Source organism: Haloferax sp. S2CR25, from assembly GCF_031624535.1.
GTDB classification, from domain to species: Archaea; Halobacteriota; Halobacteria; order Halobacteriales; family Haloferacaceae; genus Haloferax; species Haloferax massiliensis.
Window position 1 is genome coordinate 57,672 of the sequence record NZ_JAMQOO010000005.1, and the last position, 57,671, is coordinate 115,342.

Here is a 57,671-nt window from a genome sequence, read left to right on the forward strand (position 1 = left end):
GCGGGCCGTCGTCGGCCTCGCCGTCGGTCGCGGTGCTGGGAGCGCTCATTCTATCGCCTCCACTTTGGGGTCGAGCACGTCACGCAGTCCGTCGCCGAGCATGTTGAACCCGACGACGGCGATGCCGATAGCCAGCGCGGGGAACAGCAACATCCACGGCGCGGTCTCCATGAAGCCGCGACCGGTGTTAATCATCAGCCCCCACGACGGCCGCGGGGGTTGCGCGCCGAGACCGAGGAACGACAGGCTCGCCTCCGCGAGGATGGCAAAGGAGACGTTCAGCGACCCCTGCACCAGCATGGGTGCCATGCAGTTCGGGAACACCTCGCTGAAGACGATGCGCGAGTCGCTCTCGCCGCGGGCGACGGCGGCCTCGACGTACGCCTCGTTGCGTTCGGCCAGCGCCGCGCTCCGCGAGACGCGGGCGATGTAGGGCGTGTAGACGAACGCCAGCGCGATGATGACGTTGCTCAAGTCCGGGCCGAGGACGACGAGGAGCGTGAGCGCGAGCAACACCGGCGGGAACGCCATCGCGGCGTCCATGACGCGCATCAGTATCTCGTCGGTCAGGCCACCGGCGTAACCGGCGACGACGCCGATGACCGCCCCGACGGCGAGCGCGCCGGAGATAGCGCCGAAGCCGACGTACAGCGAGATGCGGCTCCCCATGACGACGCGGCTGAAGATGTCGCGGCCGAGGTCGTCGGTGCCGAACGGGTGTTCGACCGACGGGGCCTGCGAGCGGTCTTCGATGTTCGTCTGCTCGATGGGGTACGGCGCGATGAGCGGCGCGAAGACGGCGACGAGCACGAGCATCACCACGATGGAAAAGCCGAGCATCGCCTTCGTGTTACTGCGGAACTTCCGGACGAACCGGGCGATACGGTCGCGCTGTGACTGCGTGATGGTGAACCGACCGCGGTCGGTCTCCTGTTCGGTCGCCATCAGTCGTCACCTCCGTAGCGGATACGGGGGTCGAAGTACGCGTACAGCAGGTCTGCGGCGAAGTTCGAGAACATGTAGATGAGTGCGACCACGAGGATGCACCCCTGAATCAGGGGGATGTCGCGGCTCTGAATCGCGGTCAGCGTCAACCGACCGATGCCGGGCCAGAAGAACACCTCTTCGAGCACGACGACCCCGCCGAACGCGTAGCTGAACTGGAACGCGATGACCGTGATGACGGGGATGATTGCGTTCTTGAGCGCGTGCCTGAGGACGATGACCCGTTGGCTCATCCCCTTCGCACGCGCGAGATTGATGTACTCCTCGCTGAGCACCTCCAGCATCGACGACCGGGTCATCCGCATGATGTAGGCGGTGAGCGCGAAGCCCATCGCCCCCGCGGGGAGGGCGAGTCGCGTGAGCGACCCGACGAGGTCCTCGCTCGGGGAGACGTACCCCCCGGTCGGAAAGAGGTTCAGCCAGACGGCGAACACCAAAATGAACACCAGCCCCCACAGGAAGATGGGCATCGAGATGCCGACGAAAGCGAACATCGAGGCGCTCACGTCGGGCGCTTCGTTCTGGTTGACGGCGGCGTAGACGCCGAGCGGAACCGACAGCACGACGGCGACGAGCGTCGCGGCGACCGCGAGCATCATCGACCGCGGCAGGCGCTCGGCGATGAGTTGCGCCACGGGCTCGCCGAATCGGAGCGATTCGCCCATGTTCCCCTGGAGGAGCCCGACGACCCAGTCGATGTACTGCACGTACAGCGGGCGGTTGAGTCCCAGTTGGGTTTGGAGCGCTTCGAGCGATTGTTCGGTCGCGTTGGGGCCCAAGATGAGCAGGGCCACGTCACCGGGCAGGATGTTGGTGACGGCGAAGGCGATGAGCGTGACGAAAAACAGCGTCACCGCCATGAACCCGACGCGCCGAACGACGTAGTTGTACATCGACATTGTGTGGAATCCCTGTTAGCGGTCGAGCCAGTTGTCGCCGAACTGCAGCGTCGATCCGTCGGGCGCGCCGATGTCGCCTTTGTACTGCGAGGCGGCTCCGTAGAGGCTCGGCTGCCACCACAGGAAGAGGTGGCCGGCGCGGTCCTCGTGGAGAATCTCCGTCGCCTGGTGGTAGAGTTCGGCGCGCTCCTGTTCGTCGTAGATGGTCCTCGCCTCCTCGACGAGCGCGTTGTAGTCCTCGTTCACCCAGTTGGTGAAGAAGAACGCCCCGTTGGGGTGCAGGAACTTGTAGAACGACACGTCGGGGTACCAGAGCGCGAGGTAGGAGCTCGTCGTCGCCTGGAAGTCGCGGTTGGAGTAGACGTCAGAGAGCCACGTGCTCCACGTGATCTGCTGGATTTCGAGGTTGATGCCGACCTCGGCGGCGTCGGCGGCGATGACCTCCGCGGCCTGCACCTGCGTCGGGTAGGACTGCGGAATCTTGAACGTCGCCGTGAAGCCGTCGGACATGCCGGCGGCGTCGAGGTGCTCCTGTGCCTTGTCGAGGTCGCGTGGGCGAGGTTCGATGTCCGGGTTGACCCACGGGCTGCCGGGCGTCGCCGGGGACGCGGTGGTCTGACCGGTGCCGTAGAGGGCCGCCTCGGCGACCTTCTCCTTGTCGATGGTGTAGTCGAGCGCGAGGCGGGCGTCCCGGTTGTCGAAGGGAGCCACGTCGCAGTTCAGGCCGAGGTAGACGAGCGATTTCGGGAACTGCTTCTCGAATCGAACGTCGGGGGCCTGCTCGACGCGGGAGACGTCCTTCGGCGCGATGCCGTTGATGAAGTCGTACTCGCCGGCGAGGAACGACTGGAGGCGGACGCTCGGGTCCGGAACCTCGCTCTTGACGATGGTGTCGATGAACGGGCCGTCCTCGTCGGACGCGCCCCAGTAGTCCTCGTTGCGCGTCATCGTGAACGAGGTCTCGATCTCCCGGCTCTCGAACTTGTACGGGCCGGTCCCGATGGGTTCTTCGACCATGTCCTTCTCGGCGTTCTCGGCGGGCATGACCGACAGTTCCGCCGTCGCCATCTTGGCGAGGAACGGCGCGAACGGCTCGGTGAGTTGGACTTCGAACGTGTAGTCGTCGGGGGCGCGAAGCTCCTCGACGTAGTCGAAGAAACCGGTGGCGAGGTAGTCGCCGTTCTGGACGCGCTCGTAGCTCGCGAGCACGTCGGCCGAGGTCATCTCCTCGCCGTTGTGGAAGGTGACGCCCTCCCGGAGGTTGAACGTCAGGACCGTGTTGTCGTCGGACTGCTCCATCGACTCCGCGAGGTGCGGCTGGATGGAGTAGTCGTCCTGCAGCGCGACGACTTCCTCGTAGATGTTCTCCAAGACGCGCTTGGAGGCCGCCGAGGTGTCGATGTGCGGGTCGAGACCCTGCACCGGCACCGCGCCGCCCCACTGGAGCGTCCCGCCCTGCTTCCCACCACTTGCCGCGGTCGTGTCGGTGCTCTCCGTGTCGCCGCCTTCGTCCGTGGAGCCCGAACCTTCGGTCGTGCCGTCGTCGGAACCGCCGCCCGTACAGCCGGCGAGCGCCACCGCGCCGGTCGTCGCCGCCGCCCCGAGGAAGGTACGGCGGTCGAAACGACTGCGACGCGTACCGTCGCCGGTGCTATCGGAGGAATCGCTCCCCTTGCCATTCTCTTGCATACAGTCGCTCCAATCCGTTACTGTGTGATAAAAATTGTGGTTGTGTGAGTACAATCCCCATATCGAGACGGAGAAGATGTAATATCAGATACCGTTCCGAGCGCCGAGCGCGAGGGAACTGTAGAATGACCAATTATATCTCGTCGCTGTCCGGGATTACTGCACGGATGTCAACCCGTTCGCCGCAGGCGACGGTCCATACCGACGGCCCGCAGGTCGCTCGCGGCGACCGAACCGTCGCCGGCGCGCGTCCTCGAACGTCGCTAACGTGCGCCCTCGAACGACACGGGCGGTGGGCAAGAGTCCCGGAACCCACATCTAACGCGCTGTACCTACTGATTTCGGGGATTTCTCGGTCGCCAGGTACTGTCACGCATGTGACCGAATTCCAAACAATAAAATAGGGTTAGTCACGAATCCGGGAACCATGCGAGTCAACCAGCAGCGACTCCGCAGTGACATCGAGTCGAACGCGGAGTTCGGGGCCGTCCCGACAGACGAGGGTCGGGGACGGACGGTCCTTGCCGGCAGCGAGGCGGACCGGCGGGCGAGAGAGTTCTTCTGCGAGCGCCTCCGGGACGCCGACCTCTCCATCACCATCGACGAGGTCGGCAACATCGTCGGCCGGTGGGAGCCCGAGAGCGCGGACCCCGACGCGGCCCCGGTCGCGACCGGGAGCCACCTCGATTCGGTCCCCGAGGGCGGCATCTTCGACGGACCGCTCGGCGTGTACGCGGGGCTGGAGAGCGTCCGCGCGATGCAGGACGCCGGCGTCGAACCCGTCCGCCCCGTCGAGGTCGTCAACTTCACCGAGGAGGAGGGCCAGCGGTTCGGCGGCGGCCTCATCGGGTCGGCGGTCGCCGTCGGCGAGCTGAGCGTCGCGGAGGCGCTCGATATCGAGGACGCCGACGGGATTCCGCTCGGCGACGCCCTCGCGGACATCGGCTACCGGGGTGACGGGCGCATCGACGCCGCGGACTGGGACGCGTGGATAGAGCTCCACATCGAGCAGTCCGAGCGCCTCGAAGACGCGGCGGTCCCGGCCGGCGTCGTCACGAGCATCGTCGGCCTCTCGCGCTGTGCCGTCGAAATCACGGGCGAGGCCGACCACGCGGGGTCGACGCTCATGGACGACCGCTCGGACGCGCTCGCCGCCGCCAGCGAGTTCGTCCTCGACGTGGAGCGCGCGACGAACGAGCGGGGCGAGGTCTCGGAGACCGCGGTCGGAACCGTCGGCAAACTGGAGGTCTCGCCGAACGCGCCCAACGTCATCGCCGGAAAGGTCGACCTGACCGTCGACGTCCGCGACGTGGCGTACGACTCCATCGAGTACGTCATCGACGAGGCGGAGGCGAGCCTCGACCGCATCGAGGCCGAGCGCCCGGTCGAGACCGCGCTCTCGCACCCGTGGGACCGCAAGCCCGTCGAGATGAGCGAGCGGTGCCGCGCCGCGCTCCACGACGCCGGGACCGACGCCGACCTCGAAACCCTCGACCTCCACTCCGGGGCCGGCCACGACACTATGCACGTCGCGGCCGTCACCGACGCCGCGCTGCTCTTTGCCCCCTCCCGCGACGGCATCTCCCACAACCCCCGCGAGTGGACCGACTGGGAGGACTGCGCCGACGCGACCCGCGTGCTCGCCGGCGCGCTCGCCGACCTCGCGACCGAGTGACGAAACCGCCCGACTGACGACTGCCGTTCTCGTGTTCGTCCGCCGCTCTGCTGTTTTCTCGGTGAGGTCGAACGACCGCCGCCCGCGTCTCTGCGAGACTCAGTCGAGCGCGGTCGAATCGCTCGCCACACCCGCTCTCGAATCCTCGTGTAGAGCCACTGAAACGCGTGTTTTCTCTCGGGTCGACTCGTATCGACACCCTCGGAACGGCGAATCGTTCGTACAATGAGAACGCAGCGTCTCGAAGTCGAATTCGCCGTTTTCAGAACTTCGTTAGACGTAATTCGGCGTTTTCGTGTCCCCGGTCACGGGATTTTGCGGCAATTAGTGCGATTATCGGGCCGTCTCGGAAGTGGACGTTTGTCAAATACAAACAGCTATGGCGACGGAGCTTCGAACTGGACTATGGCAGACGAACACACGACCGGCTCACCGCGGACCCTGAAAACGGTGTCTCGCGCGTTCGACGTCGTTCGTGCGCTCGAAGAGTTAGACGGCGCGCGAGTGACGGAGCTGGCGAACCACCTCGACCTCTCGAAGAGCGTCGTCTACAACTACCTCAGCACGCTGCGGGCCGAGAAGTTCGTCGTGAAGGAAGAAGACACCTACCGGCTGTCGCTACAGTTCCTCCTCGTGGGCGAGTACGTCCGGTACCAGAACATCCTCTACCGCATCGGCAAGCCCGAAATCGAGGAACTCGCGGAGAAGACGGGCGAATACGCCCACTTAGCGACCGAACAGCACGGACTGGGCGTCAACCTCTACAAGGTGAGCGGCGAGAAGGCTGTCGGGAGCGACTATCAGGTGAACAAGCTCCAGCGCGCCGACTACCTCCACTTCTCGGCGACGGGGAAGGCGATTCTCGCCCACCTTCCCAAAGAGCGCGTCGAGTGGATCGTCGACCAGTACGGACTCCCGCGCAAGACCGAAGCGACCATCACGACCCGCGAGGAGCTGTTCGAGGAGTTGGAGACGATTCGAGACCGGGGCTACTCGCTCAACGACGAAGAGGAGATAAAGGGCCTGCAGGCCATCGGCGCGCCGGTGACGAACCGTCACGGCCGCGTCCTCGGCTCCATCAGCGTCTCCGGGCCAGTCCGCCGGATGAAACAGCCGGAGTACCACGAACGGCTCATCGAGAGCGTCGTCAACACCGCCAACGTCATCGAGGTGAACGTCAACATGGAGGAGTCCGACGACGACTTCCCGACGTTCAGCTAATCGGGGCGCGTCGTCCACAGGCATCCACGTCGGCACCGTCTCCGCGTCGGCAACATTCCGCAGTCGGCGACATCCCACCGTCTTCCTCCGATCCGGTTCACAAACTGAGAACCGCCGGTCCCGGTCGGGGCAGTCGGGTCGAGAGGCCGCGCTCGACACGAGCGAGCGACCGAACGACCCGCCCGGCCGCGAATTTCGGCTCGGGGTATCGAAGCCTCCTCCGCGCCTTCGACGCCGTTCGTCGGCCGAGAACGAGGGTTCGAACGTCGGACAGTCGCACGCCCGAACAGTTTCGAGACCGGACAGTGTGAGAACCGACACGTGACGACGAATCTCCCCGGAGGGCTTGACTAAATAAGAACGAATCCGATTTCCAGTCGCCGAACACCAAGTTATGCTCCATATTCTACCGAACTCACCGCATTCACCACCTACTGCCGAGACGCCCGACCCACCGCTGGCAACGACGGCCACCGACCGGACGGCGCCGAATGCCATTACACAACTATTAGTGTAATTAGCGTTGCCACACGGTTCGACCGCCAGTCACGCACGACTCGGGCGGACCCGAAGCGTCGCGTGCCGGGCGACACTCCCCGGACTTTCGAGTCGGGACGGACTGAGTACCTCTCGAACTCGGTTATCAGACGACATGTTAATTCAGTAGTTGTACAATAGTATTCCCGTTCGAACGAAGTGGTACCGAAACCGAACATTCGAGAGTAGAACAGACGTTCGCAACCGCGCACACAAACGTCGTCTACCGGACTTTTCTCCCGATTACATGTGAAATTTGTAAAAATTGTAAAAATTCTACAGAACCCATTATCCGTGGCCGCGCTCAAATCGAGTGACCACTCATGAAAAGTGTTCTAAATCCACAATAGTATGGGCGTGTCGGAAGGGTCGAGAGCGGACCGACCTCACCCCGAGTCGGCGTCCTCGTCGGCGTCGTCAACCTCGGAGTCGAGCGGTCGCCGGACCACGAGCACCGGGGCGACGGTCTGTTCGGCGACGCGATCGGAGGTTTCGCCGAACAGTCGGCCGCGGAGCGTGGGTTTCTCCTCGCCCATCACGACCACGTCGTGGTCGTCCGCGGCCTCGATGAGCGCCTGTAGCTGGTTCTGTGCGACGACGACGACGCGCGAGATGTGCTTGCTGCAGACGCCGAGAAGGGCCAGTTCGTGGGCGACCTCGTCGAGGAGGCGTTCGCCCTCGGCGACCGCGTCGTCGTCCTCGGCGGCGTGGAACAGCGTGAGGTCTATGTCCTCGCGTCTCCCGACGGCCGCGGCGACCTTGGTAATCGTTTCGAGGTTGATGTCCTCTTTTATCGGGACGATGACGCGGTCGATGGTCGGGGCGGGGTTCGAGAGCAACACCGCGTCGCAGTCCGCCTCGGTGGCGATGCGCTCCGTCGTCTGGTCGGCGTCGTGGGTGAACACGAGGCGCGTCTCGACGGTCGCGCCCGCGGCTTCGAACGCCGAGACGAGCTCGTCGAGTTCGTCGCGGACCTTCGGTTCGAACTGCTCTCTGGCCTGTTCGGGAGCCGTCTGCTCGGGTATCTCGTGGTACGCGAGGAGGACGACCGTCGTCTCCGAGAGCAGGCGGGTCAGTTGGTCGGGTATCACCTGACCTTCGAGCACCGCGACGGGGACGAGCACGCGAACGTCGTCGGGATTACGCATCGGAGCTCACCCCCTTGAGGCGCACGTCGCGGGCGTAGACGAAGTACCACGCCAGCGCGGCGAGCGCGACGACGACACCGACCGCCTGCGAGAGCGGTTGCATGAACGCGACGAGGCTGAAACTCGCGAGCGCCCCGAGCACCGGGACGACCGGGTAGCCGGGGACGCGGAACGACGGGTCGTACCACGCGGGGTTCGACCGGCGGAGCACGACGAGCGCCACGCAGATGAGCCCGTAAGTGACGAGGTGGAGGAACGACGCGACTTCGGCGAGCACCTCCGTCCGGCCGACGGCGACGAGAACGACCGTCGGCCCGCCGACGAGCGCGAGCGCGACGTGGGGCGTCCCGTACCGAAGGTTGATTCGCGCGAGCTGCGGCGGGACCAGCGCGTCGCGGCTGAGCGCGTAGAGGGCGCGCGACGAACTGAGAATCGAGGCGTTCGCGCTCGACACCGTCGCCAAGAGCCCGGCGACGAGGATGGCGACCGCGCCGGGGAAGCCGAGGTACGAGCGGGCGACCTCGACGATGGCCGTCTCGCCGAAGGAGGCGAGTTGGGTGCTCCCGAACGCGCCGGTCGAGACGAGGATGGTCACGACGTACAGCACCCCGACGACGACCACGGAGCCGACCATCGCCAGCGGGAGGTTCCGCCCGGGTTTCGTTATCTCGCCCGCGACCGTCGCCACCTGCGCGAACCCGAGGTACGAGGTGAACACGAGCGCGGCCGTGGTGAAGACGCTGAGCGTCCCGAGGGGCATGAACTCCTCGGGGACCGTCTGGCGGCCGAACAGCCCGAGCGTGTCGAGCGACCCGTAGACGAGGAACACGAGGAGGATGCCGAGAAGCAGGCTCACGATGCTGTTCTGGAGTTTCGTCGCGTTCTCGGTCCCGAACATGCTGAGCGCCGTCAGGACGAGCCCGAAGCCGACGCCGAGCACCGCCACGAGCGGCAGGTCAGAGACCATCGACGCCGCGCCCAACTCCGCCAGCACGGCGATGGCGTACTGCGCGAACCCGACGAGGTAGAACGCCGACGCGAAGACGAGCCCGAGCCAGAGTCCGATACCGACGACCGCGCCGAACGCCGACCCCATGCCGCGGGAGATGAAGTAGTACGCGCCGCCGCTTTTCGGCATCGCCGTCGCCAACTCGGAGGTCGGAAGCGCGACCAACAGGGCGATGACCGCCCCGAGCGCGAACGAGAGCGCGGCCGCGGGCCCCGCCTGCCCGGCGGCGAGACCGGGAAAGACGAAGATACCCGCGCCGACCATCGTCCCGATACCGATTGCGAGGCCGCCGCGGAGGCCGATTGTCCGCTCTAACTCGGTCCCGCTTTCGAGGACCGTCACCTCGTCGGCCGCGTCCCCGACGTCGACCGCCGGGTCCGCGTCGCCGACTCGCTCCCCGCCGCCGGGCGGGTCGACCCCGAGCACCGAACCGCCGTCGTTTCCATCTGACATTGTACCGTCTTGTTATTGCGTCTCACAGATATATCTAGCACCCATCATATAGAGGGTGTCGGAGCGGCCGGTGGACGCGCCCCCGGCGGCCCGACACCGATCACCGGCGACGAGAGAAAGTGTTAATTCGTCCGCGACACGCCCAACATGCAGAACGATGGCGTACGGAACGTGGCGCGGCGGCCGGTTCGCACGGGGTGACCAGCGGTGAACTGGTCGCGGAAGTCGCTCGACGAACTCGAAGCGTTCTACTGGGAGACGATAGCCCCCGCGATGGACCGCGACGGGATGGACCCGACGCGAGACGTGCCGACGTACGCGTGGCTGACGGAGCGCGGGTGGTCGGGTATCGCCTACGCGCTCCGCGAGAAACACGACCTCACGCCGCGGGAGTTCTTCGTCGAGGTCGTCGGCCTCGGCGGCGACGAGCCCGACGAGGGCTACGACTGGGGCATCGACGACGACCGCACCGTCGAGGCGTTCGAGTCCTACCTCGACATGCTCGAATCGCGGCGCGGCCTCGCCGACTCGACGCTGCCGACCCGCCGAACCCACCTCGCGCGGTTCGCCCGAATCTACCGCGACCGACACGGGTCGGCTGACCTGCTCTCTCGGCTCGACGACCGCGACGCCGAGCCCGACGAGATAGACCGCTGTCTCGCGGTCCTCGACGAGTTCGACGCCGAACTCGCCACCGACGGGACGAAGCTCAAATACCTCCAGACGGTCCGGTCGTTCTACGAGTACCTCGTCGACTTCCGACGCGCGCGGTACAACCCCGTCGAGAACGCCGCGAAGCAGTTCCGCTGGGAGCAGGGCCAACCCGACAACCGCACGATGACGGCCGATCAGGTGAGCGACGTGTACGCCGTCGCCGACGACCTCGAAGACCGCCTGCTCGTCCTCGGACTCGCCGGCTGGGGGCTCCGCCCGAACGAGCTCGCGTCGCTCCGCGCGTCGCAACTCGTCCTCTCCGGCGACGACCCCCACATCGAGTTCGAAGAGCGGAAGAACGGGCCGGGAACCGTCGCGCTTCTCTACGGCGTCGACGCCGTCGCCGCCCGCATCGACGCGCTCGCCGAGGACGACGACTGGAGCGGCGCGCTGTTTCCCTCCTCGCGGGCCGCGTCGGGCCACATCGCCCGCGAGACGGTCAACCGGCGGTTCAAGCGCCTCGCCGACGAGGCTGACGTGACCGTCGACGGCGACGTGCCGACGGCGAAGCTCTGTCGGCGCTTCTGGTACACGGCCTATCAGGCGGCGGTCGACGAGATGCTCGCCCAGTTGGAGGGCGTCGCCGCGGACCAGGGGTCGAAAAGCGCCGACGTCGTCATGTCGAACTACCTCTCCGAGGAGCGCCGCCGGTCGTTCCGTCGGCAGGCGATGCGCGAGACGCTGGCCGAGGTGTTCGAGCCTGACGGCGAGTCCGCGACCGTCGAGACGCAGATGCCGCGGTGACTGTGACTGCCGGCGTCACCGCGGTGCGTGCGTTGCGGGGCGACAGCGGCTCACGGCGGCCGCCGGGTGCGTGACCGTCTCGTCGTGTGAGCGGCCGTCCGACGTCGGTGGTCGTGGCTTTTACCCGTGTCGAGGAGTCACCCTCCACTATGGACCTTCGAGTTGCCGGCCTGAACGGTCTCGAAGAGCGGGTCGAGAGCGCGCTGAACAGAATCAGCGAACTGCAAGCGGGCACGCGAGTGCAGTCCGACGCGTTCTTCTCACAGTCGTTCATGAGCGACCACACCGAGTTCGACTCGTTCGCCGCGTTCTGCGAGCAGAGCCCGTGGCCCCTCGACGACGTCAGCGACGTCCAGGACGTCTCCCGTGACCGACTCAACGGATACATCGCGGCGACGACCGACTTCGAGACGTGGGAGGGAATGAAAACCCGGGCCGCGGAGGAGGAGATTATCGACCAGATAGCCCCCTGACTAGCCGACGGTTTGAACCGCGGTCAGGACGTGATACAGGCCGTAGCTGATGAGGCCCGCGCCGAACATCGAGCCGACCCACGAGCCGAGGGTAATGCCGACCTTCCGCAGCGAGACGCCACTCCCGCCGGACGAACTCGCCGCGAGTCCGCTGCCGACGATGCTCGCGATCATCACTTTGTTGAACGAGATCGGGATTCCCAGCACGATTGCGAGCTGGGCGATGAGAAAGGCGGGAATCAGGGCGGCTATCGACCGCCGGGGGCCGAGCGCGGCGTACTCGTTCGAGACGGCTTGCACGAGTCGCGGCCCACGAATCCACGCCCCGAGCAGAATCCCGCCGCCGCCGAGTGCAAGCAGGTAGATAGACGGGAGCCGGAGGTCCGTCTCGAACACCGCCTCCAGTGGGCCGGTCGCCAACCCGACCTGCGTGCCGCCGCTCGTGAACACGACGATGAGTCCCAGCACGACCAGAAACTGATTAATTCCGGCAGTCTCGTCGCGTCGGAGCAACCCGAGCGTCCCGACGAGGGCAACGAGCCCGCAGAGTACGCTCACGGCGACCATCCCGAGGGTGTACGAGCCGCCGACGACCGTCGGAAGAAGCTGGGACGTCGTAGCGAGGTATCGAGCGACTGACCCCTGTGCGCCGCTCGCAGTCGGGATGACCGTGAGTTGGATGTTGGCTAACGCGTAGCCGACTGCGCCACCGAGGACGGGAATACCGACGGTTTCGGGGACGGCGTCGCTTCGGAGCCCCCGCGCGAGGCCGTACGCGAGCACGGCCTCCACGATGGGAATGGCGAACCAGAACCCGAGGATGACGGCGTACTCGTCGACAGCGAATCCGCCGCCGAGGGCGATTCCGGACCCGATCATCGCCCCCGTGACGGTGAACGCGGACGGTATCGGATACCCGTAGGTGTTCCCGATCGTGATGAGGGTCGCGGCGGTCAGCAGGGCCGCCGCCGCCGCGAGCGGTGTAATCGACACGCCGGTCACGAGGTCTTTGCCGATGGTCTCGGAGATGCTGCCTCCCTGAAGGACCGCCCCCAGTCCGGCGACGATGCCGACGAGCAGGGCGGCCCGAAGAACCGAGAGCGCGTTCGCTCCGACGGCGGGCGCAACGGGCGCAGAGTTACTGTTCGCCCCGACGGTGAACGACATGAACAGGGCCGCGAGGAGCGCAATCGAGAGAACGAGCAGTACGGATGCCATACTCACACCACCCGACGCGGTCTCTGGTGGTGTGGTATCCAGAACGGTCGGCGACGACGACAGGTTCTCATTTGACTGAAAACCGAGCCACGAGACAGATGAACCCATCGAAATCACGTATATCGGCTGATAGTGAAGCAATCGTCTCGATAAGTAATGCGATGCATATCCGAACGACGGTAACGCAGGTTTCAGGGGTCGCGAGAGTGCGAGCCAGTCCCGGAAGCGGCTCGAACGATGCCGATTCAGATCGCTGGTCTCGATCGCACGGGTCCGAACACCGTCTCGACGACCAACCATCGACTTCCGAACGAAATCGGAGAGGAGTTCTTCCAAGTCGGTATCGTCGGTATCCTCGCCATCGCTATTCCCGTACCCGACCGCTCACCGGCGAGAGATCGGAGTACGCGTCTGACTCCAGTTGAGGTCGGGTTCGATAAACCACATAGAGCGATACACAAGAACACACGGTCAGAAGTTGCACAGTTTCGGAGTTTGGCTTCCGTTGCGTGTCTTATTTTCACGCAGTTTAGGTCTGGTTAGGCTCCAATCTCGCGTTTTTTGAACTCAGTACGGTGAGAGTGTTCGGGAAGAGATTCTGAGTGACATAAAATCGAGATCGACAGGCTGCTTCTATTTCAGAAATGATGTATTTGAATAGAAGCCATGCAGCACTGCCATCCACCGAAGTTGTGCTTCGGTGTGCAGCCAATTTTTATATAATTTAATACAAATGCATAAAACTCATATCCAAAGAGAATCTGTTTTCCTTTATGTACCGAAGAAAACTCATTCACACAATCGCAAGTGTTCCTGTATTGTTGTCTGGTTGTATTTCTAATGTAGATAGATACAGTGGCACTGATAATTCTTCACAAGGTGATAGATTACCTTTATCGGAATCCATTCAGACAGACCAAGGCTGGTCACTTTCTGTGACCAATACACGTGTTAGAAAATGTGTTATTCAAACAAATACTGTACATTCTAACCCGGCCTGTGGACAAGGGACTCAGTACCTTCTAGTGGATGTCGAAACTTCAGGTAGCGATGCGCCCTCTGCCTCAACATTGAATATTGGCTTTGATTTCGCAGGAAAGTATATCGAGGCCCAACCTTTGGATAGCCGTTCTAATCAAAAGAGTATGGTTGCAACCTATGCTGTAACAGTCGATGTTTCATCAGCACCATCAGGTGCTACTATTGTTTGGCAAGGAGAACGGGACGAGCAAGCCCGTTGGGCGGTTCCTAAAGAAACAGTTACTAAGCTCTCTTCTTCACCTGAATTCCATATTGAATCATTTGAGGCACCAGATACTGCTGCTGATGGCCAAGAAGTTGAGGTGTTAATAACGGTGGCTAATCAAGGAGATAGAGATGGCAGATTTATTGCTGAGCTTGGAGACGCTGCCTTATCAGACCAACCGGAGATTAGTATTGAAGTCAAAAAAGGTGAGTCAGTGACGGAAATATATGATATAGAGGTCAATTATCTGGAGGAGGAAAAAATGGTGTTAGTTCTCAAATCAAGTGGAGTATATGAGTCTCAAACGATAACCCCTCCAAAAAGTTAATAACTGAAAATAATTTATTTTGGCCTTAGTGACACCTCATTTGGATCAGCTTTTTCAGGCCCTTTGTATTCTAATTCAAGGCCGCTAACAGTTTGTGATGCGTTGATTTCTGATGTTGATGAATTGTCATTATTTTTATCATACACTTCCGCTTGAATTGTCCCTTGCTGAGGTAAAGAGAGAGTGAGGGTTTCACTCTTGTCAGAGGGCATACCGTACCATGCCCTGTGAAGGCGTTTCCTTGAACCGCCTTTCTTTTGGACCACATTTACTAATAGAACGCTCCGCTCCTCCGACGAATTCTTGACTGTAAGGCTCTGTTGAGTCATAATTAGTTGAGATTGATAACGCTCTTTCCCATGCTGTTCTTTGCGCTCGATTCAAAGATAACGGCGTTCAATGAACTATCAAAGAGGTCGCCATTTAGCTGACACTTCACAACCCGTGATTCCTGTGGCTGTATTAGTGTTTCTGTTAAGTAGAACTTTGGATTATATTGAGGTCCTGAAGTTGCACGGAACCAACCTGGTCGAGATCCATTGTTCTCTACTTCGTACTTGAGTTCCCACGTTGTTTGATTGACTTTTTCAACTGAAGCATCATTCAAAATAAGCTTAGGAGGTGAGTTCAAAGCTGTAATTGCTTTGTCGGGGAGACTCACTGAACCAGATGGTCCTTGAATAGTCGCACTATTCACCGATTGACTCTTCGGGATTTCGAATGCTACAATTGGATTTTCAGACTTTGCAGCGCGTTGTGAGAATCCCAAGTCGTACTCACCAACATCTCCAGTTGGAGAGTAGGTTTTTCCATCAATAGTCATCATTCCAATGCTATTCCGTTGACCAGGCGTCCCAACCAGTACATATTGGCTCGATTCACGCCCACGGATTGATTTGTGTATGTTTTTTGCAACAATATGGTCTTGTACCCAGATCCGGATTCCTGTGCTTTGTTCAGCGGCGCTAACTTGGTTCGCTGTACCTAATGCAACACCTGTCGTAACCAATGATTGGACGAAATGGCGACGATTCAGAGTCATTAGTTGAACATCCCCCGCAGTTTGCTTCCTGCACATTCATCAAAGTACCGACCATCCGCATACTCTGTACTGGCAGTATCTGGGTCTGTTCCGTAAATGCCGCATTCTGCGTTGAAGTTATTTCGCCCGCATCCCATTGGAGTGGTGTACACAGTATCACTTCCAGTGTCAGGAACAGAACCTGCATACGAGTGGCTCGGTGCATAATGTAACCCACATTCGTGGTCGGAGAAAGGACAAAGCCCCAATGCATGTCCTGCCTCTTGAAGAGCAATTTGAACCGCACCCCCTGCTGGATTATTTGTTTTTTGGACGTATCGTGGTGGGTTAAATGAACTCAGATTCGCGAGTCCGCTACCAGGGCCAATTGAAGCGAAGCCACCGCCAAGGCCTCCAGGACCCTCTAGATCGGCTGGGTCCATACAGAGGTGGTAGCAGTCTCGGTCTCCTGAAATATCCCCGTCTGGGTTGTTGACATATGAATTTTCGTCTTTTAGCCAATCAGCGAAGTATTCGAATTTGATAGCCAGCACGTTCTGGAGATGATCAGCCAGCGCGGGCTGTCTTACGTCGTCCCGAAACGGACGCAGACCAGCGAGAAGGCACAGGCGAATCGATTGCTCCAACGAGATCGGGATCGATACGAGACCGACCGCGGGCTTCACCTCGGGAGGAACGAATGGCACGAGACGACGCTGATCTACCGACGGAAAGAGGACTCCGAGCACGACGACCACCGGCAGTACTCGGTGTTCATGACGAATTGTGGGAGTGGGCACCTCACTGAGTACGGGTATCGGTGGGAAATCGAGAGCGGGTACAGATCGATAAAGCGGTTCATGGCTGCTACCACGTCGAAGAATTTCGGGCTTCGTTTCTTCTACTTCGCGTTCGCGTGCCTGCTGTACTCGATCTGGCGAGCCGTCGACTTGCTCGTCCAGGTCGCGTTGACCGGTGAGTACGAGCACTCGCCGATGGTGACGGCAGATAACACACTGACGCTGCTGAAGAAGGAGACCGGAATCGGATAGAGAGACACTCAGTTCTGGGTTAGCGCGCGGTCTGAGTGGCTACACTGTTGGATGTCTCGAAAATTCGCCCTTACGATTGGAAGTGTGACAAGAATGGCCGCTTGGAGAGAGAATTGAGGTAGTTTCCGCTGACCCAATCGGCAAAATACACGCATTACAGCCCTGCTATACCCGTTGTAGTCTCAACTTCCAACACACGGTACGCCTCCAAGTTTCGGAGGATGAATGTGTTGCGTGCCTTCTCAACAAGGCTATCGGGCTTGAATCAAACCTGGTGACGAGTACCTGCATTCCGACTCCGTTTCTCCGGAAACGGTGGGGTGTGTAGTCCAAATACCAACGGTTATGCTGAGAACTGACAACTCGTTTCGCTCCCTATAGAGCTGAACTCCAGAACTTCTGACGATATCTGAGGTGGCTTTGCGAGGGGAGTCAAGCGACGAGGAGCCGACACAGTTTTGATTCTGTGCATACAACGTATGTACATGGGCACGAAGCGGGTCAATTTCCGGCTCCCCGAAGAGTTGGTAACACGCGCCGACATCGCTGCCGAAGTTACTCACAAAAACAGAACGGAGATTCTCATTGAAGCACTCCGACAGTATCTCGAAGAGAAAGAGTCTGATGAGAGTTTTCGTGAGGCCGTCGTCGAACTGTATCTGGACAACCACATCGAGTTCGAGAAACTTGTCGAGATTATCGGGCGGCAAGATGCCGAAGCTGTCCGTGCGTCGAAAGAGGTGCTTGATCGTGGCGAAGAACTCGCAGACAAACTCGCAGACCTCTAAATGCTCGTTGTAGACACGAGCGCATTCATCTCTCTTTCAGTCGGCGAAGTGCTTGACGTCTTCGTCACCGAGTTTGACGTCGCCACTACAGAGACAGTTCTTGAGGAACTACACAGAACTGCTGAGTACAACGACCACCATGGCAAAGCCGCCAATACCGCCCTCGATATGGCCGACGAGTTCACCGTTGTTGCTGTCGCTAGTGGTGAGTTTGTGACGAGTCGAATCGACGATGGTGAAGCCAGCTGCGTAGCTGCAGTCCGTGAGGTGGATGCAGCGTTCTTGATCACCGACGACTACAGAGCCCTTCCTGAGCTTCGAAAACTAGTGAGTGCAGAAGTTGCGTTATCTCCGATCGTTCTCCGGGCGCTGGTCAAACGCGCTGCTCTCAGCGAAGAGGAAGCAAGAGTCGCTTTCGAGACCATGGCAGAAGGACGCGATTGGCTTGGTGCGCCGATCTACCGGTACGCTCGGCAGCTCCTCGACGATACCTCAAAGTAGGGCAGGCTTCCTCAAACTCTACAGAAGAATCAACGCGAGTGCCCCGGGGCTTGACCCCGAGGCGGTTCATTGCTACAAGAGGATGTACGAAACTGGCATCTCCGCTGAGTACGTGGGTGCCCTGATAGCGCTTCAGTCGTTCTTCGGCGAGTCGTCGTGGGAAGACCCACTATCGGCGAGGAGGAGTGAGGCGTCCACCCGCCAACTGCTCTCGGTGCAGTTCGTGTGGCCAGATATCGGCCGGCAACCGGTATTCGAATCCTCGGGGTCGTTCTGAAATGACGAATATGTGCTAGACCCGCCCCGAGGCCCACTGTCTGCACTTCCATCCAGAGTCCAGCGGTGGGACGAGTCCAGCGATTTCGTCGCCGAAACCGAACTCAGAGGGGCTTTACTACGGAATCTGACTGGAAGGGTAGGTTAAAATAATCCGGACAGAATTACAAATATAAGTTTGTAAATCCTCGTACGCCCTTCGTAAACGTCACCTGACAAGTGACGTTCGCCGTGCAATAGTCACCCAGATGGTATTCTCTAATTCAGAACGAACGTTCGACGTGAGGGCGATCAGTACGCGAGTAGCGTCAGTGATGCCGGCTATCGGCCTCGTTAACGAACGGTTCGGAGGAGGGACAGTACACACCGGGATTCGCTGTTCTCAGACAAAGAATTCTGTCGATGGCCGTCGGCTTCGAGCGACCGCCGTGTCCCGTCGGCCGTGGCGATCGGACGCCCATTGTGCATCGGCTCGCATCAAAGCGCCCGAAAGCGGAGCGTTCATGCGTGGTGAGGCATGTGAGCAGCGTTCGAAGCGTCTGAGTTCGCGCCCCAGGCTATCGAAACGCGAGCAGCACGCAACTACCCCAAGAGTTTACTACAGGCTACTCAGTTTGGATACTCATGAGAGAATGGATCGATTCATACGAGGAGCGCGACTGGCAGACGACCACCGATGGAAGCGTTCGATACGCGTTAATCGGCCTCGGGTGGTGGACCGTCGACGTTGCACTCCCCGCCATCGAATCGTCCGAACTCGGGGAGGTAACGACCCTTGTGAGCAGTACGACCGAGAAAGCGCAGCGACTCGCTGATGCCAACGGCGTCGACCACGGCATCAGCTACGACGAGTTCCACGAGGGGAAGGCGGAATCGGCGTACGACGCCGTGTACGTCGGAACGCCGAACGCATTCCACCTCGAATACGTCGAAACCGCGGCATCGCTCGGCAAAGCGATCCTCTGCGAAAAGCCGATGGAATCGACCGTCGAGCGGGCGAGACAGGTCGTCGAAACGTGCGACGACGCCGACGTACCCCTGATGGTCGCCTATCGAATGCACACCGACCCCGCAGTCCGTCGGGCCCGTGACCTCATCGAATCGGGGTTCATCGGCGAACCCGTGTCGGTGTACGGGAACAACACCCAACCGCTGCTAAAGATGATTCCCGACGAGGACCAATGGCGGCTCGACCCGGAGCTGTCGGGCTACGGAACGTCCGTGATGGACCTCGGAATCTACTCCATCAACACGGCGAGATTCCTCCTCGACCGTGACCCGGTCGCGGTGCAATCGCAGATGAGTTCTCACCACGACGCCTTCGAGGACGTCCCCGACGAACGGTCGGGGGCGCTGTTAGTCCTCGAAGACGACGTGAAGATGGTCACCACCGACAGCCAAAACGCCCACGAAGACACCCAGCTCAAGATTACGGGAACCGAGGGGCAGATAGACCTGCACCCGGCCTTCCACGGGAAGTGCTCGCTCCATCTCTCGCGTAACGACACCAAAGTCACCGTCGAACACGAGACGTTCGACGACGAACGCGAGATGAGAGAGGAGTTCGACTACTTCTCAGACCGTATCCTCAGCGATACCCCGGTGTACGCAGACGGGAGACACGGGCTCGAAGACATGCGTATCATCTCCGCGATCCACGAGGCGGCCCGGACCAACGAAGTAGTGGAGCTCTGAGCGGGTAGTCGGTTCGGGTCTCGAACCCGCTGTTGAGCGCACCCGAGTCAGGGTTGTCGGAGAGGAGATCAATCATAGTAGATGACAATTATACTGATTTAATGCCCCACTGTATCTGTCTTTTGATATTTATGCCGGAAGGCGAGAGCCGCACAGAAGAATCGGGGCATCGGGTGCGATTGGTCGCGGGATACACTAACGATGGACCGAGCGCCTCATCGGCGAGCGACCCGCACCCTTCGGGGAGACGGCCACCCGTCACACACCGTCACCACTACTCGACTCGGCGAGCGCGCTCTCGCGCCCGGACAGACGGCTGGCTGGGTCCGGCCGGGCGACGCTTATCCCGCGATCTCCTCGGCGGCGAACGCCTCACGGAGTCGGTCTTCGTCCTCGGGCGAGAGGTTCGTCTCGATGATCTCGAACTCGACGTCCGACAGTTCGGCTTTGATTCGGTCGACCTGTGCGTCGTGGGACAACAGAAACAGCGCGGAGTTACCGGGTTCGACCGTGTTCGCGACCTCTTTGATGAACGCGTCATCGATGCCGATGTCGGTGAACTTGCCGCTGAGCGCGCCCGTCACGGCCCCGACCGCCATCCCGAGCCACGGCATCCAGAAGATGACGCCGATGAGGAGGCCCCAGAACGAACCCCCCAGCGCGCCGACGCCGACGAGGCTCTGGGCCTGTTTGACTTTCACCTGCCCGTTTTCTTTTCGGACGGCGATGGCGGCGTCCTCTATCGTAATCAGTTCGCGCCGCTGGAGGTGGTACAGCTTCTCCCGCATGTTCTCCGCACCGTCCATCGTATCGAACGCGAGTACGACCAGTGAACTCATCTCATCAACTCACCCACACGTAAGCAGGAAACCATAATAAACTGCGTTTACCGAGTCGCTGACTGTCTCAGAGCCAGTAATTCGTGGAATACCGAAAAGTCAGTAACGGCCCCTCGAACGAGTTTCGCCCGGCGACGTCGAGAGCGGTCGCCCGTTCGGCCCGCGGCGACCTGCGCCTCTATATTCGTCGCCCGCCAATCGTTCGGTATGACCGATCGGGAGTCGTTCACGCACGAGGAGTGGCGGACGCTCGCGCAGACGCCGGTCGAGGTGATGTACGGCGTCGTCGTCGCCTCGAACGGCGGCCTGTGGCGAGAGCTCAAAACCATTCGTCGAACCCTTCGACACGCCGACGAGTTCGAGCCGGAGACGGAACTCGTCACGCACCTCGCCGGGTTCGTCCGGGTGAACGCCGGCCGAGTGCGACGCGACGCGGAGACACACGATTTCAACCGCGCGGTGGCGAAGGCCCGCGCGCACGACTACTGTCGGGAGGCGGCGACAATCGTCCGAGCGCGAGCGACCGCGGCGGAGCGAGCCGAGTACGGACAGTTCGTGCGCTGGTGTGCCGAACGAGTCGCAGACGCCGGCGTCGAGGGCGGACTACTGGGATTGGGGGGCCGGCGAATCAGCCCGGCCGAGCGGGCGTTCATCGACGCTATCGGGGAGACGCTCGCAATCGCCGACGGGGCACGCGAGACAATCGAGTAAGCCATCCTATCAAAGCACTCATATTTTTTGGTCCCGCGGGACGTTGTACTCCGTATGCGACTCGTTCAGGTGTTGATACCCCGGGGGAGCCGAGAGAGCGTGCTTGAGTCGCTCGACCGACAGGCCATCGACTACGCCGTCTTCGAGGAGGTCGGCCGCGGCGACTTCGAGGCGATGGTGCAGTTCCCGGTCCCGCCCAGCGGCGTCGAGACGGTGATGGAAGAACTGACGAACGCGGGCGTCCGAGGCGACAGCTACACTATCGTACTCCCCACGGAGACGGTCGTCTCGCAGCGCCTCTCGGCTCTGAAAGAGCGCTTTCCCGGACTCCGCATCTCCCGCGAGGAGCTCCACGCGAGGGCCGAAGACCTCGCGCCGGCGAACTCGACGTTCTTCAGCTTCCTGATTCTCAGCACGGTCATCGCCGCGACGGGCCTGCTTCTCGACTCCGCGGCGACGATCATCGGGGCGATGGTCGTCGCCCCGCTGATGGGGCCGGCGGTTTCGGCGTCCGTCGGGGCGATTCTGGCCGACAGGCGCATGGCGACCCGCGGCGTCGTGCTTCAGGTGACGGGGCTCGCGGCGGCCATCGCGACGGCCGCCGTCCTCGGCGTGATACTCCAGCAGACGATTCTCATTCCGCCGGGCGTCGACATACAGGCGATACCGCAGGTCGCAGAGCGCACCAGTCCGAACGTCCTGTCGCTGTTCCTCGCGTTGGGGTCGGGTATCGCGGGGGCGATAAGCATCATGCGCGGGTCCGGGTCGACGCTCGTCGGCGTCGCCATCGCCGTCGCGCTCGTCCCGCCGGCGGCGACGTCGGGGTTGGGTATCGCGTTCGGGCTTCCCGTGGTCGCCGTCGCGGGCGCGGTGCTCGTCGTCGTCAACCTCCTCGCCATCAACCTCTCGGCGCTGATTCTGTTCTATCTGTCGGGGTTCAAGCCGCTGGACGCCGACGAGCGGGAGGGAGTCAGAGCGTCCATCGCCTCTCGAATCGCCGTCATCGGCGTGGCTATCGCGGTTCTCTCGCTCGTCCTCGCCGGCGTGACGTACGCGTCGTTCCAGACCGCGTCGTTCGAACAGCAGACGCAGACCGAACTCCAGCGACAGTTCGACGAGGCGGACATCGAGGGCGTCGAACTCGTCAGCGTCACGGTCGACTACAGGCCCGTCGACTACCTCCTCGGGAATCAACCGCGGGTCGACGTGCTCGTGGGGATTCCGCGCGACCTGCAAGCGCCCCCCGACCTCGCACAGCGGTTCGACGACCAACTGACCGAGGGGTTGGACCGAGACGTAGTCGTCAGGGTCGGCTTCGTCGAGGCGCAGGTCTCCGACGACGCGGCGACGAGAGCTTCGACCGGCGCGTTCGCATCCACCAGTCGCCCGCATACATCCGGTAACCGCACTCTCACCGGTACGGCGCTCGTCAGCTCCCCGGGGGCATGGCCGTGACCGACGCGTACTACTTCATCAGCGACCTCCACATCGGCGGCGACGAGCAACTGGGAAAGGTCGATTTCCTCGACGAGCTTCTGTCGTTCCTGCGGACGCTCGAAGCGACCGACGAGGACGCCGAACTGATCATCAACGGCGACGCCTTCGGGCTGTGGGAGTTCACCGACGTCGACGGACTCGACAAGTTCGACGCGCTCGTCGAGCGCTATCCGGAGCTGTTCGACCAGTTCGAAGCGACGGGCGAGCGAATCCCCATCACGCTCATCCCCGGGAACCACGACTACGAGCTCGCGGCCTACCCGGAGTACGTCGACCGACTGGCCGAGTTCAACGTCACGCTCCGACAGGAGGTCTCGATAACCCGGCGCGTCGGCGACTACGTCGTCCACGTCGAACACGGGATGCAACGGGACCCGAACAACCGGATTCCGGACTTCGGAAACCCCCACGCGAACCCCCCGGGCTACTTCGTCAACAGGCAGGTCACGAGCCGCGCCGGCCGGCTCTCCGAGCGCGGGAAGTTCAACTGGCTCAAAGACGTGCAGGCGGTGACGCCGATGACGCAGATTCCGGCGTGGATGCTGTCGAACTACTTCTATCGGGAGATGAGCCCGTGGCTCAGATACGTCTCCGCCCCGTTTCTCCTCCTTTTCAACGTCGGCTTTCTCTACGTGCTCGCGTTCGCGCTCGACGCCGCCGGTCTCTGGTCGCTCCCGATGGACCTCATCGAACGGGTTCTCGGGCTGTTCGGCCCGGTCGGGACGCTGGTCGACCTGCTTTTGACCGCGAATCTCGCCGTCACGCTGTTGTTGATACTGGTCGCGGTACCGCTTTTCGTCTTCGCGCGCGACGTCCGAAAGACGCTCCGGCGGTTCGGCATCGACCGGCCGGAAGAACGGGAGTCGTCGGCGGACACCTATCTGACGGCCGCCAGAGAGCTGTTCGCGTCCGACCCGGCGGTCGCGGTGTTCGTCTACGGCCACACCCACCGACCCGCAGTCACCGAAATCGAAGGCGGGGTCGTCGTCAACACGGGGACGTGGCTGAAGCGACTGCGCCGCGTCGAGTCCGCGTTCGGCGTCCTCCCGCCCGTGTTCTACTCGTGGTACCAACTCAACTACGTGCGCGTGTCGGCGACGGAAGACGGCGGGGTCGCCGTCGACTACGAACTCGTCGAGAAGTCCGCGCCGAACGAGGAGACGTGGTTCCAACGGCTCGTCACGTCGACACCGAGGCGGGAGGCCGCGATTCCGTCGCGGACGGTCGTCCGGTCGGGCGGGTCGAGCGAGTCGGTTGCGACCGAGTCGATTGCGACGGAAGCCGACACGGCCGACCGCTGACGGTCCGAACCGCAGACGGGAGGAAACGACATATGACTCGGCGGCGATACTGTGGCATGGCGCAGACGTCCAGAGACCAGGTGTGGACGGTGGTCGACCCGGATTCCGAGAACCGCTGGGGCGAACGGTTCGAGCGCCTCGTGTTCGTCCTCGCGTCGGCGAACGTCGTCGCCGTCGTCCTCTCGACGGTCGAGTCGCTGTACGAGCGGTTCGGAGCCTACTTCGACGGCCTGCTCGTCGCGTCCATCGCGCTGTTCACGTGCCTGTACGTCGTCCGGCTCTGGGCCGCCGGCTCGGCCGCTCCCGACGCCGGACGGAGTCGGTTCGCGTTCGTCCGCGACCCCATCTCGGTCGTCGACTGTTTCGTCATCGCGACGTTCTGGACCGGACTCCTCTTCGAGATACGGCTGTTCGAGTCGGGGCTGTTCCGCGTCTTGTGGTTGGCTCGCGTGCTGAACCTCTCGTGGTTCAGACGCTCCCGGCGGCGGTTCAAGCGAGTCCTCGACGCACAGCGCGACGACCTCGGGGTCGCGTTCAGCGGGGCCGGGATGTTGGTCCTCGTCTCGTCGACGCTCATGTACTTCGTCGAGGGAAGCGTCCAACCGGACGCGTTCTCGTCGATTCCGGAGACGCTCTGGTGGGGCGTCGTGACGCTCACCACGGTCGGCTACGGCGACGTGGTTCCCGTGACGCCGCTCGGGCGTCTGCTCGGCGCTGCGACCATGCTCGGCGGCGTCGCCTTCTTCGCGCTCCCGTCGAGCATCTTGGCCGCGGGGTTCTTCGCGGAGCGGGCGGGAGAACGGGCGCAGGAGACCGAAGAGACACGGACGACCGACCGAGGACGGCCCGGAGGAAAGCGGGTCGAATGGTGCCCGTACTGCGGCGAGTCGCTCGACACCGGGTCGTCGCACGGCTGAGCCGAACCGACCGGAAGACGGGCCACGCCCGCCGTCAGCAGGGTTTATCGAACAGGACGTGATATCAACAGGGATGGACGCAGACGCGAACGCTCACACCCTCGGAGAGGGCACGGTAGTGACCGACTCGGCGAGCGGGCTGGCGTACTGGGGGCCGGCCGTGGCGGTGAGTCTCGCGATGTTCATCGGGGTCATCGACTCGACGCTGATGAACGTCGCGATTCCGTCCATCGTCGCCGACCTCGACACGACCGTCACGGTCGTTCAGGGCGCGATTTCGTTCTACGCGATGGTCATGGCGGCGCTGATTCTCCCCGGCGGCAAGCTGTCGTCGATGTACGGGGTTCGACGGCTGATGACCGCGACGCTCCTCGTGTACGGGGTCGGGACGACGCTGGCGGCGCTGAGTTGGAACGTCGCCGTGCTCTACGTCGGCTGGTCGGTCGTAGAGGGGGCCGCCGCCGCCGTGTTGCTCCCGCTTACGTTCACCGTCCTCCTCGTCAGCTACGAGGGCGCAGACCGGGCGAAAGCCCTCGGTATCCTCGCCGGCGTGAACGCCGCGGGTGCCGCGTTCGGACCGCTGCTCGGCGGCGCGGTCACGACGTTCGCGAGCTGGCGATGGGGGTTCGGCATCGAGGTGCTAATCGTCCTCGTCGCGCTCGCGTTCGTCAGGTATCTCCCCGAGGAGCCCCTGAGCGAGACGCCGACGAAACTGGACGTCGGCGGCACGCTCCTCTCGGTGGTGGGGACGACCGCCCTCGTCGCCGGCGTCCTCTTGGCCGGGCGGTACGGCTGGCTGTTGGCCCGCCGACCATTCGTCGTCGGCGACGTGCAGTTGGACCTGCTCGGCGCGTCTCCGACCCTCTGGCTCGTCGGCTTCGGGGCCGTCGTCTTCGCGGGCTTCGTCCAGTACGAGCGCCGCGTCGAGCGCGAGGGCGGGTCGCCGCTCGTCCCGGTCCGGCTCCTGTCGAACGGGCAGTTCACCGCCGGCGTCGTCACGAACGCCGCGCGGTCGTTGGTCCTCGCGGGCTTCATCTTCGTCGTCCCGGTCTTCCTCCAGTCCGGGGCCGGCTACACCGCGTTCGAGACCGGCGTCGCGATGCTTCCGTTCTCCCTCGCGACGTTCGTCGCGTCCATCTTCACGACCGGCTGGCGGCGGTTCGTCGCGCCGAAACTGCTGATTCAGGGCGGCATCGTCCTCACGGGACTCGGCGTGCTCGCGCTCGCGTCGCAGACGGCGCTGGACGCGACGGTCGCACAGCTCGCCGCGCCGATGGCGCTCATCGGTCTCGGACTCGGCCTCGTGATGGCACAGCTCATCGACATGACGCTCTCGGCCGTCGAACGGCGGGACTCGGCGGCGGCGTCCGGCCTGTTGAACGCGACGATGATGCTCGGCTACTCGTTCGGGACCGCCATCGTGGGCGCGTACCTGCTCGGGCGCTTTTACGGCGGCGTCGTCGACGGCGTGTTGACCGCCATCGACGCGGGCGTGTCGGCGAGCGAGCGAGGGGCGCTCGTCCTCGCGCTGGAAAACGCCGCCGAGACGGCGACCGAAGAGACCCAACGGGCGTTTCTCGCCGGCCTCACACCGGCGCAACGAGAACTGCTGGCCGACGTGTTCGACGCCGCGATAGTGCAGGCACAGCGGGAGACGCTGTTTCTCCTCGCGCTTTTCGTGTTGCTCGTGCTCCTCGTTTCGACGCTCCTACCGGACGAAGGGACCAGCGGCGACCCGTGAGCCGTGAGCACAGCGTCGTTCGCTGTCGCCGCTCTCATCGCTGTCGTCGTCTCAACGAACAATGCGTTGAGTGAGCAGACTGACGTGAGTCCACCATTCAAAATATTTGTTTTGATAACTTCCTCACCAGTAAGTATTGAATGAAAATAGCAATATTGAATTTAGAGGCGACTGAGAAGATTTATCTAAATACCCCGAATCAACCCTCAAAGCCACAAATTCTAGAATTTGTGAAATTTTTTCACATATAGTCGGGTGAGTATTTAACACAACAAAATTGGATTCGGAACTATAGTTTGAAATATTTGTATTCAGAATTCAGATTTTATTCGGCATCGTTATACAATATCCCCGTTAGTCTGTATCGACCAATTATCGGACGTGAATCCGTATTTGGCAGTAATATGGAATTTAAGGGACCCAGGGGCCACAGCAGGACGGACGGAGAGGCGAACAGTCGATGACGGGAAGGCGCGGAATAACGCGACAGCGGGTGAGCACACTCGTGTTGGCGTTGATGACGGTGATTTCGCTCGTCGCGTGGGTGCCGGTCGGCGCGGCGGCGGTCACGAACGGCGCGGACATCGCGCATTCGAATCTCTCGGTGACGCCGACGACGCTCTACGAGGGAAGCGCCGTCACCGTGAACGTCACCGTCGAAAACACCGGGGCGTCACAGCAACCGTACAACACGACGCTCACCGTCGACGGCGCAGTCGTGGCGTATCAAACCGGGACGCTGAACGCGAGCGAAAGCCAACAGCTCACGTTCACGAAGACGCTCTGGGGGGCGGGGACCTACGACGTCGCCGCCGGCGGGCTCGCCGCACAGACCGTGACCGTCGAGGCGGCCAACGCGAAGTTCCACGGCGGGCCGGGCAACCTCGGGAACTACCCGAACCAGGAGGGGCCGCTCACCGAACCCGTGGAAGTCTGGAACGTCTCCGACACCGCCCCGCAGGTGATGCAACCGACCATCGTGGGCGACACGCTCTACACCGCCTTCCACGACGGCGGCGAACTCTACGCGTTAGATCCCGAAACGGGAGAGGTGAAGTGGAACGCGACGCCCGGCGGCCTCGACGGGTCGACGTGGACCACACCGGCCTACGCCAACGGCGTCCTCTACCTCGGAAGCAACGACTACAAGCTACACGCGATAAACGCGACCGACGGCACCGAAATCTGGAACTACCAGACGCAGACGAACGTCCGGTCGGCCCCCGCGGTCGTCGACGGCGTCGTCTACTTCGGAAGCAACGACGGGAACCTGACCGCGGTCGACGCCGACACCGGCGAAGAGCTCTGGTACTACACGATGTACCAGCCGGTGCTGGTGGAGTCGAACCCCGCGGTCGTCGACGGCGTCGTCTACGTGTCGGGTGGCGACAGGAACCTGACCGCGCTGAACGCCACCACCGGGGCGAAACTCTGGAACTACACGCTCCTCGACGAGAGCCAGTCGGACCCGACGGTCGCGAACGACACGGTGTTCGTCGGGAGCGACAGCACGATGGGCGAAACAAGCGGGGACGGAAGCGTGTACGCCATCAACGCGACCGACGGCACCAAGCGCTGGAACTACTCGATGGCGGGCGACGTGGATTCGAGTCAGGTGTACGCCGACGGCGTCGTCTACGCCGGGAGCCGCGGCGGCGAACTCGTCGCGCTCGACGCCGCCGACGGAAGCAGACTCTGGAACGCGTCGGGGAGCGACTTCCGCGGCGCGCCGGTCGTCGCGGGCGACGTGCTCTACATCACGGATTTCGGTGACTCGACCGTTCGCGCGTTCAACGCGACCGACGGGACGGAACTGTGGTCGTACAACTCGCCAGCGAGCAGCCTCTACGCGACGCCGCTCGCGTGGAACGGCTATCTCTACTACGGCAGCGGCAGTCAGTTCCACGCGCTCGCGGAGCCGGCACCGACCGTCTCGGCGGTCAACGCGACCAATCCCACGGGACAGAACCTTTCCGTGTCGTTCGACTCGTCGCAGGCTCTGACGAACATCTCCGTCTCGGTCGCCGGCCCGAGTTCGACGGCGTTCACCGAGGCCGACTTCACGGAATCGGGGAGCGAGCCGTACACGTACACGCTCGCGTCGCCGTACGAGACCGGAAGCGACGGCACCTACACCGTCACGGTCGACACCGCGGAGAACGCCGACGGGCAGGATGGGGCCGCAAGCGAGTCCGACAGCGTCACTATCGACACGGTCGCGCCCGCCGTCGACGCGGGGGCGAACGCCACCGTTGACGAGGACGTGGCGCTCGACTTCAACGCGACGGCGACCGACGCCGTCGGCGTCACGAGCACCTCGTGGGACTTCGGCGACGGCTCCGCGAACGTGACCGGCAAAAACGCCACTCACACCTTCGCAGACCCCGGCACCTACACGGCGACGTTCACCGCCAGCGACGCGGCGGGGAACGAGGGAACCGACACGCTGGTCGTGACCGTCAACGACACGACCGCACCCACCGCAGACGCGGGCGCGAACCAGACCGTCGACGAGGACACCGCCGTCGACTTCGACGGCTCCGCCTCGACCGACAACGGCGTCATCGACAGCTACGAGTGGGACTTCGACGACGGCTCCGCGAACGCGACCGGAGCGACCCCGAGTCACACGTTCGCCGACCCCGGTACCTACAACGTCACGCTGAACGTGACCGACACCGGCGGTAACGCCGACGCCGACACGCTGGTCGTGACGGTCGCCGACGCGACCGCGCCCACCGCAGACGCGGGCGCGAACCAGACCGTCGACGAGGATACCACCGCCGAGTTCAACGCGACGGCGACCGACGCCTCGGGAGTCGCGACCTACGAGTGGGACTTCGGCGACGGCTCCGCGAACGCGACGGGCGAAAACGCCACCCACGCGTTCGCAGACCCCGGCACCTACACCGTCACCCTGAACGTGACCGACACCGCCGGCAACAGCGCGTTCGACACGCTCGTCGCGACCGTCAACGACACGACCGCGCCGACCGCCGACGCCGGGAGCAACCAGACTGTCGACGAGGACACCGACGTCAAGTTCGACGGCTCCGCCTCGACCGACAACGGTGCCATCGACAGCTACGAGTGGGACTTCGACGACGGATCCGCGAACACGACCGGAGCGACCCCGAGTCACACGTTCGCCGACCCCGGTACCTACAACGTCACGCTGAACGTGACCGACACCGGCGGTAACGCCGACGCCGACACGCTGGTCGTGACGGTCGCCGACGCGACCGCGCCCACCGCCGACGCCGGCGACAACGTGTCGGTCACGGAGGGCGACGCGGTCAAGTTCGATGCCAGCGGGTCGACCGACAACGGTGTCCTCAACAGCTACGAGTGGGACTTCGGCGACGGCGCGAACTCGACGAACGCCACCGAGACCCACAGCTACGGCTCGACCGGCACCTACACCGTCACCCTGAACGTGACTGACGCCGCCGGCAACGTCGATTCGGACACGATGACCGTCACCGTGAACGAAGAATCGTCGTCGTCGTCGTCGTCGTCATCCTCCTCCTCGTCGGGGGGAACCGCGGAGACGACCGAAGAGACGGACGACGACGCGGACGTCGTCGTCGACACGGCGAGCGAAGGGACGACGAAGCGGTCGGACGTGTCGGTGACGAACGTCGACACGACCCGCCCCGTCGTCATCCCGCTCGAACCCCCCGCGACCGACGCCGAGGCCGGCGGGAGCGAGACCAACGAGTCCGCCGGGGGCGCTGGGGACGCCGCGAGCGCCGACGAATCGGCGTCGACCGCCGCCGAGAACATCTCGGTCGCACAGCTCTCGATGAACGTGAGAAGCGAGGACGACTTCACGCTGAGCGTCACGACGTACGAGGCGTCCGAGGACGAGGCCACGAGCGAGCGCTTCCGGCGCGAGACGGGCGCGACCTCGGCGGGCTACGTCGTCGTCGACCACTCGATACAGGACGACGACATCGACGACGTGACGTTCACGTTCAGCGTTCGGAAGGACTACTTCGAGACGACGGGCGTCGGCCCGGAGTCGGTCGCGCTCTACCGCGACGAACAGACGCAGTGGCGCAGGCTCGACGCGAGCCTCGTCGAGGAGTCCGAGTCGCGCTACGTCTTCGAGGCGACCTCGCCCGGCCTGTCGCGGTTCACCATCGGCTCGACCGTCCCCGTCTTCGAGACGACCGCCGCGGAGGTCACAGAGACGAGCGTGTCGGTCGGAGAGGAAGTCGAACTCTCGGTCGACGTGTCGAACCTCGGCGGCGCGGGAGGCTCCCACGAACTCGACTTACTGGTCGACGGCGAGCGCGTCGCCGGCCAGACCGTGGAACTCGGCGCGTTCGAGAACGGGACGGCCACGCTCAGCTACGCGTTCGACGAGGCCGGAACGTACGAACTCGCGGTCGGCGACCGGGTCGTCGGCAGCGTCACCGTCGAGGACGCAGGCGAGACCGAGACGGCGGCGTCGGTCGACGACTCGACCGCCGAGGCTACCGGCGGCGAGGCCGTCAGCGGTGAGACCGACGGCGATGAGACCGGCGGCGACGACGGCGGCAACGCCACCGGATGGACGCTCGCCGTCGTCGCCGTGCTACTCGCCGCCGGGCTGGGCATCGCCTACCGGCGGCGAGAGCGCGACGAGTAGCCCCGAAGCGACCCGATTTTTCGGCGATTCGTGAACAGAATTATTAGTTGAGAGACACGAATGGGAGTATGACCAGATTTCGCGCGCCGTCCGAACTCCCGTGGCGACGGCGGTACAGCCTCGCCGGCGGACTCGTCGCGGCGGCGTTCGTCTCGTGGAGCTATCTGGACGGGCGGTCGGCGATGTCGCTGAGCGCCGTGTTCTTCGCCGGACTCGTCGTCGGTGCGCTGGCGAAGCGACGGCACGGAACGGCGACCGGCGTCGGCGTCCGGACGGGACTCGTCGGCGGCCTCCCCGTCCTCTGGATACTGGCCACCGTGTTCGGAGCCGCCACCGCGCTGTCCGGCCCGACGTGGTTCGTCGTCGGGGGGTGGCTGATGATGCTCGGCGGGGTCGCCACCGTCGGCCTGCTCGGATTCGGCCTGTCGGCGCTCCTCGGCGAAGCGGGAGCGAGGGTCGGCGCGGCGCTGACGACATATGACCCGCCGTCGCCGGCGACGAGCGAGTGAGCGCGTCGGCGGGCGCGACTCCGCAACCGCCCCGAGTCAGGACGAGAAAATAGTCCGGGAGTGACTCGTCCGGGAATGACCCCGGCGTCAGCGCTGTTCTCGCGCGGCTTCGACCGAGGCGAAGAAGCCGAAGTACGCGACGACGCCCGCACCCAGACAGAGGTAGAACGCCCACTGCGGCCCGTCGACGACGTCGAACAGGAGCGAAACGACCGTCACCCACGCCAGGGCGAACAGCAGGTCGGTCAGCATGCCCGAGCGGTGCTCGCGCACGTGGGTGCGAATCGTCTCCGCGAGGCTCATCGGCGGGTCACCCCGTCGGGAGCCGCGGACGGCGCGTTCGTCCTCGCGCGGGTCGTGTCGTGCATGGGTTACGGTTCCGCTTCGGCTTCTGCTTCCGCTTCCGCTTTCTTTTCGTGGACGTCGACGACGAGCACCGGAAGTCGGGTCCGCCGCAGGACGCGTTCGGTCACGCTCCCGAGGACGACCCGGGAGAGACCGGACCGGCCGTGCGAGCCCATCACGACGAGGTCGATGTCGTTGTCCTCGACGAACTTCCTGATGGCTCGCGCCGGTTCGCCCGGGACGACGTGTTCGCGGACGGCCAGTCCGTGTTCGGCGGCGGCGTCGGCGACGTAGCCCGTCGCCTTGTCGGCCGCCTCCTTCACTTCGGGCATGTCGTCGAGGCGACCCTGTCGGATGCGGTCGACCTGCTCTGTCCCCAGCGAGTAGCTGGTGGCGTCGACGTCGACGACGTACAGCGCGTGGACCGTCGCGCCGTACTTCGAGGCGAGGTCGACCGCCTGTTCGACGGCGTACTCCGCCGCGTCGCTTCCGTCAGTCGGAACGAGGATGTGTTCGTACATTGGTTAATCGTCCGCGGGGGACTGGCCCCCGTCGGCGCTCATGACGACGTCTTCTGCGGACTGTTGCTGGCCCATCGGTTCCGGGCTGTGACACTGCCGGACCATCTTCTTGATTCGCTCGGGCGGCTCGTCAGTCGCCATCGAGACGGCGATGGTGACGACGAACACCAGCGGCGTGCCGACGAGCGCCGCGCCGATGGCCGGCACGAACTCGGCGAAGGCGTCGCTGAAGTGGAAGATGAGGTCGTTGACCACCGCGGCGACCCAGAGCGCGAGGCCGATGCTCATGCCCGCGAGCGCGCCCTGACGGTTGGTGTTCTCCCACCAGAGACCGAGGAAGAACATCGGGAACAGCACGATGGCCGCGAGGGAGAACGCGAGCGCGACCAGTTCGCCGACGAGCGCGGGCGGGTCGAACGCGGTTATCGTCACGATGACGCCGAGCGCGACGATGGTCGCCCGGCCGACGAACACCTGCTGACGCTGGGTCGCGTCGGGGTTGATGATGTTGGTGTAGATGTCGTGGGAGACGGCGGACGAGGCGGTGATGAAAAGCCCCGCCGTCGTCGCGATGGCGGCGGCGATGCCGCCGGCCGCCACGAGGCCGACGAACCACGTCGGCAGGTTCGAAAGCTGCGCCGCGAGCACGACGATGAGGTCGCCCTCACCGCCGCTCATGCCGCCGTTGGCCGCGAACGTCGGGCCGTACTGGGAGGCGTCGTAGAGGTCGACGCCGAACGCCGCCAGCGCCGGGGCGCTCCAGTACAGGAGCAGGATGAAAAACAGTCCCCAGACGGTCGACTGCCGCGCCGTCTTCTCGTTTTCGACGGTGTAGAACCGCACCAACACGTGCGGGAGGCCACAGGTGCCGAAGATGAGCGAGAACGCCGTGGCGATCCAGAGGTAGAACCCCGCGTTGGCGAACGGCTCCGAGAACTCCGCGGACAGTTCGCCGATGAGCTGGCCGTATTCGATCTGCGGGAGGACGGTCGAGTAGCCGCCGGTGAACCCGACGACGTAGACGGCCGTCAGGAACGCGACGATGAGGATGACGTACTGGACGGCCATGTTCTTGGTCGCGCCCATCATGCCGGAGATGGTCAGGTAGCCGACCGTAATCGCCATCATGACGACGACCATCGTGACGTAGTCGGTCCCGAAGACGTACAGTCCGACGAGGCCCATCCCGCGGGCCTGTCCGACCGAGTAGACGAAGCCGATGAGGATAGTCGTCAGCGCGCCGATTGCCCGCGCCGTATCGGAGTTGAACCGGTCGCCGACGAAGTCGGGTGCCGTGTACTTCCCGAACCGACGCATCTGCGCGGCCAGGAAGATGAGCAGGACGAAGTAGCCGGCCGTCCAGCCGATGATGAACGCGAGGCCGTAGAAGCCCGCGAGAGCGACGAGCCCCGCCAATCCGAGGTACGAGGCCGCCGACATCCAGTTCGCGCCGATTGCCATTCCGTTCTCGATGTTTCCGATGGACCGGCCGGCGACCCACATCCCCTCGGTGTCGGCGACTTTGAACACGTAGCCGATGGCGAGAAACAGGGCCAACATCCCGACGACCATGACGGCCGGCACGAGTTTGAACGAGATGTTGAGCGCCTCGGGGAGCAGGTCGCCCGACTGGAGGAACACGCTCGGCGTCATTCGACGCTCCCCCCGTCGGCGACGGCGGCCTCGCTCTCACTCTTCGAGCGCGACGTCGACGCCGTGTGGTCGATGCCGTAGCGCTTGTCGAGTTGGTCGCGCTTGCGCGAGTAGACGAACGCGAGGACGAGCGAACTCGTCGGCGACAACACGGCGACGAGGAAGTAGTGCGCCGGGAAGCCGATGACCGGAAGCTCCGCGGTCATCGTCGCCGGTGCGAAGTAGGTGAGAACCGGCGGGCCGAACGTGAGAAGCGCCCACGCGACGAAACCGGTCCAGATTACTTTCAGGTGGTCTCGCATGAACGGGGTACTCGGTTTCAGCAGGTTCACCTCCCGCGAGAGGTAGTCTATCTCCTCGTGGTCGGAAGCTGTGCTCCGGTCGGCGTTCGGTGCGTGTGAGTCGATTTCTGACTCGGTGGTTTGGCTTGACATAGATTCGCTGGCTGATGATTACACTCGATACGCTCGGCCGGTGAGGGCCGTTCAGTCGCTCTGTGCGCGGACCTTCGCCGCGATTTCCTCGACGACCGCCGGGTTCCGGAGCGTCGAGGTGTCACCCAGTTCCGCCCCGTTCGCCACGTCTTCGAGCAGGCGGCGCATGATTTTGCCCGAGCGCGTCTTCGGCAGTTCGGGCGTGAACACGACCTGTTCGGGGCGAGCGATGGGACCGATGGCGTCCTCGACGCCCTCGATGATTCGCGCCCGGAGGTCTTCGCCCTCCTCGTACCCGTCTTCGGTGATGACGTAGGCGTAGACGGCCTCGCCTTTCACCTCGTGGTTGCCGCCGACGACGGCGGCCTCGGCGACGCCCTCGACGCCGACGATGGCCGATTCGATCTCCATCGTCCCGAGGCGGTGGCCCGAGACGTTGATGACGTCGTCGACGCGCCCGAGCACGGTGACGTAGCCGTCGTCGTCCACTTTCGCGCCGTCCTCGGGGAAGTAGACCCAGTCGTCGGGGTCGTCGCTGTCGGTGTCGGAGTACTCCGCCCAGTACTCGGAGACGTAGCGCTCGTCGTTGTCGTAGAGCGTCCGGAGCATCCCCGGCCACGGCTTGTTCACCGTGAGATAGCCCGCGCGGCCGGGCTCTACCTCGTCGCCGTCGGTGTCGACGATTTGGGCGTCGATGCCCGGGAGCGGCGGGCCGGCGGAGCCGGGCTTCATGTTTTTCACGCCCGGTAGGGTCGTTATCATCATCCCGCCGGTCTCGGTCTGCCACCACGTGTCCACGACCGGGCAGTCCTCGTTACCGATGTGTTCGTAGTACCACTTCCACGCGCGCGGATTGATGGGCTCGCCGACCGTCCCGAGCAGGCGGAGGCTCGACAGGTCCCGCGATTCGGGGAACTTGCTTCCCCACTTCATGAACGCGCGAATCGCCGTCGGCGCGGTGTAGAAGATGTCGACCGCGTACTTCTCGACGAGTTCCCACATCCGGTCGCGGTTGGGGAAGTCGGGCGTCCCCTCGTACATCACCGTCGTCGAGCCGAGCGCGAGCGGCCCGTAGACGATGTACGAGTGACCCGTAATCCAGCCGATGTCGGCCGAACACCAGTAGGTGTCTTCCTTCTCGATGTCGAGAACGGCGTGGGAAGTCCACGTCGCGTAGGAGAGATAGCCGCCGGTGGTGTGTTTGACGCCTTTGGGCTGGCCCGTCGTGCCCGACGTGTACATGAGAAACAGCATGTCCTCGGCGTCGCGTTCGACCGGCGCGACGCGCTCGCCGCTCTGGGCTTCGAGGAGGTCGTCCCAGTCGTGCTGGTTGCCCTTCAGGTCGTGGCCGAAGCCGTCGTCGCCGAGGCGGTCGACGACGACCGTCGCGTCGACGCCGTGGTCGACGCCGTCGAGGCCTTCGTTGGCCTTGTCGAGGTGGTCGAGCGGGTCGCCGCGGCGGTAGTAACCGTCGCAGGTGACGAGGAACCGGGAGTCAGCGGCGTTCATCCGCGTCGCCAGCGCGTCGGCCGAGAAGCCTGCGAAGACGACGTTGTGGGGCGCGCCGATGCGGGCGCACGCGAGCATGGCGACGGGGAGCTCAGGAATCATCGGCATGTAGAGCGTCACCACGTCGTCCTCCTCGACGCCCTGCGCGCGGAGCGCGGCCGCGAACTCGTTGACCTCGCGGTAGAGGTCCTGATACGTGTACGTCCGCGTCTCGCCGTGTTCACCCTCCCACTTGATGGCGACGCGGTTCTTGTCGCCGTTTTCGACGTGGCGGTCTACGCAGTTGTAACAGGCGTTCAGTTCGCCGCCGGTGAACCACTCGTAGAACGGCGGGTTCGAGTCGTCCAACACCTCGTCGTACGCTTCGTCCCAGTCGAGCATCTCGGCCGCCCGCTCCCAGCAGTCCGGCCAGTTCTCCTCGAACTCCTCGTAGATGTCGGGGTCCGAGACGTTCGCTTGCGCGACGAACTCCTCGGAGGGTTCGAACTCGTCTTGTTCTGCCAGCCGTGCCTCCAGTTCAGCGTCACCCTGTGCCATAGTACGTGCTAACGAGTCTCGACAAGGGGCATAAGTAGGGTAACTAATTATCGAAAATTAACAGCACTATTATACACGATAGTATTTAGGAGCGTTCACAGGCTTCAGAGCCGGATATGGTCGGTCTGAATTACTATAGATATTCTTTAGTAAACTATCATTCAATAATGAACGATTGTGTGCCAAGGCGTCGCACGCCTAAGGGTCTAGGGTCGAAGCCTCCTCGTCGGTGTCGTCGTCGAAGAACGCGGTCATGAGTTTCTGCTGTGCGGTTCGAAGATGTTGGTGGAGCGTCGGCGACGAGATATCTATCGAATCGGCGAGGTCTTCGGCGGTACTGCCGCGAGGCCACTCGAAATACCCGGCGAGATAGGCCGCTCGCAGGACGGACTGTTGCTTGTCGGTGAGTCGCGCCACGAGCGACGCCCGGAAGTCGGCGGTGTTCCGCGCGGGCCGTTCGACCTCCTGTTTCGCGACGAGTTCGGTGGCGGGATAGGCGTCGGTTAGGTCGGACAGCACGTCTCGCAGCGGCGTTTCGTTCGAGAACTCGCCGACGAAACGGGCGACGCCGTCCTCCGCGACGAACCGCGAGACGGTGCCGTCGTAGGAGGTGAGCGCCGTAATCGTCGACCCCGCGGAGAGCGCGACTTCGAGGAGCGACTCCGTCCCTCGGTCCCGTATCAGGCGGATGTGCTCGACGTCGGCCGACGACTGCAACTCGTCGAACACCGCGTCCGTCGCCGCCTCCCGGACGGTGAGGAAACACAGCAACGCCCGCTCCTCGATGGGGACGACGCCGCGGAGTCGAATCGAACAGCCGAGGTCCGCGGAGAGTCGAACGAGCACATCCCGCTCGTCCGAGGATTCGAACTCCAATTGGACGACCGTATCAGCCAGCAGTAGCTTCCGGCGCTCGGCGGCGGCGATTGCCTGTCCGACGTGACGACCCAGCGTCGCCAGTACGTCCGCCTCGGGGTCGGTGACCTCCTCGCCGTCGAGGGCGACGTAGAGCGCGCCGTAGGCGGTTTCGCCGTGTCCCAGCGGAACGACGGCAAACGGGCCGTTCTCCGAGGTCGATGACGAGCCGAGACGCGCCGTCTGGACGGCCCCGGCCTCGCACGCACGCCGGGTGAAATCCGTGCCTCGACCGGCGAGCGACCGACGGACCGCTTCGAGCGACCCCTCGTCGATGCCGGCGGCGGTGAGCGACGCTCGCGCGTCGGTTTCGCCCGACTCGGTCCAAGCGAAACGGTACTGGTCAGACTCGACGAGTCCGTCACAGACCGCCTGTTCGACCTCGTTTCGGGTGTTCACTGCCGAGAGTGCCGACCCCACGCTTCGCGCGGTCTCGACGACCCGATGCAGTCGGTCGGGGTTCCCTGCCCCGGCACGCCCGCCGCCGTCGACGGGGGCCGGCGAGAGCGCATCGAGAACCTCGTCGTCGCTCGGTTCGTCGAGGAGCGGCGCGAGGGTCTCGATGCGGTCCCATCCACCGATTCGCATGACGACGCTCGGAGGGACGCCGTCGGCGAGCATCGTTCGGGCGAAGTGCCGACGCAGGTCGCGGGTCGAAACGTCCGCCAGTTCCTCGCGGCCGGTCTCCTCGGCGGCCCGCGTTCCGACCGACGCCACGAGCATCTGGAGACGCCGCGGCGTGACCGGAAGCACCCGCTCCGTCTCGTCGATGCCGGTCGTCGTGACGTACTTCCGAACGTCGTGTTCGACCTCGTTCGGCAGGTACGCCGCCCGCCCGTCGGTCGGGACGGCGAGGAAGTAGAGCTCCGTTCCTCCGCGTCGCCGCTGGGTCACGTGTGCGGGCTCGAACCGACTCATCTCGGCCGGCGTGAGGCCGACTTCCGCGCCGAGACGAAGCACGAGGTCCTCGCGGTACGTCTCGGTCGACCGTCGCAGTCGCTCGTACCCGCCCGCCGACAGCGGCGTCGGTTCGGAGTTTCCGTCCCGCATCTGTTTCGTAATACTCTCGATAAGCGAACTAAATCTTCCGAAAGAAGGACAGTACCGACAGCACGGAAATAGCAATTAGCGGTAAGCACCGCTCTCGAACGATACTAACTGCGTTTCGCATAGACAGAGCTCCCCGAAACGGGCGTCAGCTGTCTCGGACGATGGATTCGAGTTCGCCGACGATTTCCGGGTTCTGGAGCGCGGACGTGTCGCCGAACTCCTCGCCGTTGGTGATGTTTTCGAGGAACCGTCGCATAATCTTCCCGGAGCGCGTCTTCGGGAGGTCCGGTGTGAACACGACGGCGTCCGGCGTGGCAATCGGACCGATGCGCTCGCGGACGTGTGCGGCGATGCGCTCGCGGAGGTCGTCGTCCCCGGAGACGCCCGTCTCCAGCGTGACGTAGGCGTGGATACCGCCCGTCTCGGCGTCGGCGACGCTGACGACGGCGGCCTCGACGACGCCCTCGACGCCGACGACGGCCGACTCTATCTCCATCGTCCCGAGGCGGTGGCCCGAGACGTTGATGACGTCGTCGACGCGGCCGAGCACGGTGACGTAGCCGTCGTCGTCCACTTTCGCGCCGTCGCCGGTGAAGTAGTGCCAGCCGTCCACGTCGAGCTTCGCAGCCTCCTCGCCCCAGCGGTGGCCGCGTCGCAGGGCGAGCGGCATGCCGGGCCACGGGCGCGTGAGAACGAGATAGCCGGCCTCGTTCACGGGAACCTCCTCGCCGCGGCCGTCGACGACCCGAGCGCCGACGCCGGGGAGCGGCGGGCCGGCGGAGCCGGGTTTCATCTTTTTCACGCCCGGCAGGGTCGTTATCATCATCCCGCCGGTCTCGGTCTGCCACCACGTGTCCACGACGGGGCAGTTCCCGTTGCCGATGTGTTCGTAGTACCATTTCCACGCGCGCGCGTCGATCGGTTCGCCGACGGTTCCGAGTAGCCGGAGACTCGACAGGTCGCGCGACGCCGGGAGCGACGTGTCCCACTTCATGAACGAACGAATCGCCGTCGGCGCGGTGTAGAACACGTCGACGGCGTTCTCCTCGATGAGGTCCCAGATGCGGTCTCGCTCCGGGTAGTTCGGCGTCCCCTCGTACATCACCGCCGTCGTTCCGAGCGCCAGCGGGCCGTAGACCACGTACGAGTGGCCGCTAATCCAGCCGATGTTCGCCGTACAGAGATACGTGTCCTCGGGCTTGAGGTCCAACACCGCCTGCGACGTCCACGTGACGTGAGCGAGGTAGCCGCCGGTGACGTGTTCGACGCGCTTCGGCTCGCCCGTGGTTCCCGAGGTGTGGATGAGAAACAGCACGTCGTCGGCCGCCCGTTCGACCGGGTCGACCTCCGCGCCGGCGTGAGCCGCCACCAGTTCGTCGTAGGTGTGCTGTCCCGCGCCGAGGTGTTCGGTCTCGCCGAGGTGCTCGACGACGACCATCTCTTCGAGGTCGTGAGCGGCCTTCAGGCGGGCGTCGTCGGCCTTGCTCTTCAGGAAGATGGCGCTCCCTCGCCGGTAGTAGCCGTCGCAGGTGACGAGGAATCGGGAGTCCGCGCTCTCCAGTCGCGTCGCGAGCGCGTCCGCCGACAGCCCCGCGAAGACGACGTTGTGGGGCGCGCCGATGCGGGCGCACGCGAGCATGGCGACGGGGAGCTCCGGAATCATCGGCATGTAGAGCGTGACTACGTCGTCCTCCTCGACGCCCTGCGCGCGGAGCGCGGCCGCGAACTCGTTCACCTCGCGGTAGAGGTCCTGATACGTGTACGTCCGCGTCTCGCCGAGGTGGCTCTCCCACTTGATGGCGACGCGGTTTTTCGCCCCGGCTTCGACGTGGCGGTCCACGCAGTTGTAACAGGCGTTCAGCGTCCCGCCGGCGAACCACTCGAACGGGGGTTCGTCGTCCGGAAGCACCGACTCGTACGGGTCGAACCAGTCGAGCGTCGCCGCCGCTCGGTCCCAGCAGTCGGGCCAGTCGGCCTCGAACTCGTCGTAGACCGAGTCGTCGGTGACGGTGGCCTGCTCGACGAACGGCGAGGGAGGTTCTATCTCCTCGTCTTCGGCCATCCTCGTTTCGAAGTCCGGCCCACGACGGTTCGACATACAGGAGGTACGTCGGCCTCATCGCATTAAAACGTTCGTCGCGCGCGTCGTCCGGGGCGTCGAGAGCGTCCGCCAAGCTTCTTGTGTCAGCCTGTCCCAGCCCACGTATGCCGACACCGTCCCCCTTTTCTCGACGCATCGGGAGCGAGCGCGTCGCGGGAACCCGCGAGTCCGTCATCCGGGAGATGACCCGCGAGGCGCACAAACACGACGCGATCAACCTCTCGCAGGGGATTCCCGACGAGGACGAGACGCCGGCGAGCGTGAAGCGCGCGGCGAAAGACGCAGTCGACACGTCGAGCCAGTACACCATCACGTGGGGGCTGCCGGAGCTCCGCGAGGCGGTGTCGGAGCGCTACGCCGACTGGAAGGGCGTCCGCTACGACCCCGAAACGGAGGTCACCGTCACCACGGGAACGAGCGAGGCCGTCGTCTCGACGCTCCTCGCGCTCTGCGACCCCGGCGACGGCGTCATCTACTTCGAACCGACCTACGAGAGCTACATCCCGGCCGTCCAGTTCGCCGGCGGCGAGCCGATGCCGCTCGACATCACCGACGGCCTCGAACTCGACGACGACGCGCTACGGGACGCCGCCGAAGAGGCGTCCGTGCTGATTCTCAATCACCCGCACAACCCGACGGGGAACGTCTTTTCGCCCGCCGAACTCGAACTCGTCGCGGAAGTCGCCGAGGCGGAGGACCTCATCGTCGTCACCGACGAGATATACGAGCACATCGTCTACGCGGACGACTACGTCAGCCCGGTCGAAATCGACGGGCTCGCCGGGCGGACCGTCGTCTGCACGGGGCTGTCGAAGACGTACTCCGTGACGGGCTGGCGCGTCGGGTTCGCGCTCGCGCCCGAACCGCTTTCGGCCGAGTTGCGGAAGGTCCACGACTACACGAGCATCTGCGCGCCGACGCCGTTCCAGCGGGCGGGCGTGGAGGCCCTGTCGCTCCCGGCGGACTACTACGACGACCTCTCGAAGTCCTACGAGCGCCGCGGCGAACTGCTGTACGACGGGCTTCGAGAGGTCGGCCTCGACCCCGTGAAACCGGACGGCGCGTACTACATGCTGACGCGCTATCCGGGCGACGCAGACGACGCCGAGTTCGCCCACAGGCTCGTCCGCGAGGCCGGCGTCGCGGTCGTCCCGGGGAGCAGTTTCTACACCGAGGGCTCCGCCGACTGGGTCCGCTTTACGTTCTCCCGCAACGAGGCGACCATCGAGGAGGCGCTGCGACGACTCGACGAGAACCGATTTTGGTAGCCCGGACGCCCCAGTAGTACCCCGGCGGCGACCCGCTCGGGACCGCAGTCAGGCGTCGTCCGACGACGCCACGCCCGCCTCCTGCGCCGAGTCCGCGGCGACTTCGACGCCGCGAACCACGAACCGCGCGCCGGCGTCCGTGGCGTCCTCGTAGCCGATCGACCAGCCGTGAGCGTCGGCGATGGTCTGGACGATGGCGAGGCCGAAGCCGGTGCCGTCGGCGGCCGTGGTGAAGCCGGACTCGAAGAGCTTCGGGCGGTCCGCCGGCGGCACGCCGGGGCCGTCGTCCTCGACGAAAAAGCCGTCGGGGGTCGCGCCGACCGTGACCGTCACGCCGTCGCCGACGTGTTCGACGGCGTCGTCGGGAGAATCCCGACTGCCCGTCGAGCCGTGCTCGACGGCGTTCCGAAACAGGTTCTCCAAGAGCTGGAGGAGCCGGGTTCGGTCCGCGTCGAACGACGCGCTCTCTTCGATATCGAGCGTGGCGGTGCCGGTTTCGACGTTCGCCCACGCCTCGGCCGCGGCGGCGTCGAGCGAGACCGTCTCGCGCTCGTCGACCGTCCCGCCGCGGGCGAGCGCGAGCACGTCGGCGATGATTTCGCCCATGCGCTCGTGGGCCGCCTCGATTCGCTCGACGTGGTCCGGGTCGGGTCGGTCGGTTTCCTTCACCAGTTCGAGGTAGCCCTCCGCCACGTTCAGCGGGTTGCGCAGGTCGTGGGAGACGACGTTGGCGAACGTTTCGAGCTGTTGTTCGTGCTTCCGTCGGTCGGTCACGTCGTGGGCGTTGACGACGACGCCGCCGACGACGGGGTCGTCGAGCAGGTTCCGACACCGGACGCTGAAGGCGCGCCACCCGCGGGTCGAACTGCGGAACCGGAGTTCGGCGGTGGCGTCCTCGTCGGGGCGCTCCAGCGACTCTCGGAACGTCTCGACGGCGGCGTCCTCGTCGTCGGGGTGGAGAAACCGCTTCATCGACTGCACCTCGCTCGGGTCCTCGTCGGCCCCGAGCGTCTGGGCGGCCGAGTCGCTCAGATAGGTGACCGAGCCGTGGGCGTCGAGAACGAAGATGAGGTCGGAGGCGTTCTCCGTGAGCGCGCGAAACCACCGCTCGCGGACGCGGCGCTCGGTGATGTCGTGGAGGATGTGCAGGTGGCCGCGGACCGCGTCTCGGCCGTCGGTCACGGCCGACCGGTCGACCTCGAAGTGCCGCGCCTCGCCGTTGTCGTCGACGACCCGCAGTTCCCCGCCGGATTCGAGCGCCGACGCGGTCTCGGCTCCGAACACGTCGGCGACGGAGGACCCCAGCGACGAGGGAGAGCCGTCGAAAAGCGCCCTCGCCGACGGGTTGCTGTCGGCCAGTCTGCCCTTTCGGTCGACGACGACGACGGGGTCGGCCATCCGCTCGATGACGAGGTCGCGCGCGATGGGACTGATGTCGAGGATGCGGTACCGCGAGAGGCCGACCGCGAGGAGCGACGACGTGGCGGCGAACGAGACGGCGATGGGGTTAGCGGGCATAAACGGTCGCAGGAGATAGACGGCGCCGACGACGGCGGGTGTGAGGATTGCGACGAACAGGACCAGCGCCTGTTTTCTGTATATCTGTCGGCTCCGGAGATAGTGGATACCGAGGACGACGAGCGCGGCCCCGATGGCGACGTAGCTGTAGACCACGTCGACCCAGAACAGCGGCCCGGGAGCGATTTCGGTCGCGGTGATTCCGCCGACGGTCGAAAACGACAGCGACTCCCACAGAAGCGCGTGGACTCCGAGGGCGTTCGTCGCCACTCCCGCGATGGTCAACGCGGGCCACACGGCGAGAAGCGCGGCGGTCCGCCGCGAGACCCACCGCTCGTAGCCCGCGATTTCGAGGGCGAAAAGCAGGGTGAAAAACACCGACGACTCCGCGGGAACCGACTCCAAAACGAACCACAGGAACCGGGTACCCGGCGAGTCGGCGAGGAGGAAGAGCATCTCGAAAAGCGACCAACAGCCGGCGCTCACGGTGAGGGCGATGAACCAGCGTCCGCTCGGTTCGTCTCGGTATCGCCACCCGTAGCTCGCGACGCCGGCGGATACCACGGCCGCGAAGGCGAGCGCGCCCACGTACGGTGACGGCAAGAGAGACACGTGTACTCGGGTACCCGATTCGGGTACTTAGAAACTCCGGCGGTCGGGCGGCGTGGGACGCCCCCACAGAGCCGTTCGCGGTCCAAAGTCTCTTAACTGACCAGTCAGTAAGTCGGGGCAGAAGATGGACGAAGAGACCAGAGCCGAGATACTCGAAGCGACCAATCGCGCGCTCTGCGAACACGGGTACGCCGGCCTGACGGTACAGCGAATCGCGGACGAGTCGTCGATGACGAGCGCCGCGATTCACTACCACTTCGACACGAAAGAGGAGCTCCTGAACGCGTTTCTCGACGACCTCATCGAGCGGTTCGAGTCGAAGCTGTCGTTCGACGCGGCCGACCCGCGAAAGCGTCTCGACGCGGTTCTCGACGCGGTTTTCAGTCCGAAGGACCCCGAATCGGACGGCTTTCCCGTGGCTATCATGGAACTGAAGGCGCAAGCGCCCTACCACGAACTGTTCCGCGAGCGCTTCCTCGACTTCGACGGCGTGATGCGCGGAGTCGTCGCCGACATCGTCCGCGACGGCGTGGAGGCCGGGCACTTCGACGAGGCCGACCCCGAAGAGATTGCGCGGCTAATCACGACCATGAGCAACGGCGCGCACGCCCGCGCCGTCGCGCTCGACGAACACCCCGCGGAGACCCGGCGAGTCGTCGAGGACGCGCTGGAACTCCACCTCGGCTGGACGCCGGGTGAGGAGGTGGACGGATGAGCCTGTTCAAGGGACAAGAGGAACTCAACCTCACCGAGGGCGGCATCGTCAGGCCGCTTCTCTACCTGTCGCTTCCCATCGTCGTCACGAACCTCCTGCAGACCGCCTACAACCTCGCGGACACGTTCTGGCTCGGCCAGTACTCCACGGAGGCGCTGGCCGCCATCTCGTTCGCCTTCCCGATGGTGTTTCTGCTCATCTCGCTCGGGATGGGGCTGTCCGTCGCCGGGAGCGTCCTCGTCGCCCAGCACACCGGGGCCGACGAGACGGACCAAGCCGAGTACGCGGCCTCGCAGACCGTCACGTTCGCGTTCCTCGGGTCGGCGATACTCGGCGCGTTCGGCTACCCGCTCGTCCGGCCGTTCCTCGACTTCCTCGGGGCCTCGCCGGACGTGCTGCCGGGCGCGACGGCCTACATGCAGGTCATCGCGCTCGGTCTGCCGTTCATGTTCGGCTTCTTCGTGTTCATCTCGCTGATGCGCGGGGCGGGCGACACCATCACGCCGATGCTCGTGATGTTCGGGACCGTCGTCCTCAACGTCGTCCTCGACCCGTTTTTCATCAACGGGTGGGCGCTCGGGCCGATTCAGTTCCCCCAGCTCGGGATTCAGGGCGCGGCCATCGCAACCGTCATCTCGCGGGTCCTCGCGATGGTCGTCGGCATCGCCATCATGGTATCGGGGAGCAGGGGCATCCAGATTCATCTCACGGACATGCGCCCGGACTTCGAGTACCTGCGGAAGATTCTCCGCATCGGCATTCCCGCCAGCATCGAGGGGACGGGCCGCGCGCTCTCCATCAACGCGCTTCTCATCGTCGTCGGGCTGTTTTCGACCTCCGTCGTCGCGGCGTTCGGCATCGGGACCCGCGTGTTCTCGGTCATCTTCCTCCCGGCCATCGCCGTCGCCCGCGGCGTCGAGACGATGTCCGGACAGAACATCGGCGCGGGGAAGTACGACCGCGCGGAGCAGGCGAACTACGTCGCCGCCAAGGGGCTGTTCTTCGTCCTCGGCCTGCTCGGACTCGCCATCTTCCTCGTTCCGGAGCCAATCGTCTCGGTGTTCACCACCGACGCCGAGGTGCTCGAAGTGGGCGCGGAGTTCCTGCGGTACGTCTCGCTGTCGTTCGGCTTCATCGGTATCATGCGGGCGTTCACCGGCGGCTTCCGGGGCGCTGGTAAGACCCTCATCGCCGCGGTGATATCGGTCGTCACGCTCGCCGGCATCCGGCTTCCGGTCGCCTTCGTCGCGTCGCAGGGGCTCCTCCCGACCGACTTCTGGTTCCTCGGGAGCACCGACGTTCGGGGCATCTGGATCGCCTTTTTCGTCTCGAACATCGTGGGCGCGGCCATCGCGTGGCTCTGGTTCCGCCGGGGAACCTGGCGCGAGGGCGACGTCCGCGGGACGCCGGCCGGCGGCGAGTTGGAGAACGACGACGTGGAGCTATCGAGCGGGATGGACTGACCCGGAAAAAGAGCGGTCCGAACCCGCTACTCCGCCGAGATACTGAACCCCGAAAGCGAGTCCTTCGCGTCCTTGACGAACGTGTGTTTCCCCGTGATGCGGGCCGACCCGGTGATGAGCGGCGTCGTCAACGTCACGCCGTCGCGTTCGTCGGCCGCGACGAGTCTGCCTTCGAAGCGCGTACCGACGATGCTCTCGTGGAGGTACGACTCGCCGATGTCGAGCGCGCCGGCGTCGTGGAGGAGCGCCATCTTCGCGCACGTCCCGGTCCCGCACGGCGAGCGGTCGACCTGTCCCTCGCCGAAGACGACGATGCTCCGGTCGACGTCGTCGGGCGTCCCGTATATCTCGGTAATCGAGACCGCTCCCTCCTCGCCGGTGAGCGGGTGGACGATGTCGAGGCGCTCGTTGACGGCGTCGCGGACTTCGAGGCCCCAATCGACGAAGGTCGATGCGTGCCGCGGTTCGACGGGCAGGTCGAGTTGGTCGCTGTCGACCAGCGCGAAGAAGTTGCCCGCGTAGACGACGTCGACGCGGAGCGGCGAGTCGAGAAACGAGACCGAGATGGTCGTCTCGTCGTAGACGAACGACCGGACGTTCTCTATCGTGACGCGCTCGACGCCGCCGTCGGACGCGTACTCGGGCGTCGCCTCGACGAGCCCGGCCGGCGTCTCGACGCGGACGGTCTCGCGCCGGTCGAGTCGACCCAGTTCGAGGAGCGCGGAGACGACGCCGATGGTCCCGTGGCCGCACATGTCGAGATAGCCCCGACTGTCCATGAAGAAAACGCCCACGTCCGCGTCGGGACGGGTAGACTCGACGACGACGGCCCCGAACATGTCGTCGTGGCCGCGGGGCTCCCGCATCAGCAGGTCGCGCACCCAGTCGTGGGTCTCGGCGAACGAGTCGCGGCGCTCCCGGACCGAGTCGCCCGCGAGCGCGGTGCGGTCGATGCCGTCGACGACGATGCGGGTCGGCTCGCCCTCGGTGTGCGTGTCGATGGTCGTGAACGACGCGTCCGTGGTCAGTTCCTCGAACTCGAACCCACTCTGGTCAGCGAGTTCGGCGGCGTCGACGTCGGCGGCGTCCCGGTTCATTCGTCCACCAGTTCGAGCCGTTCGATTTGCTCGTCGGACCAGTCGTAGTGCGGCTCGTCAATCGCTCGGAGCGACCGCACGCACTCGTTGTAGCGGCGGCGGGCAATCGGCGCGTAGGGGTCGTCGGGGTTCGCGCGAATCCACTCACGCAGGTCGGAAAGCGCCCGCGGCGAGTAGCTGTCGACGTCGTCCTGTTCCCGTAAGAGCGCGAGTTTGCGCTCCTCGGTTCGGAGCGACCTGACGAGGACCGCGGCCGCGACGCCGGGCAACAGGAGGAGCGAGACGAGCATCGAGACCCACGTGAGCGTCGAGAGGGCCATCTCAGTCGTCACCTCCCGGAACGGCCGCGGAACCGGACGGCGGCTCGTCGCCGATGACGCTCATCACGAGCGTGCTCACGACGACGAGTCCGGCCATGAACGCGACGCCGAGCAACATCAACCGCTGGTTCGACGTACCGATGCTGGAGTAGACGCCGTACCCGAGGATGAACACCATCACGACGGGGATGACGTACTTCACGACCGGATTCCACCACGCGCCGACGTAGATGCCGGCGTTACGGTTGAGGTCGAGGACGCGGGCGCGCTCGGGACCGAACTTCCACGCGACGAGCGCGATGATGGAAAGCGTCGCGAGCGGGAGGCCGAAGCTCCCGAACATGAAGTCCATCCGCCCGAGGAACGCCGACGAGTAGGCGCTCGGGAGACCGAACAGCCAAATGGCACCGCAGGACGCGAGCACGGCACCCGTCCGAGAGAGCCGCGTCTCCTCCGAGACGGTGGTGACGGCGACCTCAGTGATGCCGAGTCCGGAGGTGAACGTCGCGAAGAAGAACGAGACGAAGAACACGATGGCCCACAGACTCCCGCCGGGGAGTTCGGGGAACACCTGCGCCATCGAGATGAAAAGCAGGTTCGACCCGGCGCTCGGTTCGAGTCCGAACGCGAAGACGACGGGGAACGTGGCGAACACCGCGAGCAGGCCGATGCTCGTGTTCCCGATGGCGGTGAACAGGCCGCCGCCGAGCGGCACGTCGTCGTACCGGCTGAGGTAGCTCCCGTAGGTCAGCGCGATGCCCCACCCGAGGCCCGTCGAGAACAGCGCCTGACTGAGCGCCGCGACCCACGTACTGCCGCGGGTGAGGTACCCCCAATCGGGCGTGAAGACGAACGCGACGCCCTCCATGCCGCCGGGGAGCGTGATGCCGCGAATCGAGACCGCCACGAGCGCGACGACGAGCAGCGGAATCATCCACTTCACGACGCGCTCGATGCCGCGGCGGATACCGAACACGAGGACGCCGGCCAAGCCGGCCATTGTCACCGTGTGCATCCCGACGACGAGCGCCGGGTTGTTGATGAAGCCCTCCCAGAACGCCTGCGGCTGGAACCCCGGCTGGGTGAACGTCATGAGCACCGAGTGGCCGGCGTAGTAGAGCGCCCAGCCGATGATGGGCGCGTAGTACGACATCAGCGCCACGTTGACGATGAGAACCACGAGGCCGAGACCCTGCGCCCGCTTGCTCCCGAGGACCTGCTTGAACGCCCCGATGACCCCGTTGTTCGTGTAGCGTCCGATCATCGTCTCCGCCATCAGACCGGGGACCGCGATGAGATACAACAGAAAGATGTACGCCACGAGGAAGGCACCGCCGCCGTTTTCGCCCGTCGTAAACGGCATCCGCCAGATGTTGCCCGCGCCCACCATCGCGCCGAGCATCGCCATGAGAAAGCCGAACCGGCTTCCCCACTCTTCTCTCGCCGTTCTCGCCTCAGAGTCTGTCATGATAATCTTACTCAGTTCCTTGAATAGAAGGTAGTTATACGGATGTGCTACTATGGTCGGGTGTCGTCAACGGCAGATGCGTATGGATACTGGTTCGATGGCCCAGATTTGCTGACGGATACTGAAAAACGGCCCGTTTCAAGCGGTCTCGTCGACCGCCGAACGGTCGGGGAGACTATCAGCAGGAGAGATAGTTCCGGGCCGAATCGCCGGTGAGACCGCGTCATCGTCGATGATGTGAATATACGCACGAGACGGGAACGACCGGACTGAGCACCGCCAACGACGATTCGCGTGGGGGACCGCCCACTGACGAGGACCCCCCTCCCCTCCCATGGGCAGATACTAGTCTAACTCACCCGCTGTCGAGAACCACGTCATGGCGAACACGACCGCGGGACGACTATCGGCCCGACAGTGTCCGAAGTGCGATTCAGCGACGCAGATGAGACACGGAATCGAACGCTGTTCGGACTGCGACTGGCGCGCTCCACAGGGGGCCGACTAGCGCGCGAGGCGAACGGCCGCGGCCACGGCCGCCGCCCGGTGAACGAACACCACCATGTCCGGAGTAAATCGGGGCGTCGATTATCGAACCGAATAACGAGCGGCGATGACTACAGTTGTGAATTGGAGTCCGCGTACTGGTTGAGGAGTTTCGCCTCCGCCTTCCGAAGGTGTTCGAGGAGCGTCGTCTTCGAGATATCGAGTTCGTCGGCCAGTTCCCGCGTGGTCGTCCTCCGCGGCCACGTGTAGTAGTCGCGCCGGCAGGCCAGTTCGAACACCTCGCGCTGGCGGTTCGAGAGCTTGTCCAATTGGTGCGAGACGTGGTTTTTCGCGCCGGCGACGGACGTGACCTTGGTGACGATGATTTCGGCCTCCTTCGTCTCCTCTAGCGAGTCGAGGCGTTCGCGGAGGTCAGCCCTGTCGTCGGTGTCGATGACCGGCCAGTACTCCCACCCGTCGTCGACGCGGACGGGGGCGTCGTGGACGAAGCCGTGTGACAGAAGCGAGTCGGTCATGCTGTTTTCGGGGTCGTACTCGACCATCATCTCCCGCGTCGCGTTGCCGACGTTCGACGCGTCGTTGTCGAACTCGTGTCGGGGGCTCAACTCGGAGACGGAGTCGGTGAGCCGCGACTGCTCGGTCGCGCGGACGAAGTCGTCGATATCTTCGACCCGGTCCGCGTAGACCGTGAAATGCCCCTTCACGGTGTCTTCGGGCGTGTTGTACACGGTGTGAGCGGTGAGACCGGCGTCGACGCTCTCTGTCACCTCCAGCGTCCAGCAGTCTGGATGCCGGAGTTTGAGCGTGAGTCTGGTCGGACCCGTGAGTTCGGAAGTCGGTGCGGTAACGTTCGACATACGAGACGCTTACCACCCCGTTCCGTATATATCCAACCGACCATGGGAGGCCGCGCGGTCGACAGAAGTCCCCGGTTGCCCGGCGGTTTCGGGGCGAAATCGCGTATCAAATCCGAGAACAGACTGATTGACGCGACCACGGCCCGCTAAATCGACGCCGAGTCGGCGACTGTCACCGCGGCGGGTTCCGGCGGAGGGAAGCGTTGATAACGACCGCTCGAATAGGGACGAGTGAATGCCCGCAGACTCCCTAGAGACGTTACTGGACAATCCGGCGATGCGGGAGGCGCTCTCGGTCGTCGTCGAACGGTCGAAGGAGGGAACCGAAGAACTCCGCTGGCGCGACGTGAACGACGCGCTGTCGAGCGGTCAGTGGGGTCGTCTCATCGAACAGGGCGTCCTGAGCGACGCCGCGGCCGGCGGCTTCGTCCTGTCCGACCCGGACCGAATCGCCTCGAAACTGCAGTCGCGCGACCCCGGCGCCGAGGACGGGAGCGACGACGCCGACTCGTCGTGGTCTCGGTGGGACAAGTTCGGCGCGCTCGGCGTCGTCGTCCTGTTCGCCGGCTACTGGAACGCCGGCGTCCGAAACGCGGTCGCCGGCATCGACAACGTCGTGCTCGGGGCGCTGGCGCACTCGATACCGTTCTACGCCGTGGTCATCGTCCTCGCCGCGGCGACCGGCCTCTACTCGACCGTGATGCAGGACCGGCTGAAGGACACGGAACTCCTCGAACGCCACCAAGCCCGGATGGACGACCTGAAGTCGCGCCGGGAGGCGGCGAAAGAGCGCGGCGACGACGACGCGCTCGAACGCATCGAGGCGGAGCAGATGGAGGCGATGGGCGACCAGTGGAGCGTCATGAAAGCCCAGTTCAAGCCGATGGTCTGGATAATGCTCGTCACCATCCCGGCGTTCCTCTGGATGCGCTGGAAGGTCCGCGGCGGCCACGTCGCCGCCGGTTCCGCGCACGTGATTCTCCCCCTCGTCGGCCGGGTGGGCTGGCAGGACGCCGTCTTCGGCCCCATGCCGGCGTGGATCGTCTGGTACTTCCTCTGTTCGTTCGCCGCCAGACAGCTCTGTCAGAAGTTCCTCGGAATCGACCCCTCCGGGACCTCTCGGTCGGACTCGGAGTCCACGACCTCTTCTTGAGCGACGCGAACTGCCCCTCGAAGCTCGCGTCGCGGGGGCTGTGACAACCCCTCAGTGATTTTCAAACCGGTTCGTATAAACCGACGCCGCGACGAGAGTTCGGCATGGACCGCGACGAACCCGAGCGGCGAGAGCCCAGCGACTCGCCCGCGACGACGCCCGAACTCGACGAAAGCGAGATCGAAGCGCTCGTCGAGTACGTCGAAAGCGGTCGGGCACGCGGACAGCGAGTGGAACACGGCGGCGAGGACCGAAACGGGCGGGGCGGGCGCGACGACCGTGACGGTCGCAAAGCGGCGGTAGAGCGCTTCCGCGGTCCGGACGAGGTGCTCACGCGAGTCGTGCCGCACGCGGGCTACCTCGAAATCCACAAGCGGACGCCGTGCGCCGAGGGCTGCGCGTCGTGCCCGCACGGACCCGCCGTCTACCACGTCCGGTGGGAGCGCCACCCCGGTGGAGAGGACCGACTCCACTGGGTCCTCATCGGTCCCGAGGTCGGCGCGAACTGATTTTCCGCCGGCTCGGCGGTCGGCTCAGCGGTCGCCCGCCGCGGTGGGGGGAGCCGCCCGCGACTCCGACTGCGTCCCCTCGTCGCCTCGGCGACAGCGCATCGGTTCGACCGCCGACTCGATGGGGATGTCGTCGTAGGCGTCGAGCACGTCGCTCCGGGTGACGATGCCGACGACCGTCGCGCCGTCGACGACCGGAACGCGACCCACGTCGGCGGCCTCCATCGCGTCCACGACGTGGAGGAGGTTGCTGTTCGGCGTCGTCGTGACGACGGTCCGCGTGCCGACGTCCTCGACCGGCGGGTCCGCCGCTGGGTCGTCGTCGCCGTCGAGGGCCTCGATGTTCTCGGTCAGGTACTCCTGTGCGTCGCTCTGGACGACGATACCCGCGAGCGACTCGTCCGCCTCGACGATGGGAAGCCCGCCGTGGTCGGTGTCGCGGAGCCGGTTGACGGCCTCCGAAAGCGGCGTTCCGACTTGGACGGTGTCGACGGCGGTCGTCATCACGTCGGCGACGTGTACGTCTTCGATGCTCCCGATGCGGCGCTCTTGGACCGTGTAGCCGAGGTCGCGGAGCTTCTGCGTGTAGATGGTACTGCCGTTGAGGAGGTAGCTCGCGATTTCGCTCCCGACGACGCTGACCATGAGAAGCGGGAGGATGATGGTGTACTGGCCGGTGAGTTCGAAGATGATGATGATGGCGGTGAGCGGCGCGCCCGCGGTGGCGGCGAAGATGCCGCCCATCCCGACCAGCGCGTACGCGCCCGAGGGGGCCGTCCCGGGGACGAGCGCGTGGACCGCGAGGCCGAACGCGCCGCCGACGGTGGCACCCACGAACAGCGACGGCGAGAACACGCCGCCCGAACTCCCGCTGCCGACCGACAGCGAGAAGCCGACCGCCTTGAGCACCGCCAGCGCGACGAGCGCGCCGAAGAGGAAGCCGCCGTCGATGCTCCGGTGGACGACGCCGTAGCCGACCCCGAGGAGGAGTCCGGCGGCCTCCCCCGGCGCGACGCCGAGGACGACGGTCCCGACGAGGACGCTCACGCCGAGCAGCAGTCCGCCGAGCGCGGGCTTGAGATAGCCCGGCGCGTCGAGGCGCTCGAAGAAGTGCTCGACGCCGTAGAGCAGTTTCACGAGGCCCGCGCCGACGAGGCCGACGACGACCCCCAAAAGCAGGTAGATGGGGAGTTCGACCGCCGGCGTCACCAGCTGGTAGGACGCGGGCACGAGGAACTCGCGGATGCCGGGCGTCGGCGAGAACTCCAGAATCGGGCGGGCGACCGCCGTCGCCGTCAGCGCGGCGAGGACGACCGTGATGACGTGGCCGAGGTAGTACTCCGCGAGGAGGATTTCGAGCGCGAACATGATGCCCCCGATGGGCGTGTTGAACGTGCCCGCGATGCCGGCGGCCGCCCCCGCGGCGACGAGCGTCCGCGTGTGCCGCGACCGGACGAACCGGCCGAAGAACGACCCGGCGGCGCTCCCGATCTGGATGATTGGTCCCTCGCGGCCGAGCGACGCCCCGCTCCCGATGGCGACGCTCGACGCGAGCGTCTTGTAGAGGGCGATTTTCGGGCTGATGCGACCGCCGCGGTTCAGCATCGCGTCGAGGACGCTCGGCACGCCGTGACCCTTGACCGCGTCGGTCGTGAGCAGGACGACGACGCCGACGAGGAGGCCGCCCAGCGCGGGGATGGCCGCGTAGCGGAGCGGCCCGAGCGGGGACAGGAGGTCGAAGGCGTTGGTCACGGGCACGAGCGCGAACGAGACGTTCCCCGGGTTGAGCGAGGTGCCGTAGAGCAGTTCCTGAACGACCCAGATGCCGACCCGGAAGACGACGGCTCCGAGCCCGGCGACGACGCCGATAGCGACCGCTAGCACGTTCATCGCGATGTCTTCGTACCGCGGTTCGACCTCCGCCGTCTGTATCGCCCTGCGGGCCCGCGCGCGCAGGGTAGACTCGTCGCTCACGTCTTGGGGCATCCGAGTCAATCTTGCGCGATAGGGTGTTTGTCAGTTTCGTTTCGAACACCGACTGGCGAGCGGCCGCGAAGCGGGTCAGGGGGTGGCACGCGCGAGCGCGGCGTGCGTCGCGACGACGCAGCCGCCCGCGGCGACGCCGACCCACATCAGGATATGACCCGCGCCGAGGTCGAACGACACGCCGACGAGCCACAGACCGATGAGGACGCCCGCGGAGTTGGTGGGGTAGGAGAGGCCGCCACGCGCCGCGAGCTGCAGCAGGCCGGTACAGGCGACGCCCAACAGGAGGACGCTGACGACGGCGTCGTCGCCGACCTCCGCCGAGGGGCCGCGGAACACGACGGCCGCGGCGGCGAGCGCCGCCGCCGACGCGAGGTCGACGCCGAGCGTCGTTCGCGCGAGCGAGCGTTCGACCGGCAATCGGGGCTGTGTACTCGTCATGGTTGTCGAGCGCGCACCCGCCGACGCGATGCCGAAACAAGGGGACTGCGTCGGATGGGGTGTCGCGTGTCGAAGCGGTCAACGGTGGCGACACCGGGCAGGCTAAACCACCGAGGGGTGCTATCGGATCGAAGACGATGGGTAGCGGTTGGCCGCTTCGTGGCCGTGGAACACGGCAATCGGGGGTTTCGCGTGGACGCTTATAGTCTTTTTCAAGGAGTAACGCTCTGAAACAGCAGACAACCACTAAGCGATTGCCAAACCGAAAACGACACCGCGACTGCCCGACCACAGCACACCGATGAACCGCGATTCCGTCGCCCGTCTCACTCGCCTCGTCACCGCGCTCGGAGCCGTCCTCGTCCTCCTCGGACTCGCCGTGCAGGTCACGACGCTTCGACTCGGACTACCGCATCCCCCGTGGGAGCTACAGGCCGCGAGCGACGCCGAGGTGCTGGGCGTCGGCCTCTGGTGGGTCGCCGTCGCCACCCGACTCGTCGGGCCGCGTCGCACTCGGCGGCGCGTCGGCCCGGAACGCGACCCGACGCGCCACGCGGTCTACGTCACTCGCGGACTGCTCGACGCGCTGTTGGACCGGGCGGCGCGCGCCGAGCCGAGCCGCGAATCGCTGTCGCTCGGAACGACCGCCGCGGGCGAGTTAGACGGGGCGGAGTCGCTCGACGCGACCCGACCGGTGTTCAGCCACTTCGTCCACCCGAGCGCCGGCGCGGCGGTCCGGGGCGTCTTCGGCGTCGACCTCTCGACTGCGCCGGGGCGGACGCCGGGGCAGTTCGTCTCGCACCCGTGGGGGCCGCTGGCGGCGACGAAGCGCGACACGCTCCGCGAGGTCGTCCTCGTCGCGGTCCCGCCGTGGGACGACGACTGCGTGGCCGCGTTCGACCGGGCGGGGCGGCGGCGTCCGCTCCGCGTCGTCGACGCCGAACCGCGGGAGTCGTTCGACGAGTCGGTTCCGACGGCCGGTTCCGCGGCGTCCCCGTCGGCACCGACGTCGGCGGACGGATAGTCACCGCATCGATACAGTTATACGCGACGACTGGCCACGACTGATTGAACCGCCGATTCGCGAGCACAGCGACGGCGTCCCGTGCGGACGCCGCTCGCGTAGTGACGACGCCGGTCGGCGCGACAGACCATGCAATCGCCAACAGCCACTCGCACTCGACCATGAGTTGGAAAGACACCGCAGCACCGGTTCTGAGTCGGATGCCCGCCGTGGCCCGCCCGGAGGGCCACGTCCCGTTCCGCCGAAAGCTCGGCTGGACCGCCGGCATTCTCGTCCTGTACTTCTTCCTGACGAACGTCACGCTCTTCGGCGTCGGGACGGGGAGTCAGGACATCTTCGGGCAGTTCCGCTCCATCCTCGGCGGGGGACAGGGGACCATCCTCCAGTTGGGTATCGGTCCCATCGTCACCGCGAGCATCGTCCTCCAACTGCTACAGGGCGGGGACTTGCTCGGCCTCGACACGGACGACCCGGGCGACCAAATCCTCTATCAGGGCCTCCAGAAACTGCTCGTCTTCGGGATGATCGCCCTCCAAGGCCTCCCCATCGTCTTCGCCGGGGGCTACCTCCCGGCCGACCCGGCGGTCGCGAGCGCCCTCGGCGTCGGAGCGGTCGGCGTGAAGTGGCTCATCTTCGCGCAGATATTCGCCGGCGGCGCGCTCGTGCTGTTCATGGACGAGGTCGTCAGCAAGTGGGGCGTCGGCTCCGGCGTCGGCCTGTTCATCATCGCCGGCGTCAGCCAGCGTCTCGTCGGCGGCCTCTTCGCCGACCCCGCCATCGGCGCGTCGACGACCGGCATCGTCTCCGAGTGGGTCCACGTCCTCGCCGGGACCGAGACGGTCCCGTCGCTCGCGACGGCGGGCGGGATACAGGCGCTCCTGTTCGGCGTGGGCGGCATCGTCCCGCTCCTCACGACGCTTCTCATCTTCGGCATCGTAGTCTACGCCGAGAGCGTCCGCGTCGAGATTCCACTCTCGCACGCCCGCGTGAAGGGCGCTCGCGGCCGCTTCCCCGTGAAGCTCATCTACGCGAGCGTCCTGCCGATGATTTTCGTCCGCGCGCTGCAGGCGAACGTCCAGTTCCTCGGGCGCATCCTCAACAGCCAGTGGGCCGGCATGCCGGCGTGGCTCGGCCAGTACACGAGCGGACAGGTCACCGGCGGCCTGTTTTACTACCTGAACCCGATTCACGCGCCCAGCCAGTGGATGTGGTGGCTCGGGTCGGCGTCGCAGGAGCCGTGGCAGATTCTCGTCCGCGTCGTCATCGACCTGACGCTGATGCTCGTCGGCGGGGCCATCTTCTCCATCTTCTGGGTCGAGACCGCCGACATGGGGCCGGAAGCGACCGCGCGGCAGATTCAGAACTCCGGGATGCAGATTCCCGGCTTCCGCCGCAACCCCCAGGTGATAGAGCGGGTCATGGAGCGGTACATCCCGCAGGTGACGGTCGTCGGCGGCGTCCTCGTCGGCCTGCTCGCCGTCATGGCGAACATGCTCGGCACCATCGGCGGCGTCTCGGGGACCTCGCTCCTCCTCACGGTCTCCATCACGTACAAGCTGTACGAGGAGATCGCCGAAGAACAGCTCATGGAGATGCATCCCATGATGCGGACGATGTTCGGCGGCTAGCGCGCCGAGCCGCACCCGGTCGAAAGAGACCCGTATTCTGCGGGTGAGAACCCGGCGACGACGGCTCGAATCCGAGCCGTCACCCATCGGGGTTTTTCTGTCCGCCCTTCGAGAGTCCACCTGATGGCCGACACGCAATCGACCGCTGGGGGCGGCGACGCACCCGGAGAGGAGTCGGTGGAAACGGAACTCTCGCG

48 protein-coding genes and 1 pseudogene (2 of these 49 cut by a window edge) are annotated in these 57,671 nt (G+C 64.8%); 25 read left to right on the forward strand and 24 right to left on the reverse strand.

Annotated elements, in window-relative coordinates:
- The 4 genes in view from NDI65_RS13170 to NDI65_RS13185 are tightly spaced (at most 15 nt apart) and all read right to left on the reverse strand, a layout consistent with a single transcriptional unit that may run on beyond the window.
- Window positions 1-49 carry the 5' portion of an ABC transporter ATP-binding protein gene (locus tag NDI65_RS13170; protein ID WP_089781007.1) on the reverse strand. It extends 2,105 nt beyond the left edge of the window, so 49 of the gene's 2,154 nt are visible here — the first part of the coding sequence; its start codon is at window positions 47-49; the stop codon falls past the left edge of the window.
- On the reverse strand, window positions 46-945 hold the full coding sequence (locus NDI65_RS13175) for an ABC transporter permease (RefSeq protein WP_089781009.1): 900 nt from the start codon (window positions 943-945) through the stop codon (window positions 46-48). Before NDI65_RS13175 ends, NDI65_RS13170 begins: the two co-directional genes overlap by 4 nt.
- Window positions 945-1,904: an ABC transporter permease gene (locus NDI65_RS13180; RefSeq protein WP_089781011.1), complete on the reverse strand. Its 960-nt coding sequence runs from the start codon at window positions 1,902-1,904 to the stop codon at window positions 945-947. Before NDI65_RS13180 ends, NDI65_RS13175 begins: the two co-directional genes overlap by 1 nt.
- A gap of 15 nt (window positions 1,905-1,919) precedes the next feature.
- Window positions 1,920-3,593, reverse strand: coding sequence for an ABC transporter substrate-binding protein (locus NDI65_RS13185; protein WP_089781013.1), 1,674 nt, complete (start codon window positions 3,591-3,593; stop codon window positions 1,920-1,922).
- A 427-nt stretch (window positions 3,594-4,020) separates the two neighbouring features.
- Between NDI65_RS13185 and NDI65_RS13190 the strand changes: the two genes are divergently transcribed.
- Entirely contained in the window at window positions 4,021-5,268 is a 1,248-nt protein-coding gene (locus NDI65_RS13190; RefSeq protein ID WP_089781015.1) for a Zn-dependent hydrolase, read from the forward strand.
- Window positions 5,269-5,673: 405 nt separating this feature from the next.
- Entirely contained in the window at window positions 5,674-6,489 is an 816-nt protein-coding gene (locus NDI65_RS13195; protein ID WP_089781017.1) for an IclR family transcriptional regulator, read from the forward strand.
- A 923-nt stretch (window positions 6,490-7,412) separates the two neighbouring features.
- On the opposite strand, the gene NDI65_RS13200 is transcribed toward NDI65_RS13195, so the two are convergent.
- Complete coding sequence (locus NDI65_RS13200) at window positions 7,413-8,174, reverse strand: universal stress protein (RefSeq protein WP_089781018.1); 762 nt, start codon at window positions 8,172-8,174, stop codon at window positions 7,413-7,415.
- On the reverse strand, window positions 8,167-9,636 hold the full coding sequence (locus tag NDI65_RS13205; protein ID WP_089781021.1) for an APC family permease: 1,470 nt from the start codon (window positions 9,634-9,636) through the stop codon (window positions 8,167-8,169). Before NDI65_RS13205 ends, NDI65_RS13200 begins: the two co-directional genes overlap by 8 nt.
- Window positions 9,637-9,843: 207 nt before the next feature.
- On the opposite strand from NDI65_RS13205, the gene NDI65_RS13210 reads away from it, so the two are divergent.
- Both NDI65_RS13210 and NDI65_RS13215 read left to right on the forward strand, forming a co-directional pair.
- Window positions 9,844-11,094, forward strand: coding sequence for a tyrosine-type recombinase/integrase (locus NDI65_RS13210; protein ID WP_089781022.1), 1,251 nt, complete (start codon window positions 9,844-9,846; stop codon window positions 11,092-11,094).
- A 149-nt stretch (window positions 11,095-11,243) separates the two neighbouring features.
- Window positions 11,244-11,567 (forward strand): hypothetical protein, encoded by a 324-nt coding sequence (locus tag NDI65_RS13215; protein WP_089781025.1) that lies wholly within the window; start codon window positions 11,244-11,246, stop codon window positions 11,565-11,567.
- Here NDI65_RS13215 and NDI65_RS13220 read toward each other — a convergent pair whose 3' ends face one another.
- On the reverse strand, window positions 11,568-12,785 hold the full coding sequence (locus NDI65_RS13220; protein WP_042661950.1) for an inorganic phosphate transporter: 1,218 nt from the start codon (window positions 12,783-12,785) through the stop codon (window positions 11,568-11,570).
- A 773-nt stretch (window positions 12,786-13,558) separates the two neighbouring features.
- Here NDI65_RS13220 and NDI65_RS13225 point away from each other — a divergent pair.
- Window positions 13,559-14,359, forward strand: a complete 801-nt coding sequence (locus NDI65_RS13225; RefSeq protein ID WP_310893725.1) for a hypothetical protein — start codon at window positions 13,559-13,561, stop codon at window positions 14,357-14,359.
- Between the two features lie 14 nt (window positions 14,360-14,373).
- On the opposite strand, the gene NDI65_RS13230 is transcribed toward NDI65_RS13225, so the two are convergent.
- Together NDI65_RS13230 and NDI65_RS13235 are read right to left on the reverse strand one after the other, a co-directional pair.
- A complete protein-coding gene (locus tag NDI65_RS13230) occupies window positions 14,374-14,571 on the reverse strand; it encodes a hypothetical protein (RefSeq protein ID WP_310893726.1) in 198 nt (65 codons plus the stop codon).
- Between the two features lie 119 nt (window positions 14,572-14,690).
- Window positions 14,691-15,401, reverse strand: a complete 711-nt coding sequence (locus NDI65_RS13235) for a hypothetical protein (protein ID WP_310893727.1) — start codon at window positions 15,399-15,401, stop codon at window positions 14,691-14,693.
- 515 nt (window positions 15,402-15,916) lie between these two features.
- Here NDI65_RS13235 and NDI65_RS13240 point away from each other — a divergent pair.
- The 5 genes and pseudogenes from NDI65_RS13240 to gfo6 all read left to right on the forward strand — a co-directional run.
- A pseudogene (locus tag NDI65_RS13240) lies at window positions 15,917-16,432 on the forward strand (transposase); the annotation flags it as partial.
- A 479-nt stretch (window positions 16,433-16,911) separates the two neighbouring features.
- Complete coding sequence (locus NDI65_RS13245; RefSeq protein WP_089781034.1) at window positions 16,912-17,220, forward strand: ribbon-helix-helix protein, CopG family; 309 nt, start codon at window positions 16,912-16,914, stop codon at window positions 17,218-17,220.
- Window positions 17,221-17,721, forward strand: coding sequence for a PIN domain-containing protein (locus NDI65_RS13250; protein WP_089781036.1), 501 nt, complete (start codon window positions 17,221-17,223; stop codon window positions 17,719-17,721).
- 82 nt (window positions 17,722-17,803) lie between these two features.
- Window positions 17,804-17,998 (forward strand): hypothetical protein, encoded by a 195-nt coding sequence (locus tag NDI65_RS13255; RefSeq protein ID WP_089781038.1) that lies wholly within the window; start codon window positions 17,804-17,806, stop codon window positions 17,996-17,998.
- A gap of 623 nt (window positions 17,999-18,621) precedes the next feature.
- Window positions 18,622-19,692 (forward strand): D-xylose 1-dehydrogenase Gfo6, encoded by a 1,071-nt coding sequence (gene gfo6 / locus NDI65_RS13260; protein ID WP_042661943.1) that lies wholly within the window; start codon window positions 18,622-18,624, stop codon window positions 19,690-19,692.
- 341 nt (window positions 19,693-20,033) lie between these two features.
- On the opposite strand, the gene NDI65_RS13265 is transcribed toward gfo6, so the two are convergent.
- Entirely contained in the window at window positions 20,034-20,498 is a 465-nt protein-coding gene (locus NDI65_RS13265) for a DUF1269 domain-containing protein (RefSeq protein ID WP_082256226.1), read from the reverse strand.
- A 240-nt stretch (window positions 20,499-20,738) separates the two neighbouring features.
- On the opposite strand from NDI65_RS13265, the gene NDI65_RS13270 reads away from it, so the two are divergent.
- The 7 genes from NDI65_RS13270 to NDI65_RS13300 all read left to right on the forward strand — a co-directional run bounded on the left by NDI65_RS13270 (window position 20,739) and on the right by NDI65_RS13300 (window position 31,843).
- Entirely contained in the window at window positions 20,739-21,242 is a 504-nt protein-coding gene (locus NDI65_RS13270) for a hypothetical protein (RefSeq protein ID WP_089781040.1), read from the forward strand.
- Window positions 21,243-21,296: 54 nt separating this feature from the next.
- The gene (locus tag NDI65_RS13275) at window positions 21,297-22,697 is read left to right on the forward strand and encodes a TIGR00341 family protein (protein WP_226908791.1); all 1,401 of its coding nucleotides are present in this window, start codon (window positions 21,297-21,299) and stop codon (window positions 22,695-22,697) included.
- The gene (locus NDI65_RS13280) at window positions 22,694-24,040 is read left to right on the forward strand and encodes a metallophosphoesterase (protein ID WP_089781283.1); all 1,347 of its coding nucleotides are present in this window, start codon (window positions 22,694-22,696) and stop codon (window positions 24,038-24,040) included. The genes NDI65_RS13275 and NDI65_RS13280 overlap by 4 nt, the downstream gene beginning before the upstream one ends.
- A gap of 56 nt (window positions 24,041-24,096) precedes the next feature.
- Complete coding sequence (locus NDI65_RS13285) at window positions 24,097-24,957, forward strand: ion transporter (RefSeq protein ID WP_089781042.1); 861 nt, start codon at window positions 24,097-24,099, stop codon at window positions 24,955-24,957.
- 73 nt (window positions 24,958-25,030) lie between these two features.
- The gene (locus NDI65_RS13290; protein ID WP_310893728.1) at window positions 25,031-26,698 is read left to right on the forward strand and encodes an MFS transporter; all 1,668 of its coding nucleotides are present in this window, start codon (window positions 25,031-25,033) and stop codon (window positions 26,696-26,698) included.
- A gap of 517 nt (window positions 26,699-27,215) precedes the next feature.
- Window positions 27,216-31,334: a PKD domain-containing protein gene (locus NDI65_RS13295; RefSeq protein ID WP_310893729.1), complete on the forward strand. Its 4,119-nt coding sequence runs from the start codon at window positions 27,216-27,218 to the stop codon at window positions 31,332-31,334.
- A gap of 68 nt (window positions 31,335-31,402) precedes the next feature.
- Window positions 31,403-31,843 carry a DUF5518 domain-containing protein gene (locus NDI65_RS13300; RefSeq protein ID WP_042661939.1) on the forward strand — a complete coding sequence of 147 codons (441 nt, stop codon included), beginning with the start codon at window positions 31,403-31,405 and terminating at the stop codon, window positions 31,841-31,843.
- 87 nt (window positions 31,844-31,930) lie between these two features.
- Here NDI65_RS13300 and NDI65_RS13305 read toward each other — a convergent pair whose 3' ends face one another.
- From NDI65_RS13305 to acs (NDI65_RS13335), 7 genes are all read right to left on the reverse strand, one after another.
- Window positions 31,931-32,146, reverse strand: a complete 216-nt coding sequence (locus NDI65_RS13305; protein ID WP_042661938.1) for a hypothetical protein — start codon at window positions 32,144-32,146, stop codon at window positions 31,931-31,933.
- Between the two features lie 68 nt (window positions 32,147-32,214).
- The gene (locus tag NDI65_RS13310; RefSeq protein ID WP_089781048.1) at window positions 32,215-32,709 is read right to left on the reverse strand and encodes a universal stress protein; all 495 of its coding nucleotides are present in this window, start codon (window positions 32,707-32,709) and stop codon (window positions 32,215-32,217) included.
- A gap of 3 nt (window positions 32,710-32,712) precedes the next feature.
- Window positions 32,713-34,362: a VC_2705 family sodium/solute symporter gene (locus tag NDI65_RS13315; RefSeq protein WP_042661936.1), complete on the reverse strand. Its 1,650-nt coding sequence runs from the start codon at window positions 34,360-34,362 to the stop codon at window positions 32,713-32,715.
- A complete protein-coding gene (locus NDI65_RS13320) occupies window positions 34,359-34,796 on the reverse strand; it encodes a DUF4212 domain-containing protein (protein WP_310893730.1) in 438 nt (145 codons plus the stop codon). The genes NDI65_RS13315 and NDI65_RS13320 overlap by 4 nt, the downstream gene beginning before the upstream one ends.
- Window positions 34,797-34,847: 51 nt before the next feature.
- Complete coding sequence (acs, locus tag NDI65_RS13325) at window positions 34,848-36,842, reverse strand: acetate--CoA ligase (protein WP_310893731.1); 1,995 nt, start codon at window positions 36,840-36,842, stop codon at window positions 34,848-34,850.
- Between the two features lie 198 nt (window positions 36,843-37,040).
- Window positions 37,041-38,807 carry a bacterio-opsin activator domain-containing protein gene (locus NDI65_RS13330; protein ID WP_089781056.1) on the reverse strand — a complete coding sequence of 589 codons (1,767 nt, stop codon included), beginning with the start codon at window positions 38,805-38,807 and terminating at the stop codon, window positions 37,041-37,043.
- Window positions 38,808-38,952: 145 nt separating this feature from the next.
- On the reverse strand, window positions 38,953-40,869 hold the full coding sequence (gene acs / locus NDI65_RS13335; RefSeq protein ID WP_089781285.1) for an acetate--CoA ligase: 1,917 nt from the start codon (window positions 40,867-40,869) through the stop codon (window positions 38,953-38,955).
- 143 nt (window positions 40,870-41,012) lie between these two features.
- Here acs (NDI65_RS13335) and NDI65_RS13340 point away from each other — a divergent pair, with 143 nt between their 5' ends.
- Window positions 41,013-42,176, forward strand: a complete 1,164-nt coding sequence (locus NDI65_RS13340) for a pyridoxal phosphate-dependent aminotransferase (RefSeq protein ID WP_089781057.1) — start codon at window positions 41,013-41,015, stop codon at window positions 42,174-42,176.
- Between the two features lie 48 nt (window positions 42,177-42,224).
- On the opposite strand, the gene NDI65_RS13345 is transcribed toward NDI65_RS13340, so the two are convergent.
- On the reverse strand, window positions 42,225-44,282 hold the full coding sequence (locus NDI65_RS13345) for a histidine kinase N-terminal 7TM domain-containing protein (protein ID WP_310893773.1): 2,058 nt from the start codon (window positions 44,280-44,282) through the stop codon (window positions 42,225-42,227).
- Window positions 44,283-44,430: 148 nt separating this feature from the next.
- Between NDI65_RS13345 and NDI65_RS13350 the strand changes: the two genes are divergently transcribed.
- Together NDI65_RS13350 and NDI65_RS13355 are read left to right on the forward strand one after the other, a co-directional pair.
- Window positions 44,431-45,021 carry a TetR/AcrR family transcriptional regulator gene (locus NDI65_RS13350; RefSeq protein ID WP_310893732.1) on the forward strand — a complete coding sequence of 197 codons (591 nt, stop codon included), beginning with the start codon at window positions 44,431-44,433 and terminating at the stop codon, window positions 45,019-45,021.
- Window positions 45,018-46,484: an MATE family efflux transporter gene (locus NDI65_RS13355; protein WP_310893733.1), complete on the forward strand. Its 1,467-nt coding sequence runs from the start codon at window positions 45,018-45,020 to the stop codon at window positions 46,482-46,484. Before NDI65_RS13350 ends, NDI65_RS13355 begins: the two co-directional genes overlap by 4 nt.
- Window positions 46,485-46,510: 26 nt before the next feature.
- Here the strand turns inward: NDI65_RS13355 and NDI65_RS13360 are convergent, their stop codons facing one another.
- The 4 genes from NDI65_RS13360 to NDI65_RS13375 all read right to left on the reverse strand — a co-directional run bounded on the left by NDI65_RS13360 (window position 46,511) and on the right by NDI65_RS13375 (window position 50,733).
- Entirely contained in the window at window positions 46,511-47,581 is a 1,071-nt protein-coding gene (locus tag NDI65_RS13360; protein ID WP_089781065.1) for a proline racemase family protein, read from the reverse strand.
- Window positions 47,578-47,901, reverse strand: coding sequence for a hypothetical protein (locus NDI65_RS13365; protein WP_089781067.1), 324 nt, complete (start codon window positions 47,899-47,901; stop codon window positions 47,578-47,580). Before NDI65_RS13365 ends, NDI65_RS13360 begins: the two co-directional genes overlap by 4 nt.
- A gap of 1 nt (window position 47,902) precedes the next feature.
- A complete protein-coding gene (locus NDI65_RS13370; protein ID WP_089781069.1) occupies window positions 47,903-49,369 on the reverse strand; it encodes a sodium-dependent transporter in 1,467 nt (488 codons plus the stop codon).
- Between the two features lie 617 nt (window positions 49,370-49,986).
- A complete protein-coding gene (locus tag NDI65_RS13375) occupies window positions 49,987-50,733 on the reverse strand; it encodes a helix-turn-helix domain-containing protein (protein ID WP_089781071.1) in 747 nt (248 codons plus the stop codon).
- A 235-nt stretch (window positions 50,734-50,968) separates the two neighbouring features.
- On the opposite strand from NDI65_RS13375, the gene NDI65_RS13380 reads away from it, so the two are divergent.
- Both NDI65_RS13380 and NDI65_RS13385 read left to right on the forward strand, forming a co-directional pair.
- Complete coding sequence (locus NDI65_RS13380) at window positions 50,969-51,886, forward strand: DUF106 domain-containing protein (protein WP_167344168.1); 918 nt, start codon at window positions 50,969-50,971, stop codon at window positions 51,884-51,886.
- A gap of 104 nt (window positions 51,887-51,990) precedes the next feature.
- The gene (locus tag NDI65_RS13385; RefSeq protein ID WP_089781075.1) at window positions 51,991-52,395 is read left to right on the forward strand and encodes a hypothetical protein; all 405 of its coding nucleotides are present in this window, start codon (window positions 51,991-51,993) and stop codon (window positions 52,393-52,395) included.
- 24 nt (window positions 52,396-52,419) lie between these two features.
- Here NDI65_RS13385 and NDI65_RS13390 read toward each other — a convergent pair whose 3' ends face one another.
- Window positions 52,420-54,381, reverse strand: coding sequence for a chloride channel protein (locus NDI65_RS13390; protein WP_345784712.1), 1,962 nt, complete (start codon window positions 54,379-54,381; stop codon window positions 52,420-52,422).
- A 75-nt stretch (window positions 54,382-54,456) separates the two neighbouring features.
- On the reverse strand, window positions 54,457-54,822 hold the full coding sequence (locus NDI65_RS13395; RefSeq protein WP_310893735.1) for a hypothetical protein: 366 nt from the start codon (window positions 54,820-54,822) through the stop codon (window positions 54,457-54,459).
- A 301-nt stretch (window positions 54,823-55,123) separates the two neighbouring features.
- On the opposite strand from NDI65_RS13395, the gene NDI65_RS13400 reads away from it, so the two are divergent.
- The 3 genes from NDI65_RS13400 to NDI65_RS13410 form a co-directional block, all read left to right on the forward strand.
- Complete coding sequence (locus NDI65_RS13400) at window positions 55,124-55,846, forward strand: hypothetical protein (RefSeq protein WP_089781080.1); 723 nt, start codon at window positions 55,124-55,126, stop codon at window positions 55,844-55,846.
- Window positions 55,847-56,007: 161 nt separating this feature from the next.
- Window positions 56,008-57,474, forward strand: coding sequence for a preprotein translocase subunit SecY (secY, locus tag NDI65_RS13405; protein WP_089781287.1), 1,467 nt, complete (start codon window positions 56,008-56,010; stop codon window positions 57,472-57,474).
- Between the two features lie 123 nt (window positions 57,475-57,597).
- Window positions 57,598-57,671, forward strand: the 5' end (the start) of a protein-coding gene (locus NDI65_RS13410) for an amino acid permease (RefSeq protein ID WP_310893736.1). Its footprint extends 2,362 nt past the window's final position; the window shows 74 of its 2,436 coding nt (coding positions 1-74); its start codon is at window positions 57,598-57,600; its stop codon lies off the right edge, out of view.

Coding starts and splice junctions, on each gene's coding strand:
- NDI65_RS13220 (WP_042661950.1), bottom strand. CDS start 12,785: ATGGCATCCGTACTGCTCGTTCTCTCGATTGCGCTCCTCGCGGCCCTG.
- NDI65_RS13310 (WP_089781048.1), bottom strand. CDS start 32,709: ATGTACGAACACATCCTCGTTCCGACTGACGGAAGCGACGCGGCGGAG.
- NDI65_RS13315 (WP_042661936.1), bottom strand. CDS start 34,362: ATGACGCCGAGCGTGTTCCTCCAGTCGGGCGACCTGCTCCCCGAGGCG.
- NDI65_RS13390 (WP_345784712.1), bottom strand. CDS start 54,381: ATGCCCCAAGACGTGAGCGACGAGTCTACCCTGCGCGCGCGGGCCCGC.
- NDI65_RS13365 (WP_089781067.1), bottom strand. CDS start 47,901: ATGGCCCTCTCGACGCTCACGTGGGTCTCGATGCTCGTCTCGCTCCTC.
- NDI65_RS13295 (WP_310893729.1), top strand. CDS start 27,216: ATGACGGTGATTTCGCTCGTCGCGTGGGTGCCGGTCGGCGCGGCGGCG.
- NDI65_RS13250 (WP_089781036.1), top strand. CDS start 17,221: ATGCTCGTTGTAGACACGAGCGCATTCATCTCTCTTTCAGTCGGCGAA.
- NDI65_RS13275 (WP_226908791.1), top strand. CDS start 21,297: ATGCGACTCGTTCAGGTGTTGATACCCCGGGGGAGCCGAGAGAGCGTG.
- NDI65_RS13265 (WP_082256226.1), bottom strand. CDS start 20,498: ATGGACGGTGCGGAGAACATGCGGGAGAAGCTGTACCACCTCCAGCGG.
- NDI65_RS13400 (WP_089781080.1), top strand. CDS start 55,124: ATGAACCGCGATTCCGTCGCCCGTCTCACTCGCCTCGTCACCGCGCTC.
- NDI65_RS13395 (WP_310893735.1), bottom strand. CDS start 54,822: ATGACGAGTACACAGCCCCGATTGCCGGTCGAACGCTCGCTCGCGCGA.
- NDI65_RS13320 (WP_310893730.1), bottom strand. CDS start 34,796: ATGTCAAGCCAAACCACCGAGTCAGAAATCGACTCACACGCACCGAAC.
- NDI65_RS13355 (WP_310893733.1), top strand. CDS start 45,018: ATGAGCCTGTTCAAGGGACAAGAGGAACTCAACCTCACCGAGGGCGGC.
- acs (WP_310893731.1), bottom strand. CDS start 36,842: ATGGCACAGGGTGACGCTGAACTGGAGGCACGGCTGGCAGAACAAGAC.
- NDI65_RS13375 (WP_089781071.1), bottom strand. CDS start 50,733: ATGTCGAACGTTACCGCACCGACTTCCGAACTCACGGGTCCGACCAGA.
- NDI65_RS13245 (WP_089781034.1), top strand. CDS start 16,912: ATGTACATGGGCACGAAGCGGGTCAATTTCCGGCTCCCCGAAGAGTTG.
- NDI65_RS13305 (WP_042661938.1), bottom strand. CDS start 32,146: ATGAGCCTCGCGGAGACGATTCGCACCCACGTGCGCGAGCACCGCTCG.
- NDI65_RS13360 (WP_089781065.1), bottom strand. CDS start 47,581: ATGAACCGGGACGCCGCCGACGTCGACGCCGCCGAACTCGCTGACCAG.
- NDI65_RS13185 (WP_089781013.1), bottom strand. CDS start 3,593: ATGCAAGAGAATGGCAAGGGGAGCGATTCCTCCGATAGCACCGGCGAC.
- secY (WP_089781287.1), top strand. CDS start 56,008: ATGAGTTGGAAAGACACCGCAGCACCGGTTCTGAGTCGGATGCCCGCC.
- acs (WP_089781285.1), bottom strand. CDS start 40,869: ATGGCCGAAGACGAGGAGATAGAACCTCCCTCGCCGTTCGTCGAGCAG.
- NDI65_RS13300 (WP_042661939.1), top strand. CDS start 31,403: ATGACCAGATTTCGCGCGCCGTCCGAACTCCCGTGGCGACGGCGGTAC.
- NDI65_RS13370 (WP_089781069.1), bottom strand. CDS start 49,369: ATGACAGACTCTGAGGCGAGAACGGCGAGAGAAGAGTGGGGAAGCCGG.
- NDI65_RS13350 (WP_310893732.1), top strand. CDS start 44,431: ATGGACGAAGAGACCAGAGCCGAGATACTCGAAGCGACCAATCGCGCG.
- NDI65_RS13330 (WP_089781056.1), bottom strand. CDS start 38,807: ATGCGGGACGGAAACTCCGAACCGACGCCGCTGTCGGCGGGCGGGTAC.
- NDI65_RS13385 (WP_089781075.1), top strand. CDS start 51,991: ATGGACCGCGACGAACCCGAGCGGCGAGAGCCCAGCGACTCGCCCGCG.
- NDI65_RS13205 (WP_089781021.1), bottom strand. CDS start 9,636: ATGTCAGATGGAAACGACGGCGGTTCGGTGCTCGGGGTCGACCCGCCC.
- NDI65_RS13270 (WP_089781040.1), top strand. CDS start 20,739: ATGACCGATCGGGAGTCGTTCACGCACGAGGAGTGGCGGACGCTCGCG.
- NDI65_RS13235 (WP_310893727.1), bottom strand. CDS start 15,401: ATGACTCTGAATCGTCGCCATTTCGTCCAATCATTGGTTACGACAGGT.
- NDI65_RS13200 (WP_089781018.1), bottom strand. CDS start 8,174: ATGCGTAATCCCGACGACGTTCGCGTGCTCGTCCCCGTCGCGGTGCTC.
- NDI65_RS13290 (WP_310893728.1), top strand. CDS start 25,031: ATGGACGCAGACGCGAACGCTCACACCCTCGGAGAGGGCACGGTAGTG.
- NDI65_RS13230 (WP_310893726.1), bottom strand. CDS start 14,571: ATGCCCTCTGACAAGAGTGAAACCCTCACTCTCTCTTTACCTCAGCAA.
- NDI65_RS13175 (WP_089781009.1), bottom strand. CDS start 945: ATGGCGACCGAACAGGAGACCGACCGCGGTCGGTTCACCATCACGCAG.
- NDI65_RS13340 (WP_089781057.1), top strand. CDS start 41,013: ATGCCGACACCGTCCCCCTTTTCTCGACGCATCGGGAGCGAGCGCGTC.
- NDI65_RS13195 (WP_089781017.1), top strand. CDS start 5,674: ATGGCAGACGAACACACGACCGGCTCACCGCGGACCCTGAAAACGGTG.
- NDI65_RS13215 (WP_089781025.1), top strand. CDS start 11,244: ATGGACCTTCGAGTTGCCGGCCTGAACGGTCTCGAAGAGCGGGTCGAG.
- NDI65_RS13190 (WP_089781015.1), top strand. CDS start 4,021: ATGCGAGTCAACCAGCAGCGACTCCGCAGTGACATCGAGTCGAACGCG.
- NDI65_RS13180 (WP_089781011.1), bottom strand. CDS start 1,904: ATGTCGATGTACAACTACGTCGTTCGGCGCGTCGGGTTCATGGCGGTG.
- NDI65_RS13380 (WP_167344168.1), top strand. CDS start 50,969: ATGCCCGCAGACTCCCTAGAGACGTTACTGGACAATCCGGCGATGCGG.
- NDI65_RS13255 (WP_089781038.1), top strand. CDS start 17,804: ATGTACGAAACTGGCATCTCCGCTGAGTACGTGGGTGCCCTGATAGCG.
- gfo6 (WP_042661943.1), top strand. CDS start 18,622: ATGAGAGAATGGATCGATTCATACGAGGAGCGCGACTGGCAGACGACC.
- NDI65_RS13285 (WP_089781042.1), top strand. CDS start 24,097: ATGGCGCAGACGTCCAGAGACCAGGTGTGGACGGTGGTCGACCCGGAT.
- NDI65_RS13225 (WP_310893725.1), top strand. CDS start 13,559: ATGTACCGAAGAAAACTCATTCACACAATCGCAAGTGTTCCTGTATTG.